Below are 56234 nucleotides of genomic sequence, written 5' to 3' on the forward strand. Positions count from 1 at the left end.
CTGCTCGCCGGCACCATGTCCGAAGACGAAATCGCAGGCACCGCAGCGCTTTATCGCCTCGATCCCGACGGCGCACTGAGCACGCTGCGGCAGGACGTGACGATCTCCAACGGCCTCGGCTGGAGCCCGGACGGATCCACCCTCTACTACGCCGACAGCCCCACCCATCGGGTCGATGCCTTTGACTACGACTCGGCCACCGGCACCTTCAGCGGTGGACGGACCTTCGCGGAATTCCCCGACGGCCTGCCCGACGGATTGACCGTGGACACACAGGGTTTTGTCTGGGTCGCGGTCTGGGGCGCAGGGCAGGTCCGCGCCTTCGACCCGGCGGGTCGGCCGCACGCGGTCATCGATATCGGACCGTCGCAGGTCTCCAGCTGCGCCTTCGTCGGGCGAGATCTGGATGTCCTCGTAATTACCACCGCCGCAACAGGTTCAGCGAATGAGGAACAGGACGCGGGCCGCCTGTTCACTTGCCGGCCGGGTGTGACCGGTCTCCCGACCAATACCTACTCCGATGCGAAGTTGGTGAGCAACCATGACAACTGATCATGTCCTTGATCCGCCGGTGATCGCGATCCTGCGCGCCGATACCGCGACCCGATTCGCCGAGGTGACCGCCACTCTGCACGAGGCGGGTATCACGGCAGTGGAGTTCACGCTGAACACGCCGGGTGCATTGGACGCGATACGTGAGTGCTCCGGATTCGCCCACCCGGTCGGCGCCGGCACGGTTTCGACGGCCCTGGACGCGGCACGAGCGGTCGATGCGGGTGCCGCGTACCTGATCACCCCGACCGTATGCCCCGAGGTGATCGCGGAGGGCCGCCGCCTGGGTGTCCCGGTGTACTGCGGCGCGTTCACACCAACCGAGATCCACAGCGCGTGGCTGGCCGGTGCGACCATGGTGAAAGTCTTCCCTGCCTCGGTCGGCGGTCCCGGTTACGTGCGGGCGATTCGCGGCCCGCTGCCCGAGATCCCGCTGATCCCGACCGGCGGTATCGGCCTCTCCGATGTCCGAGCGTATCTGGACGCGGGCGCCACCGCGCTCGGCATGGGCGCACCGCTCGTCGGCGATGCCTGCACCGGCGGTGATCTCGACGCCCTGCGCGAGCGTGCGGCCGCGGTGCGAAAGGCACTGCTGTGAAGGGGACGGCTGTCGAGCGCACGCCAGTCGCACGAGAGCGGTTGCTATGAACGGCGGTTTGGTAACCCTGGGCGAAGCTCTCGGGGTCGTCGCCGCCACGGAACCCGGTCCATTGGCTCCCGGGGCCGCACTACGCATGGATTTCGCGGGCGCGGAAGCGACGGTCGCGATCGGCGTCAGCAGGCTCGGCCACCCCAGCGCGTGGGTGGGCAGCGTCGGCAGCGACGCCATCGGCACCATGGTGCTGGATCGACTGCGAGCCGAACGTGTCGATGTCGCACACTGCCGGATCGATCCCGACCTGCCGAGTGGGCTGATGCTGCGGGAGCGGCGCACCGCCGACCACATCCGGGTCACTTACTACCGCAAGGGTTTCGCCGGTGCGCGACTGTCAGCAGCCGATATCGACACCACGCAGATCAGCACCGCACGCGTGCTGCACCTGACCGGCATAACTCCCGCACTGAGCACGTCCGCATGCGAGGCCGTCCACTCCGCAGTGGATATTGCCGTCGACGCCGGCGTGACGATTTCGCTCGATATCAACTACCGCCGCGCACTGTGGTCGGAATCGGATGCGGCAGTGGAGCTTTCGAAGCTGGTATCCAGAGCCGATATCGTATTCGCCGGAATCGACGAAGCGGCTCTGCTCGTACCGGCCGCAAGTCCAGCCGGGATGGCCGAATCCCTTGCCGCACTGGGGCCTTCGCAAATCGTTGTCAAACTCGGATCCGAAGGTTCGCTCGCCCTGTACAACGGCGAGCTGATCCGGCAGCCCGCGGTCCCGGTCACCAGCGTCGACCCGGTCGGCGCAGGCGATGCGTTCGTCGCGGGCTACCTCGCGGGTGTGCTCGACGACGGATCCATAAGCCACAGCCTGCATTTGGCCGCCACCTGCGGCGCATTCGCCGTATCCGTACCCGGCGACTGGCAGGGTCTGCCGTCGCGGCACGAACTCGGCCTGCTCACCGGCGCGGACATCAACCGATGAAGGGAAGAGCATGAGTCGTCTGGTAGACCGGGTCGCGGTCGTCACCGGGGCCGCCTCCGGCATCGGTGCCGCCACGGCCCACCGGCTCGCCGCCGATGGGGCCGCCGTCGTGATCGCCGATATCGCCGAACCGGCGGGACGCGAGGTCGCCTCGAAGATCCGCGCGGCGGGCCACCGAGCCGAATTCGTGCGGTGCGACGTATCGCTGGAAGAGTCCTGGCTCGAACTCCGGCAGCAGGTCAACGAGCTGTTCGGACCGCTGGACTTCCTGTGCAGCAACGCATCCCAGCAGGCCACCATCCCGGCCCACGAGCTGACCCGGCAGGCCTGGGACGATGGCCTCGCGGTCAACCTCACCCCGCTGTTCCTCGGCCTGCACACCTTCATCGACGATCTGCGTGACCGCCACGGCAATGTGGTCGCGATCTCCAGCGTGCACGCGCAGTTCGGACTGCCCGGATATCCGGTCTACGCCGCGGCCAAGGGCGGACTCACCGCGCTGGTCCGGCAGTTGGCCGTGGAGTACGGGCGCTCCAGGGTACGGGTGAATGCCGTACTGCCCGGACCGATTCTCACCCCGGTCTGGGACGACGTCGACGAAGCGGGTCGACGACTGTCCGCCCAGGCCACCGCGCTGGACCGGATGGGCGCACCCGAGGAGGTCGCCGCCGCGGTCGCCTTCCTCGCCTCCGATGACGCCTCCTTCATCACCGGCACGAACCTGGTCGTCGACGGCGGCTGGAGCGTGCGAAAGGAGTCCCGGTGAAGATCACCGCACTGACCACCTACCTGGTGGCACCGCGCTGGTGCTTCCTGAAGATCGAGACCGACGAGGGCATCACCGGATGGGGCGAGCCGGTCATCGAGGGCCGCGCGCACACCGTCGCCGCCGCGGTCGACGAATTCGCCGACTACCTCATCGGCAAGGACCCGATGAGCATCGAAGCGCACTGGCAGGTGCTCACCAAGGGCGGCTTCTATCGCGGCGGACCGATCCTGTCCAGCGCGGTCGCCGGGATCGACCAGGCGCTGTGGGATATCACCGGAAAGGCACTGGGCGTACCGATTTGGCAGTTGCTCGGCGGCGCGGTCCGCGACCGGATCCGGGTCTACAGCTGGATCGGTGGCGACCGGCCCGACGATGTCGCACAGGCCGCGCTGGAGCGAAAAGAACAGGGCTTCACCGCGATCAAGATGAACGGCTCGGCCGAGCTGGAGTTGATCGATACGCCACGCGCGACCAAGGCCATCGTCGAGCGGGTCGCCGCCGTGCGCGAGGCGACCGGCGACGATTTCGATATCGCCGTCGATTTCCATGGCCGCCTGTCCATTCCGATGGCACGGCGGGTGCTACCCCTGCTCGAGCCCTACCTGCCGTTCTTCGTCGAGGAACCACTCGTCCCGGAGGTGAGCAACCAGATCGGCGAGATCACCCGCGCGACGAGCATTCCGATCGCCACCGGCGAAAGGCTCTACTCGCGTTGGGATTTCAATACTGTCCTCGATCAGGGCATCGCCGTCATCCAACCCGACCTGTCACACGCGGGCGGCATCTCCGAGGTCCGTCGCATCGCCGCACTCGCCGAAGCCCGCGACGTCGCCCTCGCCCCACACTGCCCGCTGGGCCCCATCGCCCTCGCCGCCAGCCTCCAGGTCGGCTTCGCCACCCCGAACCTACTCATCCAGGAACAAAGCCTCGGCATCCACTACAACACCGGCTCCGATCTCCTCGACTACCTCGTCGACCCAGCGGTCTTCGCCTACCGCGACGGCTATGTCGACCTGCTCCGAGCACCGGGCCTCGGTATCGAGATCGACGAGCACGAGGTGGCGCGCGCCGCCGAACATGGTCACCGCTGGCGCAACCCGATCTGGCACCGCAAGGATGGTTCCTTCGCCGAATGGTGAGCCACCAATGACGTCGTCGGACCTGATCGAGAGCGTCACGCTGGCGATTAGCTGGACCGCGCCGTGACCCCGTGGGCTTTCCTGATCGTCGGAGCGGGTGAGGTCGCCCCGGTCACCCGCGAGATCATCGGCCGAACAGTGCCGAATCCGGCTGAACGCCCGCACGTCCACGTGGACAGTTAGCCGGCGGTGAGAGCTGCGGCGCCCGGGCCGGTCAGTAGCGGATAGGCGGCGGCTCGGCCTGTCGCGAGCAAGAGCAGTGCGCCGCTGGTGCCGCGAATGATCGGGCCGTCGCCGGTGGACCAGTCCGTATCGGTCGCCTCGAGTCGGAAGCCGGACAGCCGCTCGTGGATGCGGAATTGCGCGCCTGCCTCCCACACGCGGATCAGCGCCGTTCGCACTGCCGCGACGGGCATTTCGCGGGTGATGCCGAGTGGTATCGCGATGTCCTGGCCGTGCACGAGGGTATCCATCAAGCGATCGGCGGGCGTGGTGCCGATCGGGGTGAACCGTGACGGCACGGTCGCGCGGAACTCCGCGAGCAGCTGGGCGGTATCGACCCGATCGGCCAGGCGGACGGCGGTGTCGTGATTGCCGCGGGCGATATTGAAGCCGGCGCGCGGGAGGTTGACCAGGATCCAGCCGAGGGTGGCTCGGGTGGCCAGGATCAGGTGGGCGACGACATCCCGGACTCGCCACCCCGCGCAGAGCGATTCGACGTTCCAGGCGGACTCGGGGAGCTCGGCCAGCAAGTCGGCCAGACTCGTGCGCTCGGTGGCGAGGGCCCGCCATATCTCATCGGTGGACATACTCATGGGTGGTTCCTCTCGTTGGAATTTCCACTACCGTAGGAACTCCACCCGGGTGGAGGTTCAAGCTGTTGTGACCGAGCGCACAATTCGGAGTCTGGTCGGTATCGGGGAGCTGTCCCGGTCGACCGGTGTGCCCGTCCGGACGATCCGGTTCTACTGCGATAACGGAATTCTGGAATCCCGACGCAGCAGCGGCGGTCATCGCATGTTCGATCCGGCAGCGGGCGATCGTCTGCTCCTGGTGCGCCGAATGCGTGCGCTCGGGCTGTCGCTTCCCGCGATCGTGAGTGTCCTCGACGGCACCGAATCGATCGGCACTGCTGTCGCCGTCGAGCGCGCCGCCCTGGACGCCGAACTCGACGAACTGCGGTGGCGCCGAGCTTCGCTGCTCGCGCTCGAGCACGCGTCTCCGACGGAGCGCGCGGCCCGCTTGGAACTGCTTGCGGCAGTGCAGAACCGCAACGCCATCCTGGACACTCTGGTCACCTTCTGGCGTCGAGTGCTGACGCCGATGCCACCTGAGTTGTTCGACGCCTTCATCGATATGCATATCCCGCACGTCCCCACCGAACCGACCCCGCACCAGGTTGTCGCCTACGCCGAACTCACCGGTCTGGCCGCCGACCCCAACGTGAAAACCGCTATGACACAGCAGATCTGGCGGGCAGGCCACAGCCGGATCCGGGACCGGCGCGGACTTCTGACCGCAGTCGCCGACTCCTACAGTGCGGCCGCCCTTTTAGTGGCGGCAAACGAAAAACCCTGTCCCGGAGTCGAACTCGATGCCTACGTGGTAGCTCACGCCACCACTCGCGGTGAGCCGGACACCCTGCGATTTCGTCGCCGACTCCTACGAGCAGCCGCCGACACCGACCCACGCTTGCATCGCTACTGGGCTCTCACCGCCGAAATTACCGGCACCCATGCCACTGTCGGCGCAGTCCACTATTGGCTTCTCGACGCTCTCCGCGTGGACATCTCAATGTGATTCCGTCACGAAGTTCTGCGTGCCGAGCACGGTGAGCAGGGCGAGGCGTTCGGCGTCCTCGGTGCCGGGTTCGGCGGTGTAGATCATGATGCGCAGGTCGCTGCCCGCCACGGTGAGCACATCGCAGTCCAGCGTCAGCGAACCGACCTTCGGATGATCCATCGTCTTCGAGGTGGCTTCGCGGTAGCCGACGGCGCCGGCTTCCCACAGCTCGGCGAATCGGGCGCTGTGGGTGCGCAGGTCCGCGATCAGCTGCTGCAGGCGGTTGTCGGCGGGATAGCGTGCGGCGGTAGTGCGCAGCTCGGAGACCAGTGCGGTTTCGTACGACTGCTGGGCTTCCGGCGTGCGGCGGGCCGGGATGCCCGGGCCGACGAAATATCGCCACAGCCCGTTGCGCTCTTTGCTGTGCCGTTCCGGCGGATCGCCCATCAACGCCGCATACGGTGGGTTGGTCTGCAGCAATGTCCAGGACGCGTCGTAGACCGCGACGGGGATCCCGGTCAGCCGGTCCAGCACGCGCTGCACGCTCGGGGTGATGTGGGTGGGCACCGTTTCCGGGTCCGGCAGCGCCAGTCCCGCAAGCCGGAACAGGTGTGAGCGTTCAACCGTGGACAGCCGCAGCGCCCGAGCCAGTGCCTCGACGACCTGGTTCGAGGGGTTGGCCGCGCGCCCCTGCTCCAAGCGGGTGATGTAGTCGACGGATATACCGGCCAACTGCGCCAGTTCCTCGCGGCGCAGTCCCGGGGCGCGCCGCCGCCCACCGGCGGGCAGCCCGGCCGTATCGGGCGCGACCCGGTCCCGCCAGCGGCGCACCGCCTTGCCGAATTCCGATGTCGCCATGGCCCTCAGTGTGCCCGGCCGCTCGCCGCCTTGCCTGGTATCAGCAGTCCCAGGAAAGCCAGGCGACTGGATGACCGGCCGGATCGGCGCGAACCTGGAGCCATGACAACGACACTGATCACCGGAGCCAACAAGGGACTGGGCTTCGAGACCGCCCGCCGACTGATCGCCGCCGGCCACACCGTTTACCTGGGCAGCCGCGATGCCGAACGCGGGCGCCGGGCTGCCGAAGAGATAGGTGCGCGGCCGGTGGTCATCGATATCACCGATGACGCATCCGTCGCGGCCGCCGCGAAAACCATCGAAGCCGACGGCGGGCTGGACGTGCTCGTCAACAACGCGGGCATCGCGGGCATCGAGTCCGAAACACGCGACAGCGACGTGATCGGCGCCGGTGCCGTGACCACCGACATCATGCGACCACTGCTCGAGACCAATGTCCTCGGTCTCGTCCGCGTCACCCACGCCTTCCTGCCCCTACTGCAACGCTCCACCGCACCGGTCGTGGTCAACGTCAGCAGCGGCCTGGCCTCCCTGACCAAGGTCTCCACCCCCGACACACCGGCCTACGCCTACCCCGGCGTCGCCTACCCGACGTCGAAGGCCGCCGTCAACATGATCACCGTCCAATACGCCAAAGCCTTCCCAACCATCCGCATCAACGCCGTAGAACCCGGCTACACCGCCACCGACCTCAACGGCCACGCAGGCACCCAAACCGTCCAACAGGGCGCCGAAATAATCGTCCGCATGGCCCAACTCACCCCCACCGGCCCCACCGGCGGCTACTTCGATGCCAGCGGCCCTTTGCCCTGGTAGCCACCGTACGGTTCCGTCAGCGTCACCGGCGTCCGAGCAATATCCAACGCGGCCTCGGGAAATGCCGACCCGGCAACATAGAACCGCGCACGCGTGCGACCGACCGGTTCCAACACCCGACTCCGCACGAGGTCGCGCAGATCACGTTGCGCCTGTTGCAGACTGAGCCCTTCATTCTGCTCGTATCGGGTGCGCCGGACCCGGCCCGCCATCGCGACGTCATGCAGCGCGGCGATCAGCCTTTCATCCAGGTTTTTCTCATTTGTGAAGTCGGCCAATGCATCCCACACTCGCCCAGAGCGAACGAATCGGGCATGCACCGTCTGAGCCTGTTGGTGATAGGCGATCAGATTGAATCGAATCCATTCGGCAACGTCCTGATCGGGTCGATATTCACTGCCGCGCCGACCAAGTACCTGGTAGTACTCCCAAGTATTACCAGGACGTCCCAGCCACGCTTCGATCGATGAAAACTCGGGCGCGAGAACGCCTTCCCGCGCGATCATCAATGTTTGCAGGGATCGCGACATTCGGCCGTTGCCGTCGGCCCATGGATGGATGGACACCAGATGCAGGTGTGCCATGGCGGCGCGCACCAAGGTGTGCGACCCGTCGGTGTTGTCCAGCCAAGCGATCAGTTCTGCCATCAAGGCGGGCACGGCGTCGGCGTCCGGCGCGGTGTACGCGGCGATGCTCGGATCACGGGCATCGGTCACGTAGACGGGGCCGCGACGCCATTGACCCGCCGGTTTCTGCGTTGTGTGCCTATGCCCCTGCAACATCCAGTGCAGAGCGTTGAGTAGACCCTTGCTATAACCGAAGTCGTCGACGTCGTGCAGAGTCTGGATGTAGGTCATCATCCGCTCGTAGGCGAGGGTCTCCTCGCGGTTCTCCTCGGAGACATCGACATCGCGCTCGCCTGCGATCAAGTCCTCGACGTCAACCGTGGAGACTTTGAAGCCTTCGATCGAGTTGGACGCTGCCACCGCGTCAGCGGTCAAGAACTTCCGCAGCCCCCCGGTCCACCTCGCTGGTCGGCCCATCAACTGATGCCGCAGTTCGTCACGCATGCCGTCCACTTCGATCAGCACGCGTTCGTCGGCTTCGGTCAGCGCGGGAGTCGGAAACAGCACACGTCAACAATACTTTGACGTAATCATTACGTCAAAGAGTGCGCTCAGGGGTTTCCCACCGTTCGCTGACGGCGCTCGCGGTGACGTTCCCCAATTCATCGCCGTGGGGTGTGCGTCTCAGCGCAACGCTGCGGCTGCGGCTGCGGTGATCGCGGTGGCGACGCCGGTGAGTGCGGGGGAGTCGACTTTCCACTGTTGCCAGTACAGCGGGACGTCGATGTGGGAATCGCCGTCGATCGGTACGAGGTCTCGTCCGGCCCGGCCGCCTCGGGTTTGTAGGTCCGGGAGCATGCCCCATCCGAGGCCGATTCGGATGGCCTCCGCGAATCCCGCTGAGGACGGTACGTAGTGGCGCGGGGGCTCGACCGGTTGCTTGCATCGGCGTCGCAGGTGCCGGTCCTGCAGGTCGTCCTTGCGATCGAAGAGCACGACCGGGGCTGCGGCGTAGGCGGCTGCTGTCGGTCCGTCGGCGAACCAGGTCCGCGCGAACCTCGGCTGTGCCATCGGCCGGTATCGCATCGCCCCGAGCTTCTCGACCCGGCAGCCCTGGACCGGTGCGGCGGTGGCGGTGATCGCCGCCATCACCGTTCCGTCGCGCAGTAGGCGGGTGGTGTGTTCCTCGTCCTCGCGGTGTATTTCGAAACACACTCCGGCGGGTGCGCGCCGCAGCGCGGGCATCACCCACGTTTCCAACGAGTCGGCATTGACCGCGATCGGCACCCGGATGGGTTGATCCGCAGGTCGATCGGTATCGCCGAGTTCCCGTGCGGTGTCACCCGCGAGCAGTTCGATCTGACGCGCCAACCGCAGCACCGCGAGCCCGGATTCGGTGGGCCGCACCGGTTTTGTGCGCTGCAGCAGGATGCGACCGGCCGCATCCTCCAGCGCCTTGATGCGCTGACTGACCGCCGATGGCGTCACCCGCAGACTGCGCGCGGCCGCGTCGAAGGTGCCCTCGGTGACCGCCGCATTGAGCGCGCGAAGCTGATCCAGCTGCAGGTCCATATTAAGGAATCGTAAAGGTACTTCAGAATCTTTAGCTGGTCTGGTGAGATCCGCGAATCTAGCGTCGATACCTGTGACGGCATCATCGGCGGCCTTGGCGGCCATCTCAGGACTCGGCTTCGGACTTTCCCTGATCGTGGCGATCGGCGCGCAGAACGCCTTCGTCCTGCGACAGGGTCTGCGCGGCCAGCATGTGCTCGCGGTGGTCGCGGTGTGCGCCGTTTCGGACATGGTGCTGATCGCGGCCGGAGTCGGCGGGCTCGGTGTCGTCGTCCAATCCGCTCCGGTGGTGCTGACCGTCATCCGCTACGTGGGGGCGGCCTTCCTCCTCGGATACGGTCTGCTCGCGGCACGGCGCGTCTTCGCGTCCGCGACACTGGCCGCCGAAGCCACCGGCGCGACCGTCGCACTCGGCGCGACCGTCCTCACCTGCCTGGCTCTGACCTGGCTCAACCCGCACGTCTACCTGGACACGGTGCTGCTGCTCGGCTCCTTCGCCAACACCTACACCAGCCCGGACCGCTGGTTCCTCGGTGCGGGCGCGATGGCCGCCAGCATCCTCTGGTTCACCGCCCTGGGCTACGGCGCCCGCAAACTCGGCCCGCTGTTCGCCCGCCCGATCGCCTGGCGGGTGCTGGATTCGGTGATCGCGGCCGTGATGTTCGGCCTCGCGCTCGGCTTGCTGCTCACCGGGTAGGCCCGCCACGCTCGGGCTAAACTTGCTGCAAAACCCTGCAACGCTGGGGGATCGGATCACGATCAGTACGTGATCGGTTCGGCAGTGCGGGGTGGGGGTCGCCGCCCCAGGCGTGAGAGGCGGGCAGGCAGTGAGTTATCCGTACGGCTACGGGGAGCAGCCGCCACGGCAGGATCCGGCGCCGTGGGGGCAGCCAACGAGCTATTCGCCGCAACAGGGCTGGGATCAGACCGGCTATCCGATGGGATATCCGGGCCCGCCGAATCCGGGCATGCCGCCCCCGAAACCGAAAACCGGGGTCATCGTGGCGGTGGTGCTCGGGCTGGTCGCGGTGCTCGCCGCGGTCGGCGTCGGCGTGGTCGTCATCACCGGGCGGGACAACGGCGAAACCCAGGCCGCCCAGAACACCGTCACGGTGGTTCCCGCGACGAGTTCGCCGCGATCCACCAGTCAGCCGACCACCCAGCGATCGACCACCACGACCCTGGGTCAGCCGTCCTCGGGCAAGCTCAGCTTCAACGACTTAGCCGGTGACTGGAACTTCAAGTTCAACAATGTGGAACTGCACGCCGACTGGGTCGAGGGCCGCGACCACACCAGCTGCCGCGATTTCGAGGTGGACGGCAAGCTCACCGGATTGGGCTGCCGGTACGCGGCCGAGCTGGTGTATCGAGCCGAGAACGGCGCGCTGAAGATCACCCAGTTCGTCATCGCCATGTCCGATGACGGTCAGGCGTCCGCGGCACTCGGCAAGTTCACCGATGAAGATCTGCACCTGCGGTCGGGCACGTATATCGACCACTTCGTCACCGGCAAATGGCGCGATGGGAACGAGAAGGAATTCGTCGTGGTCACCGTCGCCACCGCCAGTGCGGCCGTCGACGTGGAGATCGTCAAGAAGTACCTGCAGTACCGCCACGCGGATACGCTCGGTGCGCTGGCGTTCCGGTAGTTCGCGGGCACAAGCCCCTGTGGCAGGGTCGTGGTATGCGACTCCGAAGCTGGCAAACGACCGCCGCGATCTGCGCGTGGGGCGTGCTGCTCGGCGGATGCACACCGGGCGCACCGGCGCACGACACGGCGGCAACCACGACGCCGCGCACGGAGGAAGGACCGACAACGACTCCGGCGCCCTTCATCGCCGATGACCGCGTCGTCGTCATCGATCCCGGCCACAATGGTGGCAACGCCGCACAGCCCGCGCAGATCAACCGGCCGGTGCCGGACGGACGCGGAAAAACCAAGGCGTGCAACACCACCGGAACCTCGGCCACCGATGGCTACACCGAACACGAATTCACCTGGGACATCGCTACCCGCGTCCGAGATGCGCTGGCCGCCCGCGGTATTCGCGTCGTAATGACCCGCGACGACGATGCGGGCGTCGGCCCCTGTGTCGACGAACGTGCGGCGATCGGAAACCGCAGTGGCGCAGCGGCCGTCGTCTCGATCCATGCCGACGGCGCCGCCGCGGGCGCGCACGGTTTCCACGTCGCCTACTCCGCACCGCCCCTGAACGCCGCACAGCGCGAGCCGTCCCAGCGATTGGCAACGACGTTGCGCGACACCATGGTTCGGTCCGGCTTCAGCCCCTCGACCTATGTCGGCGTCGAGGGGATGAACCCGCGCGCGGACCTGGCCGGTCTGAACCTCTCGGAATATCCGGTCGCGTTGGTGGAGTGCGGGAATATGCGCGACCCGGGTGACGCCGCGCTGATCGAATCCCCGGACGGGCGCGCACGCTACGCGGACGCCATCGCCGCCGCGATCGTCGCTTTCCTCGGATAGCCCCAATACCGGGCAGTTGATACTGCAACTGCACTCAGGTGAGTGGGTGGCCTCGGCGTCGGTAGTGCGACAGCCGGGCTTGGTGTTGTCGGCGTCGTCGCCAGCGTGACCAAGCCGCGGCGATCGGCGCGCTCGCCGACTGGTCGCGAGATCACAAGGACGTCATCGCCTCGGCCCGGCAACGCTGGGATGTCGAACACGGCGTCGACGGAATCGAATGACCGCGATAGTTGTGGCAAGGCAGTTGAATAGACAGAGATACCCGTCCAAATAGACAGAGATACCCGTCCATAGGGAGGTTCCGATGACCGTTTCCGCCCGCGCACTGCTCGACGGTATCCAGGCGGAGCTGGGCCCGCACGACGCCGACAACCGCTTGATCCCGCTGATCACGGCGGGTAAGGCGCCGCTGGCGGCCTTCGCGGCGATCGCGGCGGAGGAGCAGCGCATCACCAGCAGCGACTGGCGCAGCTTCCACGTCATGGCGGCGCGGGCGGACGAACCGCACGCCAGAGTCTTCTTCGGCGGGCTCCCACCGGGCGAGCAGCAGGCGAACGGCATGCTGGACGCGCTGGTGGCGGCGGTGGGACCCGACCAGGGCATGGAGCTGCCGAGGGCGGGCTGCCAGGCGTATCCGGCCTACGTCGCCTGGTTGGCGATGCACGCCGAACCCTGCGCCGCCGCAGCGGGTATCTACTCGAATTTCACCGCATGGGGCCGCTACTGCAAGGCCGTAGCCGCGGCGATGCGCACCCACTACGACTTCGACGACCCCGCGTGCGCGTTCTTCGACTTCTTCGCTGCCGACGTCTCCGAGATCGAACAGCGGGCCCTTGCCGCCATCCAGGCCGGACTCGACACCGGGCGGCTGAAGCCGGGCGAGGCGCATTTATATGCCAGGCTCTTCCAGAATTACGAGCTCATGTTCTGGAACACCCTCGCCGACGAGTTCTCGGCATAGCCCAAGTCCACATCCTGCCCGATTTGACAACCGGGCAGGACAACTTAACCGAGCGGCATTGCGGATAGCCCGGCGGCCGGTCTGGTGACCGGCATTACGATCCGGCTTGCGAACACCCCTATCCCCGTTGAGTTAACGGCGTTACGCTAACGCTGTTACCTCAGCGCGAAGGCCGAACAGGAGAGACGCTCATGCTCGTACGGATCGCACATCTGACCACCCGGCATCCGCGCGCCATCCTGCTCGCCGCAGCACTGTTGGCCGTGCTCTGCGGCGTATTCGGCGCTTCGGCGGCCGCGCATATGAAGACCGGCGGCTTCACCCCGACCGAAGCCGAATCGTCGCAGGTCTCCAGGCTGATCGCGGATAACTTCGGCGGCGGTGAACCCAACCTCATCCTGCTGGTCCGCGACGAGGCGGGCGCGAACAGTCCGGCCGCGAAGGACGCGGGCGCGAAGCTGGTCGACACCCTGCGGTCGCGCGGTGATGTGATCGGCATCCAGTCCTACTGGAGCGCCCCGCAACAGCTGTCCTCCGCATTGCGCAGCACGGATGGCAAGAGCGCGCTGGTGCTCGGCTACATCACCGGCGATGAGACGACGGCGCAAAATGCCGCCGGCGAGATCGCCGAACAGGTCACCGGGACCAAGGACGGTGTCAGCATCGCTCAGGGCGGACTCAGCTCCGTCTACCACGAGACGAACGAACAGATCACCCACGATCTTGCGGTCGCCGAGGGCGTGGCGATCCCGCTGTCGTTCCTCGTGCTGATCCTGGTCTTCGGCAGTCTGGTCGCGGCCTTCCTGCCGCTGGCGGTCGGCATCTTCGCGATCCTCACCACCCTGGCGATCCTGCGCACCCTCACGGTGTTCACCGATGTCTCGATCTTCGCGCTGAATATGACCACGGCACTCGGTCTCGCACTCGCGATCGACTACAGCCTGTTCATCGTCAGCCGCTTCCGCGAGGAACTCGGCAACGGACTCGATGTCGAGGCGGCCGTGGTGCGCGCGGTGCAGACCGCGGGACGCACGGTGCTCTATTCGGCACTGACCGTCGCGCTGTCGGTGGCGGCGCTCGGCGTCTTCAACCTGTACTTCCTGAAATCCTTTGCCTACTCGGGCGTCGCGGTGGTCGCCGCGGCCGCCGCGGCCTCGATCCTGGTCCTGCCCGCTGCCCTGATGCTGCTCGGGCACCGGGTGAACGCGGGCGATCTGCGAAAGCCGCTGGGGCGTCTGCTCGGTCGGGCACCGCGCGCGGATCTGGCACCCGAGCAGACCTTTTGGTACCGCACGGTGCAGTGGGTGATGCGCCATGCCGCACCGGTCGCCATCGCGATCATCGTGCTGCTGCTCGCGATCGGATCCCCGTTCCTCGGAGTGAAATTCGGCTACCCGGATGACCGCGTGCTCAACGCGAGTGCGGCCGCCAGCAGCCGCACGGTCGGCGACGCACTGCGCGAGGACTTCCGATCCAACGCCGCCACCGAAGTCACCATCGTGCTCGACGGTTACCGCGGCAACCCCGCCGCTGTCGGCGATTACGCCGCCGCACTGTCGAAGGTGCACGGTGTGGCCGGTGTGCTCTCCGGCGGCGGCGTGTACATCGGCGGTATGCAGGTGTCGGACGCGCTGCCGCAGATGACCAACGACACCGGCGCATTCCTCACTGTCGCAACGACAGTCGACCCCTTCACCACGGCGGGCAAGGAACAGTTGGCGCAACTGCGCGACGTCGCAGGCCCGGGTCCCGCGCTGTTCGGCGGTGGCGCCGCGGTCAACGTCGACTCCCTCGACGCACTGGGCGCGCGCCTGCCGCTGGCCGGTGCGCTGATCGTGCTCACCACCTTCGTCGTGCTGTTCCTGTTCACCGGCAGCGTGCTGCTTCCACTGAAAGCCCTTGCCCTCAATACGCTTTCGCTAACGGCGGCATTCGGGGCGATGGTCTGGATCTTCCAGGACGGGCATCTGTCCGGTCTGCTCGGCAGCGACGCGACCGGATATCTTGTGCCGACCATGCCGATCCTGATGTTCTGCCTCGCCTTCGGCATGTCCATGGACTACGAGGTGTTCCTGCTCTCGCGCATCCGCGAGGAGTGGTTGGCCTCGGGGCGCACCACTGCCGACAGCAACCGTGCGGTCGCGCTCGGCGTCGCGCGCACCGGCAAGATCTTCACGGCCGCCGCGCTTTTGATGGCCATCGTGATGGCCGCCATGGTCACCTCGAAGGTATCGTTCATCCAGATGCTGGGCCTGGGACTGACTTTGACGGTGCTCGCGGACGCCACGCTGATCCGCGGTCTGCTCGCGCCGGCACTCATGAAGCTGATGGGCACCGCGAACTGGTGGGCGCCCGCGCCACTTGCCCGGCTGCACGCCAAGATCGGGTTGCACGAGGGCGAAACCGCGACCGGCGCAACTGAATCCGAATTAGCCGCGCGAACATGACCCTCGCCCGCAGGAAGCGTTCGGCGCGCGGCTCCGGTGAGGGGCTGCGTGCCGAAATCATGGATGCCACCAAGGAATTGCTGGCCCGCACCGGTCACGTCGACGCGGTTTCCATTCGCGAGATCGCCAAGATCGTCGGTGTCACCCCGCCATCGATCTACCGCCACTTCGCGGATAAGGATCAGCTGATCGAGGCGGTCGTGGCCCAGGTGTTCGAGGATCTGGATGAGGTGATGTCGGCCGCGACCGACCCGAACGAGTCGCCGATGGAGCGGCTACGCCAGCAGGGGCAGGCGTATGTTCGGTTCGCCAGAGAGCATCCTGAGCAGTACCGGCTGGCCACCATGCGCGGCGAGACCGCAGGTGCCGTCGATCAGGTGCTCACCAGCGGCGCCTTCGCACATTTCGCGGCCACCATCACCGAATGCATGAATATCGGCGTCATCACGCCGGGCGATCCGGTGCCGGTGGTGCTGGAGCTGTGGTCGAGCGCGCACGGAATCGCCTCCCTACTGATCGCGAAACCCTATCTGCCGTGGGGAGATCTGGACGCGGTCGCCGATCGCGTGCTGCGCTCGGTCTGCATCGGCCGGGCCGTCATCGACAACATCCTCGGCGAGGGCGTGACCCCCGATGGGGTCGTCCAGTGGCTGGCGGAATACCGCGGGCGACCCTGATCCGCAGAGTCGACGCCAGGCTGAGGCCGCCGTGCTTGCCGGCTTTGCCGGTGTGCGCCCGCCGTGGTACGGGCAGCCAGCAGCCGACTCACTGGCTGGGCGAGTTCACCCTTGCTGAGATCACCTCAATACACAGACGCTCGGGCGCTTCCAACAGCGTTGGCAGACAGCCCAGGGTGCAACATCCATGTCGCATTCAGTACTGAATATGTCGTTTCCGACCATAGTTCGACCGGCGTGCGGGATCTACCCTGGTTTCACAACAACGGCAAACCCTTTCGGAGACATCGTGGCGATGGTCAACACCAACGGCATTCACCACGTCCGCCTGACGGTGACCGACGTCGAGGCTTCCCGCGCGTTCTACCAGGATGTCCTTGGATTTCAACGATCCCGATGGCATTCACCTCGAGCTGCCGCGCCGATCTGACGCTGTACCGAGCCCAACTGTTGTCAATTGCGTTGTATCACAATGCGATTCACGCGGACAGCCCGACGTGCTCGACCTGCACCTGACATACCCATGACCTTTCGGCGCATGTGGCCTCAGGCACGCGCCTGCGCTCGCCGATTCCCCTTTCCATCGTTTGGAGGCAATCTATGACCGCAGCGCAGTCCCCAACGTCCGCGCCCCACACCACCGCACCCGGAACCTGCCCCGTCCAGCACGGATCACCTATCAATACCGACACCCCTCAAGTTTGTCTGCGTAGCCGGAAGTTCGCCGCTGATCCACACAGCGGCTACCGCGACATGCGCAGTCAGTACGGCTCGCTTGCTCCGATGGAATTGGCTCCGAATGTGCCCGCGACCTTGGTGATCGGGTACCGCACCGCGTTGCGAATCCTCAACGACCCCGAGCATTTTCCGGCCGATCCGCGGACCTGGCAGGAGGGCATTCCCGACGATTCCCCCGTTCGCCCGATGATGGAGTGGCATCCGAATGCACTGCGCAACAGCGGAGGCGCGCATGCTCGCTATCGGCAGACGTACACCGCCAGCATCGACGGCATCGACCTGCACGCCTTTCATTCCACCGTCCAGAAGATCGCGATCCCGCTGATCAACAGCTTCTGTGCGGACGGTTCGGCGGACTTGTTGTCCCAGTACGCGTTTCCGCTCGTCTTCGAGGTCCTCAACCAGATGGTCGGCTGCTCGGCGGAGCTGGGGCAGCGGGTCGCGACCGGCATGGCCGCGCTCTTCGATACCGTCGAGGCCGCCCGCGGCATGCAGATGCTCAGCGAGGCGCTGATGGAGTTGATTCAGCTGCGACGCTCGGAGCCCGCAGACGACGTCACGTCGCGGCTTGCGCATCATCCGGCCGGCCTCGATGACACGGAGATGCTTGCTCAGCTGATCAGCTTTTACGGTGTGGGTATCGAACCGCAGCAGAATCTGATCGCCAACACCCTGTTGCTGATGCTGACCGACGACCGGTTCGGTGGCGATATGCTCGGTGGGAGCCTGTCGACCCGCGACGCGCTCGATGAGGTGCTGTTCAACGACCCGCCGCTGGCCAACTTTTGCACAACGTACCCACGGCAACCGATCCTGATCGATAACACCTGGTTGCCTGCGCACCAGCCGGTGCTCATCAGTCTCGCCGGATGCAACAACGACCCCGCGATCCGTGGTGGGGACCGCACCGGTAATCGCTCGCATCTGGCGTGGAGCGCCGGGCCGCATGCCTGCCCGGCCAAGTTCGTGGCGTACCAGGTCGTGCAGGATGCCATCGATCAGCTTCTCGACGCCCTCCCCGAGATGCGACTGGCGGTGCCGCCGGAGGAGCTGGTTTGGCGGCCAGGCCCCTTCCATCGGGCTATGGCGGCATTGCCGGTTGTCTTTCCCGAGTCCCCTCCGTTGAACATCGTGTAAGAAGTCCGTCCCTGTGGGTCTCCGACGTCGAGCCCGGTTCGGTCCATGACCTGACCGCCGCCCGCGATACGTGCTCGCTGCGCTGTACCGGGCCGCCAGTCTGAGGCAGCTGCGACATCGGCACGCTATTCTTCGGTGCGACTCGGCAGGTGCGAGACCAGTAGAGGGGGGCCGTGGTCCAGCTGAACATCGGCGAGGCGTTCGCGGGTTACAGCATCGAAGGTGTACTCGGACAAGGCGGAATGGGCACAGTGTATCTGGCCCGTCACCCGCGCTTGCCGCGCTCGGTTGCGCTCAAGCTGCTGAACCGGGAGATCTCCGTCGACGAGGAATTGCGTCGCCGCTTCGAGCAAGAAGCTACCGTGGTTGCCCGCCTGGATCATCCGGGCATCGTCGGTGTCTACGATCGTGGTACGTATGACGGGTGCTTGTGGATTGCCATGCAATACATCCGCGGTAGCGACGCCGTCGCACTGGATCCACGCACACTGACAGTCGAACGGGCACTACGGATTATCACCGAGACAGCAGCGGCACTCGACTACGCGCACAGCCGTGGCGTCCTACATCGCGACATCAAACCTGCCAATATCCTTTTGGCGGAGCCTGAGTCCGGGCGTGAAGAACGTGCTGTCCTCACGGATTTCGGTATCGCGCGACTCTTGGACTCGAATACGAAACTGACGACCACGGGTTCGATGATGGCGACGTTGGCGTACGCGTCCCCGGAGCAACTGTCGGCCGAACCGACGGACCATCGTGCGGACCAATACTCCCTTGCTTGCACGCTTTTCACCCTGCTGGCCGGCCGGTCGCCATTCGCCGATACCAATCCGGGCCAAGTCGTGGCCGCGCATCTCAGCAAGCCGGTGCCGCAACTGAGTAGCTTCCGGCCGGATCTGCCGCCGGTGCTGGATGGCGTCATCGCGCGGGCGATGGCCAAACAACGCGATGACCGGTTCGCGAGCTGTGGTGAGTTCGCTGCGGCCGCAGTCGATGCCGTGTACCACGGAGTGGCCGCGCGGTCGGCTCCAACAGTCGTGAATCGCTCCGCTGCCCCGGCTCCGCAGTACCAATACGCAGCTGTGCCGCAACCCCACTACCATGCGCCGATGCACCGACCTGTTGGGCCGGTGATGCCGCCTCGGCCGCGAAAGTCCAAGGCGCTATTGGTATCTGCCATGGTCGTCGCGGTATTGATGGCTATCGGCGGCACTGTTCTCGTGGTCGAGCGCGACAACATTCTCCGGCATCTCAACGGCCAGGTATGGGACTCACAACACCAGGTGATAGCGGACGCGTTTCCTAGCCTGCTGGCCAGCGGGAACGGTCTCCAAGGCTGGCTCGGCGCGGAGTGCCACGGGAATGCCATCTATCAAGGCAAGGTGCCCTACATCAAATGCTCGGACCGGGACCGTGGAATCGAGTACGAGGTACGGGATTTCGGTAATGGTGATTCGGCCACCGCGTCCGTGGAAGAGTCGGTCAGTAGTAGATCCGGCGACCGTTGGGCCACGCACTCGGGATCGACCTCTCTTCTGGTGACAATTGATCCGAGTACGTTCCGCAGTGCCAAAGACATTTACACGAGATTTTCTGAGCAGCGATCACGCTTCGTCTTCGTCATGTCGTGGGCCAATCACACCGCTGCGGAGACATTGCAGGAGTGGTGGCCGCAGGCACCGCTCGGTAGCGGTTCGCAGGCCGATGCGCCGGTACCGTTGTCCACCTCGTCAGCTGCGCCGAGTTGGTGCGCGCCGAGCACCGACAAGGGGAAGATCACAGGCAACGGTCCTGGCGGAACGTCGACCGGCCCGGATGTCATTTTCGCCTACTACTACGCGTACTACGTCCAGCACAGCGGTGTACAAGCGCGGACATTCGTCGCATCCGAATCGACGACGATTCCGAGCGCCAATGTCCTGCAGAACAGCATTGATGTCCACCCGGTCGGGACCGTGCATTGCGTGGAGGTAACCGCGGTCGCGGCAGATCTGTATCACGTCGAAACGACCTCTCGCCATCCCGACGGGCTGCAGGCGTTGACCAGGGGAACGATCGTCACCACCGCCCTCGGCGGTCGGACGGTGATCAAAGACTTCACTCAGTAGAGGGTGACTGAGAGGGTCTGGTCGGCGTGATTACGACTATGCTGCCCCAAGATCGCGCTCGGCAGGGATAGGGGGACAGTGGTTCAGCTCCGCGTCGGCGAGACTTTCGCCGGTTACGTGATTGAGGGAGTCCTCGGTCAGGGTGGCATGGGCACGGTCTATCTGGCCCGTCACCCGCGCCTGCCCCGGTCGGTCGCGCTCAAGCTGCTCAATCGCGAGGTCTCCGCGGACGAGGAACTGCGGCGCAGGTTCGGGCAGGAGGCCGATGTCATTGCGCGCCTGGAGCATCCGGGCATTGTCGATATCTACGACCGCGGCACCGACGGCGGACACCTGTGGATCGCTATGCAATTTGTCGAGGGCATCGACGCTGCTCGATTGGATCGGCACGCGGTGACGGTTGAACGCGCGTTGCGGATCATCGGGGAAACCGGCGCGGCAATCGATTTCGCACATTCCAGGGGTGTACTGCACCGAGATGTCAAGCCCGCCAATATCTTGCTCGCCGCGCCCGATACCGGACGCGATGAACGCGCCGTCCTTACCGACTTCGGTATTGCTCGATTGGCAGATACCAACACTCAACTGACGGCCGCCAGCACGTTTACCGCCACTCTCGCATACGCCTCACCGGAACAACTGTCCGGCGATGTTATCGACCATCGTGCCGATCAGTATTCGCTCGCCTGCACCTTTTTCACGCTTGTCGCCGGGAGAACGCCTTTTGCGGAAACCAACCCGGGCCAAGTCATCGCCGCTCATTTGAGTAAGCCTGTCCCACAGGTCAGCACCTGGCGCCCCGACTTGCCGCCGGAGCTGGACGGCGTTATCGCCCGAGCAATGGCCAAGCTGCCCGACCACCGTTTCGCCAGTTGTAGTGAGTTCGCGGCCGCAGCTCGAGGTGCTGTCGCAGGGCGTGCTGTCGCGCTGCCGCTGCCTGATCCGACCACTGTGAACATCGCCGGGTATCACGCCGCGGTCCAACCTCCGGCTCCTGAATACCGACACCATCCTGCCGGTGTGCCGTTACACCAACCGTTCCCCTATTCTCCGCCGAGGAGGTCGTCACCTCTGCGACGCCAGCTGGGGCGCGTCCTGATTTCCATTGCCCTGGTTGCTTTTCTGGTGTTCGCAGTCGGTGGGGCAGTCATCGCTCTGAATTGGCATCGCTGGTCAACTGATCCGTGGAGCAGCAAGGAACAGGCGATCGCCGATGCCTTCCCGAAGCTGGTGTCCGATCGCGACTTCGGCAAGGGGTGGCACGACCTGAAATGCGCGCACATGTCCCCCGGCTTCGAGGAGGGGCTCCAAAGCGGCATCCACTGCGACGACGAAGGCATCAACTACTACATCACGGTCATGGACTTCGGGTCCGTCGCCGTTGCGAAAGCGTTCTTGGCGAAGAAAGCTGTTGGCATGCAACAAGTGATGGTGTCGCATCCCGATCTTCCGACCCCGCTTCCGGTCACGACATCGGTTCCCGGTACATATCTCCTCCGCGACATAGATAGCGGATTCCCTGATGATCCGGAACGCGGACGATTCGTCCTGGAGTTCTACTGGAAAAGCGCCGTCAGCGAGCAACAAGTCATAGACGAGTTCTGGAAGAAGGCCCCACTCGGGAAATGATCCATCGTCCTGCGGCCGGTGCAGACGCCAGTTGATGCGGTCGACGTCCCGGTCGCGCCTGAGGTGACCGATGTGGTCCCGGCAATCGTGCATCCCGGGCTCGGAGCAGACGAACTGGGGGTGCCGGGGGTCGACGGGTTCCCGCCTGGGGAAGTCGGGGTTCCGGGGGTGGCACTACACTGGTTAGTCGAAGTCGGGTTGGCCGCCGAGGAAACGCCTTGGTCGTGAAAGCTCTTCCGCCAGCGCTTGCTCGATCTCGCCGACGACTCTTGGCGAGCGGGTATGGAATCCGTGAGGTGGGGCGGGGACGGCGGTGCCACCGCCTTGGCGGGTCGAGGCGAACGAGTATTCGTCAGTTGTCACGTATCCAAACCGCAAGGCATCGCGAGAATGCCGTCGAGTAACCTACATTCGACATCGGGTCGCGCGCCGGCGACCTGTTCTTGGGGAGGGTTTGCTCGTGGGCGTTCGACGCGGTCGCCATGTATTGCACATTCTGCTTTTGTGCTCGGTGTTGTCGCTGGTCAGCTGTTCCCACAAGATCGATTTGCCGGACTATCAATCGGGCTTCTCGTCGTTGCCCGCCACCTGCGTTGACGCTGCGAAACCGACGGAAAATATGTGCGGCCAACGCCGTTGACGATCGGAGGGCGCCCTGCGCTCCAGCTGTACTGGGCGCAGACGGATTACTTCTGCGACATAGCATTCGACGTGGCACGGGACTCGAAGTCCGGCGTGGCATCGGGAACGGTCATGTTCGAAGCCTCGGCGAACGAGAACGGTAAGCGGCCCGAACTCTGTGCCGAGCTGAAACGGATAGCGAACACCGTGGTAGCCGCTCTGCCGCCCAGCACGTGAGACTGCGTGGCGCACTACGCCGCTGATCGGTTGTCCTTCAAGGCATCTGATCGGCGGGCCAAGCCACTTCGCGACCGCGTGCTCATGCCGATGGGAGGACATCGAACAGAGCTGTCGCGACAGACTGAGCGGTCAGCAGATCGCCGCTTCTTGACGGTCCTGTCGAACCAGGCCAGGCGCATCAGATTTCGCCACCGATGTGCGGAAGCCTGAGGAACGCTTGGAATCTCGGGCCGCGCCGACCCGAGTGCGCGGTCATTTGTGGTGTGCGGGCTGGATCGTTCGGTCGTCGCCGGGGGTGGCCTTGCTCTCCCGTGTCGGCTTCGCCCCGGCCGGATACGCGCTGCGCAGGCGGCCCGCATGGTGACCCGCTGAGTTGTCGATTCCCCGCGACACCTGATGCCCCGGAATCCGGCCTGGGGCATCGGTTTCTATAGGATTTGGGACGAAAGTTATTGATTCCGTGGGGAACCGATCGGTAGAAGTGTGCTAAGACCGTGTCTCATGTCGCTGATTTCGCCTTCGCGAGTTTCTTGTGGCCGGTCAATGCTGCGGCGAGGTTGAGGTAGCCAGGAAGTGCGTGGGCTTGCGGTCGTAGCGGATGTTGAGCCGGTGGTAGCCGGTCAGCCAGGAGATTGTTCGTTCGATGACCCATCGGTGAAGGCCGAGGCGGGCGCCGGATTCGATGCCCTTGCGGGCGATCCGGACGCCGATGCCCCGGTCACGACCCATCGGCGCAGCTCGGTGTGGTCGTATGCCTTGTCGGCGTGCAGCTTTGCCGGTGGGCGTCGGCGTGGCCCACGCCGCGACCGCACCTGCCGGGTTCGCCCGCACGAGCGGGCGCAGCGCTTCAGCGTCGTTGGTATTGGCTGCCGAATACCCACGGCCAGAGGCAGTCCCGCGCGGTCGGACAGCACGTGGAGCTTCGATCCGGACTTGCCTCGATCGACCGGGCTCGGGCCGGTCATATCGCCCCCTTTTTTCGCTCGCACCGACGCCGCGTCGATCACCGCCCGCGACCAGTCGATCAAGCCCTGGCTACCCAGCTCGTCCAGCACTGCGCGGTGTAATCGCCGCCATACACCGGCCTCGGTCCAGACGGTGAGTCGGCGGTGCGCCGTCGGGACAGTGACCCCGAACGATGGCGGCAGCATCCGCCACGCACACCCGCTGGTCAGCACGAACACCACTGCGGTGAACACGGCCCGCTCATCGACTGGCGCTGTGCCGCCACCTGCGGGCGAGCCTCGAACTTCGGCAACAAGGGCTCGACCAGCGCCCACAGCCCATCCGGGACCAGACGTTGCGACAGATCATCGACCACGACCAGACATCATGCGGCACAACCGGTTACGACACACATCGAGCGAATTACAACGACGTGAGACACAGCCTAAGCAGTCAAGATGACCACCACCCGAGAAGAAGGTGTGTATAGCTACCGAGAAGCCGTTCGCGCTGGAAAAGCGCCGGCAGCGAGCAACAAGTCATCGACGAGTTCTGGAAGAAGGCCCCGCTCGGGAAGTGACCGGTCGGTGGAATACATTCATATCAGTTATGCAAGGTCATCGCTACTTCTAGCCCTTCAATGCTCGAATCATTTTTACCACCACTTGTGCACCCGCCTCTATCTTTGGATCGCTATCATTGTCGACATTAAATTCCAGTTCACCGTCCCATCCATCGATGGTCGCCGTCAATTTCAAATAGTGGCGTGTCGTATCATCCACAAATGATGGATTCGGCAGGTGCGTTTCAGAAACAGGCACGCCGTCAATTGTCAGTGTACGACCCGGTCGACCCTTGGATTCCGTAGGTTTCGCGTCTTCAGAATGGCGTTCCAAGACGTTATTGCCGAGATATTGAGGAAATTCCGAGCCGTCGTCGAGTTTGTAGCTGCAACTTCCGATGCTGCCGATCTTGTCTTGGGTCGGAGAGCTGGTTGTACTGCTGATTTTGAGCTTTTCGGCCTTGAACCAGACGGTAAAGAACTCTTTCGGGTAGTCGCACAACTCCTGGAGCGAGTGTACGCTCTCGTTAACCTCCCACTTTTCAGGATGAGAACGCGGAAATAGGCCGCACCCCGATACGAGCAGGCTCCCGAGCAGCGCGGCTGACGCGAATTTTAGGATGCTCATTTCGCCTTCCATTGGTCGTCGTCAGGCCTGCCGGTATCGAAGTCTGTAGAAGCGCTCTGCGGCCATTTATTGTTGACAAACCCTTTCGGATGATCCGTAGCACCGTTGATTTTGTCGATGTTCACCTTCTGCTCGATGAGGACTTTGCCGAGCTTTTTCCCGAGATCAATTACCGACTTGATTATTTTCGCAAGAAGATCGATTATATCAGAAATTGCCCAAGGAGCTCCTATCCCTGTGGCGATCTTCGTAACCGATGCACCAAAGTCGATCAGATATCCGGACAATTCTTTAACAATGTCGGTGTAGAACTCCCATGAGCTTGTAGCTATCGCAGCCAGACTGGTGTGCAGCGTGTCGCATGCAGTTTTTGCTGAGTCCATGGCGATATCCTGAGTTAGCCGGGACTGATTATACTTATCCGCGGCACCACCCGTCCAGTAGGCTAATGTGTTGCCGGTGACAACCCCGTCGTTCTGGGCCTCCCCGATCTTGCCTTTAAGGTCCAGCCAGTATCCGCTGGTTTGGACGAAAGCGATAGGAGCCTTCGTTCCTTTTATGGCTGTACTTAGCTCATTTAGAAGTTCTGTTATCTTATTCTTGATTTCTTCCCTATGATTACCCAGGTATCCGGAGAAGTCGTCATTGGTGATCGCCCCGTAGATTCCTCCAACAATTTGTCCAGGAACCCCTAATACCATCCCTTCCCTGGACGCAAGCACTATTGCGGCGGTGTCGAAATTGCGGTCTACCTCGGCAGGAGTGTCGTGTAGTTCGTCGATCTTCTTCGAGAACTCAGTTAGGACGTTATTGATCTCGTCTACGGTGGTCATTACAGTGTCTCCGTGAGTTTTATTATGACGTTGGCGTAGCGCTGGTCTTGTTCCTGATAGACCTTGGCGACGTGATCCAAGATATTTCCTATGGAGCTTGCCTCGGCCTTGCCCTCCAGTAATCTCGCGTTCACGTATCGCGCGGCTGCTAGCTGTGCTTCCCAGACATCCGCCCACATTGCCCAAATAACATCCTTGTTACTGTCTGCGATTTCCTGCGCCTTTCCTGCGGCTACGCCTAGGACTTGCGATGCTTCGCTCCAGGCCCTCGAGGCTGAAACCAGCCTGTTTAGATCTACGGAAAAGTTAGTCATCGGGAATTCCTCGTCAGATAATTCTGGTATTCTCGTAGTTCATTCTCGAGCTCGTCGTCGGAGCGGTGCGCCCAGGAGCCGCCTTCATGGAAGTGGGGACGCTTCCTTCGGATTTGATCCACACACTCGATGATGTCATGGGAGATGTAATATGGGGTCGTTGATGCCGCCCATGTTGGATCAATGTCAATGCGACTAATGCGCGAAATTGTTGCTGCCACCGTTACGGTTCTTGCGCCGGATTCGGCTATTGGGCCATGGCCGACAAACTCGGCACGCCCAAGGGCGGCTTCCTGAACTTCATCAAATTCCGTGATCGAATTAGTTTCGAGCAGGGTAATAATTTCTGCGCGGCGAGACGGGCGTGCGCTGAGAGCGGCGAATTTACCTTGAGCAATTATCGGTGCATCGTACTCCCAGAGTGCGAGGTAGTACCCTGTCATTGCCGCTGTCGAGAAATCTCGTGGATGCAATTGGTCATGCAGATTTCGGTTCACATCGATATTGATGGGCAGGCGGCCGTCGCCGAGATTCATCTTGAACAATCCCGCCCCGATCAGAACACTATTCAATCGCTATTCACTCTCCTTACTGTGGTTCCTGTTTTATTGCGCTCGAGTGGGAGGGTGGATCAACCCGATATAGTGTGTGACAGTCGCGGCAATGGACGGCAGGTGGCCGAGTTGCAATGGACACGGTGTGGCCGACTGTCGCAACTTCGGCGTCCCCCCGACGTGTCCATGACGGCCGGGTAGCCCCGACACTTGGTCGAGGCTATCAAGATCGCGATCGAACGGCGATTCCGCAGCGGCGGATGATGGCGAGGTGCATGGATCCGTTGCGTTCGCCAGCGGTGGCCGTTGCGACACCCGGCCGGGCGTCCTCCTAGCGGACCGAAGCAGATGGCCTCGTTCGGGTCGCTGATCGACTCGAACAGGCTGACACCGGAGTACCATCCGGTGGAGTCTTCGCGTTGCGCGATCAGGGAATTCGACTGGGTATCGGTCACCGCCCAGTCTCGTTCCCGTCGGGAGTAACTGCCTTCATCTGACCGCATTCGCGCCGTCGGCCCCCTCGTTGCTCCCAGTCGTTGCTCATCGAGTTCTGTCTATTGATACTGACGCACAGACCGGGCGTGCGGTTCCATCGAATCTGTGTTCGTTGGGCGGACGGCCAGCGTCGTCGCCCGGGAATGGACTCTGGCAGGGTTGTCACTGTGCAGATGGAATTCGGTTGTCTAGCTGATGGGTTCGGTCGGGTGAGTGCGCTGGCGGGCAATGCCGGACTGGAGTGGACGATCCAACGGCTTGGTTCACCACTGGTCTTGTTCGGCTTCTCGTAGGCGTTGCAGTGCTCGTTCGATCCAGATGGTGAATTGGCTGGTGATGTCGTCGGGGGTGGTAGGGCGAACCGAGATGTGCTGGCCGCGGAGTTCGGTGTAGCGGCCGTCGTCGATGATGTCGTACCACTGCATCGTGTTCGACGGTTCGGGGCGGGCGTAGAGGGGAGCGACGAGAAATCCTGCGGCGCCGCCACCGTCGGAGGGACGGCCGAGCAGGCGACGGTACTGTTCACGCGGGGTGCTGCGTCCGACGGTTTCAAAGTGGCTGTTGTTCGGCCCACGCAGGTCGTCGGGGTGGAAGGTGGCGGGCCGGTGGGTGCCCGGTTTACAGGCGGGGATCGACTTCACCAAGTATGAGGGCAGGTTCTCGGCGCGGGACATGCGTAACCTGATGGGCCCATTGTCCTTCCCGAGGACAGCTTGGAACAGCACCACGCAGTGGTAAGGGTTACGTGCGCCGACGATGTGGTATTCACGGGGATCCGTACCGTTGCTGTTCTTGTGTTTGCGTGTGCCGCCGAGGATTTCGAAACGCATGTCCGAGCTGGACAGGGTGCGCAACGCCAGCTCGAGCTCCTCGAACTCATCGGCCGAGTACTGTCCGCGGACCACATCGCGGTGCGCAGTGAAATCCTCGCGAAAGGCGAAGCGGCTGCGATAGTTCAGTGGACGGGGGAACCGGTCATTGGCATCGCTGTACCAGAGTGCGGCGAAATCTTCCGTGTCCAAGGTCCATTCAGGCATGGGGGTCCGTTCAGGTTCTGCGGTGGCCGGGAAGCTTTGTTGGGCACACTCATTGGTAACTGCGCGAATGACCGCCTGGAATCGCTCGGTGCGACCAGATGCGCGCCCTGTGCCCGCTTACCGATCGTCGTGGTCGCCGCCGATCACACCACCGGGAACCGTTTTCGGAGCTTCGCCGATCAGCTCTTCGGTGTTCTGCTCGTTGACCAGGTAGTCCGGGGTCTCGTGGGTTGATTCCTCGTCCGACTTGCCGCGGCCGGCACCAGCGCCACCCATACCCATACCCGACATGCCTGCCCGTCCAGCACTGGCCGCCGCGGCCGTTGGGCTGCCGGTCACGTTGGGTGTGCTCGGGGCACCTGAGACGCTGCGTCCCGGGGACGGGGTGCTGGAAGTCCCTGGGGCGCTGGATATTCCGGGGCTGCTCGGCAGACCCGAAGTGCTCGGTGTACCCGACGTGGTCGTGGTAGGGACCGTTGAGGTGTCCAGGCTGGGTTTGGTCGTTTGCGGGACCGTCGAGGTGGCGTTGTTGCTATTGGTCGGCGTGGTAGCGGTGTCCGGGGTGATGGTCGTTTGACTGACGGTCGGGTCTTCGCCGCTCTTGTCGTCCTCCGAGCCGGGCTGCTTCGGCTCATCCGAGGTAGAACCAGGTGTGCCGGGATCCGTGGTGCCGGATGTGCCTGGAGTGTATGGCCCGTCGCCGGTTCCGGTGGATTTGGTCGGTGCGGAGATATCCAGTGGACTGGTCGGATCGACAGGTGTCGGCAAGACCGGGATCTGACCGTCAAGGCTGACGAACCGGTTGACGTAGTAGGTCTCCATCGCCGTCTGCGCGTCCTCGTCGCGGTCCTTGACAACACTGTCGTTGGCGATGCCGACCCACGGCCAGGAATCCTTGTGCCACCACGGTTTTTCATTGACCTCACCGGGCAGCGCACTCTGGGTCGAGACGATCGCGCTGGCGGCGTCGCCGACCCGCCCCGCCAGTGCTTGCATGACAGGGGTCAATTCGTGCGCTTTGTCGGTGTAGCGCTTAATCGCTTCCTGCGCCTTCGGAGCGGCCGAGCCGCCGCTCCAGGCAGCGTCGATCGAGGCCTTGATCCGGTACGCGAAGACCTCCACCCCAACTTCCCACATGTGGGCGAGAGCGTTGTACTCGGCGGCGGTGTTGTTCGCCGGAGTGGTGTTGATCGGGGTGAACAGCGAGCGGATGGCGTGATGATCCAGATCCCGGGCGTTCTCGGTCTTCTGGATCCTCGGGTTCTCGTTGCCGCTCACGAAGCGGCTCCCGGCTGTGGTGCGGGGATCTCCGGCTGGCCCTGCAGCGGCGGGGTGGTTACACCCGGTTGGTGCGCAGTGGTGTCGATCGGGGTGGGACTTTCGGGCAGTCGCGACAGCAAATCACGGACACTGGCGGCGAATTCGGCGTCGGAGGCCATGTAGCGGTCACGGATCTCGCGGTGCATCGTCTGGATGTCGTCGACGATGCGGTAATGCTCGTCGAGGATGGTGTGCAAGTTGTTCGAGTTGCTGTCGCTCTGGGCCTTTTCACGAAAACGGCCGACGAGGGTTTGTGCCGACGTCAGCTTCGCATTGTCGGCACCCAGGCCCCACTGGTTGTTCTCGCGCCGCGACAGGTCCGTCGCCTGCTGCTGCATGGCCCGTATCAGTTCCTTGAACCGCTCACAGTCGCGGTCGATGTAGACGAAGTCTTCCGGTTTGATCGATACCTGCAATCGGCCCTCCCGGGCCTCGATGATCAGATTCGCCAGCGGACCCGCCGATTTACTGTCGTCAGCCATTGCTCTGCTCCCTCCCGATCGTTCCGCTCGCTGTGCGTGATCTCATGCGCCGACAGGCAAGGTCGCAGCGACCTTCTCGGCAACACTTCGCACCAGCTCACACGCATCGAGCGACCCGGTGTCCCGGCCTGATGGTGGATTGTTGAGCAGGAAATCGAGACTTCCGCCCTTCATCTCCACATTCACCGTGCACGACTCGCTCAGACGTTCCGTGACCTGCCGAGTCGAGACCGCCGATCGACCGGCGATGGTGAACTCGCGGGTGTCCGGGTAGCCGCGACTAACGACGAACGGCACGGTCAGGTTCGTGGTCGTGATGCCGACCGTAAAGCCGTTCGATCGGACCCAGTTGCAGCCACGCCATTTGATCCCGCCCGATGCCTCGGTATCGACGGTGTTGGGGATAACTCCTACGTGCAGCTTCTCGGAGTCCAGCACGCTCTTCGGGATCTCCGTGCAAGGTTTGTACCCCTGCGGCACATCTGCCGCGAGCCCCGACGTCCCCGAGTTCGTGGTCGCCGCGCTCGTGCTCCCACTGGGCCTCGCGTCACCGTTAACCGACGACCCGCATCCAGTCAGCGCCGGTACTGCCGCCAAAACTCCCGTGATGAGAACCGCGCCCGCGACTTTGCGCATGGCCACCCCCCGCTTCCTGTGCACCCCGTGATCGTATCGGCGACTTTATCCGACGTCGAGGACAGCGCCGGGCCTCTCGATCCTCTGGATGGACGGTCCAGCGGCAAGACGGTCATACACGGCGCATGCGTTGCCCAAGGTTTGGTCCACATGAGATGAGACGCGCCGGACGTCCGTTCGGTTCCCACCAAAAGCGAACATGACCGAAACGACACCGGTTGAGTTGCATGCGATCCCGGCAGACCTTCCGGACGCAATCCGGCGCGCCGGTCCAGGACCCGAGTCTGTGCAGACGAATTCTGGGGCACTCGCTCTTATCCGGCTTCGTTGCGCGACTTACGCCTTCTGCCAGTGAAGCTGGCACTGTTGCCGATGCGCGGCCACGACCGGACCGTCCTGCGTGCCATTCTTGTCCGAGTCCTTGGAAGTGACCCGCCATTCACGGACTGGTACCACCAGAAGCGAGCGGAGCGAGAGGCGGATTTGGAGCGGAAAGCGCGATGACAGCGTACGGAGTTGACCACCCGTCCGCAGCACAGCAGCCAAGAGTAGGGACAGCAGACGGCCCCGCCTCGACGTGGGCTCGTCGAACGGGGCCGCTTGGTGGTGCTCGGTGTTTGTGCGGGTTCAGCTGGGGCGGTTGAACTCTCGGTCCGTGATGCCAGCGGTGAAGGCATCCCATTCGCCTGGCGTGAACGTCAGTGCCGGGCCGGTCGGGTTCTTCGAGTCACGAACGCCAACCCCGCCCCCATCGAGCCACGCCACCTCGACACACTCGGTTTGGCCGCTGCTGTGGCTGCTCTTGAACCAGTTCACCCCGGATAGTTCAGTATTCACGCTGTGTAACTCCTTGCTGCCCGCCGGAGCAGGTCTCGCGTTTGTGTCTCATCCAGTGCTGTGCGTCGTATGACCGATGCAATGTCATGGTAGCGCCGCACGTCATCGGCATTTTCCTGGTACAAGTCCGGCTTTCCTGCTCCTTCGAAATAGACCAGAGGGGGTTCTACCTGGCGGCCTCTGGCGTCGGTGCCGAAGTCAAGGATTACGAATGGGCCGTGCAACAGACCCTGGGTGCATCCGCTCGCGAACGGATGTATGCGGAGTGAGATGTTCGGCAGCTTGCTGATCTCGGCTAGGTGCCGTAGTTGGGCAGCCATGATGCGCGGACTGCCGACGACGCGGTGTAGAGCTGATTCGTGAAGCAACAGTTCAAGATTCACCGGGTCGGACCTGCGGGTGATGACGGCTTGCCGTTTCAATCGCAGCTCTACCCGACGGTCGAGGTCCTCCGGGTCGCTGTCACGGTAGAACGAGCTGATCAGCGCACGAGCGTAGTCGGCCGTCTGTAACAGGCCCGGGACGATTTCATGGTACGCAATCAGTTGGCGCGCAGCGGCTTCGAGCCCAATGTACATATTGAACGTGGAATCGCTGTAGAGCCCGTTGAACGCCGTGTGCCAACTCTTGACCTGGGCCTGCTCAGCGAGTTTGAGGACGCGTTCGGTTTCGTCCTCCGGCACTCCGTACGTCTGGCACACGGCTCTGATCTCGCGAATCTTGACCTTCGCCACTTGCGCGGTTTCGATGCGGTGTAGCCCGCTCTTGCTCAGCTCGGCCAGCCTCGCGGCCTGGTCGATGGATAGTCCCTGTCCCTCGCGGGTTTCGCGGAGGAAGCGCCCGAGCTGTCGCCTGGGCAGGGTCGACGAATCATCTTCGCTGGTCAAAGTTCTCGCACCCCCTGCAGATCTGGGACGGTCGCGAATCGAATGTGGCACGCGCTGTACGCCGGATTCGGGATACGTCCTGCGGATTTGGGACGACTTTAATCGGGAGTCCCAGAGAGCTCGTCACAGCATAGCGCGCGTGGTGTGCTTGGTCCCGACGTTCAGATGGCACCGCAGGTCGGAGCCTCGAGAACACCGCCGATCTGCCGGAACCACAACAACTTCAGCCGCCCGCATCGCGTCTCGAGCCATCCCCGCGAGCGAACCAAGCGACCGCCGGTCACCTGAACGACACCCAACACACCGACCAGGTTCCGGGGGAACCATGACACACACGCAAACCATCACGCCGACGAGCGACAAACCGAAAGCCATTGGGTTCGTGCGCGATAACGTCTCCGGTCCGGATGCGCCACGCCACGCCGAGGAGGTGCGGCGCCACGCGCACACGCTCGGCTATCAGTACGTGTACACCATGCGGCCACCGGCCGACGTCGACGATCCGATCGGGTACGCGCTCGATATGGCGGCCGGGCTCGCGGTCGAGGTGATCGTTGTCTTCGACCTCGAGCATGTGGGCTGTCGGCCCGCATTGATCTGCGACGCGGGTTTCGATCTGGAAACCGTGTGCCCGCACGGTACTTGGGCGCGTTCTGCCGCGCCCACACCCCCTGTCGAGGAGCCGCGTGATGAGTGAAGACACGATCCTCACCCCGCCGACCATCTGCGGCCGCGCCGAGGTGGAGCTGGCGCACCAGCAGATGCGGCGTCACCGCGCGTGCCGGATCGAGCGGTGCGCGTGGAAGTGGGCGGCCTACTACACACTTGTGCGGCACGGCCGGATCGCGCCACAAGAGTTGAGCCCGCGCGAACGCGCCCACCGGCGTGGTATCGCTTTCCCGGCTGAGACCATCGGGGGCTGCCTCCCCATCGGTACACCCGGACTCGGGACGTTCCAGCAGGTGCTCGACGGGCTCACGCAACTAGCACTACCGCCGACCTGTCCGGGCGACGATCGCGGGCGGTGAAAAGACCATGGGCGCATGGCAAGTGGTGCACAGCGTGCTCGCGGTCGTCGGGGGTGGCGCGTTCGCGATGGTCGGGGTGGCGTGCGTGTGGCCGGTCGACCGGCCTCGCCGCCACCGGCCCGCCGCGGGTCGCTGCCGCCTACGTCCGGTCGAATGGCCGAGGGCATGGACGTGCGGCCCGCCCGATCAACCGTTCACTCTGGCCGACGCCCATCTCGCCATGCAACTGCACCGCGACCATGATTGCGACCGCAAGCACGCCGCGTTCGACGCGCTGGTGGCGGCCGGACGCCTCCATCCCGATTCCGCACGCCGACACCGACTTTGGGGAAAACCGTGGTGAACGAGAGCGAGCCGGGGAGTGCTGTGCCCCACGCGCCTGCCCTTGTGCCGCGTACGAAAGCGCGGGGCGAGAACAGGCTCGGCGCGCGAATCGGTGCATGGGAAACCCAAAGAGCGACGCATGGTCGACGTTGTAGCGGTGCCGAAAGTACCGAGACCAGTCAGCGTGGACGCTGCGTGATTTCACCGATCCGAGGGGAGCTGGGATGCAGGAGTCGGATAACCGGCTGTGGCCGCACCAGGTCGAGGCGATTGAGAAGATCTGCGTCGAACTGGCCGAATCCGGCCGGGCGACGGCCGTGGCCGCGTGCGGGACCGGTAAGACTCTGATCGGCGCGGAGTGCTCGCTACGCCTGGAGCCCGCTGGTTCGGTGCTCATCTTGGTGCCCACCCTGGAGTTGTTGTCGCAGACCGCACACTCCTATGCGAGTCATCTGGGTGCGGCGGCTGGTGTCATCGCGGCGGTGTGCGGCGATAGACAGGCCACGGCTGCGGCAGCCGAGTTACGCGCGGAGATGACCGACCTGCGCGCCCCGGTCACCACCGACCCGGTCGCGGTCGCCGGTTTCACCCGCCGAGCCGGGCGCGTCACCGTATTCGCCACCTATGCGAGTCTGCCGGTGATCATGGCGGCGCATGCCGAAAACGGGCTGGGGCGTTGGGGTTTGGTGGTGGTGGACGAGGCCCATCGCACTGCCGGCCGGAAGGGGCAGTGGGCGCAGATCCACGAGGACGGGCTGGTACCGGCGGCGCGGCGGCTGTATCTGACCGCGACACCGCGGATCATGACCGGCGGTGGCGCCGACAGCGTGAGCATGGACGATCCCGCGGTGTTCGGTCGGCAGGTGTTCCAGCTGCCTTTCGCGGCCGCGATCGAGTCCGGGCTGCTGGCCGACTATCGCGTGGCGGTGGTGACGGTCACCGATGCCGAGGTGGCGAAACTGACCGCCGCGCGCCGGCAGGTGACTGTCGCGGGACGCACAGTATCGGCGCGGCTGCTGGGAATGCAGGTCGCGTTGGCGAAAGCGGTGCGCGACTATGGATTACGTCGGGTCATCACCTATCACGGACGGGTCATGGCGGCGACCCGGTTCGCTACCGGCTTGGCCGCCGCGATCGAGCTGTTGCCCGCGTCAGAGCGGCCGCCGTGGGAGGTGCGGGCCCGCTGGGTCAGCGGGGATATGGCACCGCGATACCGGCGCACCGCGCTGGCCGCACTACAGCGTCCCGGCGATGCCACGGTGGTGGTCTCGAATGCGCGGGGGCTCGCCGAGGGCGTGGATGTCCCGGCCTTGGACGCGGTGATGTTCGCCGACCCACGCGATTCGGCCACCGATGTGGTGCAGGCCGTCGGCCGGGCGTTGCGGCGCGGCGGCGAGACGGGCAAGGTCGCCACCATCATCGTGCCGATCTTCCTCACCGAAGGGGAGAATCCGCAAGCGGCGCTGGATGGTTCGGACTTCGATACCGTCTGGCGGGTGGTGCGGGCGTTGCGTGCGCACGATGAACGCATCGCCGACTACCTCGACCAGCGGCGAGCGCAGTGGTGGACCGGGCGGCCCGAAGCCAGGGAGCCCGGTGACCTACCGGCCTGGCTGCAGATCGACGGTGCGCCGGCCAGGGTGAGCGACGGGTTCCATCGAGCGATCCTGCTGCGCACCGTAGCGACGACGACCTCAGGATGGTGGGAGAACTACGGCGCTCTGATGACCTTTCACGCCGAGTACGGACACGCCGACGTCGCCTACGACTACTGCACGCCCGACGGCTACCCGTTGGGTGAGTGGTTGGCTCGGTGCCGACGGGAATACAAAGCCGCGAGACTGCGTGCCGACCGGGTCGCGAAGCTGGAATCCCTTGGTGTGGACTGGGATCCGTTCAACAGCAGATGGTCGGCGGGCATCGCCGCGCTGCACCGATTCCGCACTGAGCACGGCCATGCGAACGTCGGCTACGGCTATCGGTGCGCGGACGGACGTCGGTTGGGGGAGTGGTTGGCGCAGTGCCGCACTCGGCGTCGGGCCGGGAAGCTGTCGGCGCAGCGGGTGGCGGAATTGGCAGCCGTCGGTGTGAGCTGGGATCGGGCCACCGCCAAATGGGAGGCCGGGATCGCGGCGCTGCGCGTTTTCCATACCGTGCACGGGCACGGCAATGTCGCGATCTCGTACGTGGCCGCCGACGGCTTCGAACTCGGGCAATGGCTGCGCAAGCGCCGTGAGCAATACAAGGCGGGCGCCTTGCCGAGCGCACACGCCGAGATCCTGGAAGCTCTGGGTATCGACTGGAACCCGGGCATCAGCCGCCGCTCCAGCCGATGGCGGACGGCGTTGGCGGCGCTCGATGCCTATCGAAGCCACCGTGGTCACACCGATGTCCCGGCCACTTACGTTGCGGCGGATGGATTCCAGCTCGGCAAATGGCTGTCGCGGCGCCGTGCGATGTACCGCGCCGGGACATTGCCGAGCAAACAGGCCACCGAGCTGTCGGCCGCGGGAGTCGACCTCGCCGACCAGCGCTGGAGTCAGCGGCTGTGGCACCAGCATGTTGAAGATCTGGCCGCCTTCCGCCGCGAGTTCGGGCACGCCAACCCCGCCCAACGGTATGCGACACCGGCGGGATTCCGGCTCGGCGCCTGGATCAGCGGATGCCGAACCAGGTACCGATCGGGTGCGTTGACCGCTGGCGAGATCGCGGACCTGCGCCGGCTCGGCGTCGATCTCGATTCCCAACCCAGCGGCGGCAGCGCACACAAACAATCGCGGTGGCTGATCGGAGTACACCACCTCGAGGCATATCGGAGTGAGCACGGCCATGTCAGCGTCGACCGCGGTTACCGCGTTCCGGACGGATTCCGGCTCGGCGCGTGGCTCGCGCAATGCCGACGCGACCATCGCTCGGGCAGGCTGCCCGCGACTCAGGCGGCTACCCTGTCCGCACTCGGTGTCGACTGGCGCGGTCCACGAGAAGCCCAGTGGGACAACGCCATCGCGGCGCTACGTGCCTACCGCGAGCAAAACGGCCACATCGACGTCCCCGCCGGACACGTCACTTGTGACGGCTTTCGGCTCGGTCTGTGGATCCGGTCACGCCGTGAGGACTATCGAACCGGACGACTCTCCGCACAACGGCAGCAGGCGCTGACAGAACTCGGCATTGACCGGCATCCGGCGCGCAGCCACGACGAGTAAGTCCGAGGTCGGTGACGTCGGCGAGGGCTCCATTCGCGAGATCTTGTCCAGTACAGTCGAATTCGTCGATCACGAGCGGCGGGCCCGCATCGCCAGCAGTAGCTCGGCGCGTACGCGCGCTGTCGAGATCCACGCCCAGCAGGGTCTCGGCCGTGCTGATCCGCTTGCGCAGCGTGTGCCGATGCACCCCGGTCGCGGTCGCGGCGGATTCCCAAAGGCATCGAGGAGTACCTCGAGACCAATTACATCGCCCTCCGGTAACCCGTCGCGCCCACCACCCGCTCGAATCACGACCTCGGCAACCTGCTGGCATTCGGCGATGATCCGGGGTTCGAGCCCATGGCCGCAGCGGCCAGCGTCACGAAGGCGAGGGTTGCGGCGACGGTGCGGATTGCGTGGGAAATCTGCCAATGGTCTCGGGCGGTGGCCCAGTCGGGCGGCGGCATGGCGACGATCCAGTCGTGCTGGTCGGCGTTGATGGGGAGGTTGACGATGATCGTCAGGATCAGGACTCCGGCCAGCAGGGTGAATGCGGTGAGGGGGAGTCGGCGGGGGAGTCCTTTTTCACGGAAGCGCGCGGCGATGATCAAGGCGGTCGCGATGAGGGCGGGGAGCAGGGTGACTGCGGCGAGGACGTCCAAGCCTTTCAGTTCGATCTGGCGGACCTGGGTGTAGACCGGACCCGTGGCGTCTCGCATCGATAGCTCCAGGACGAGTACGGCGATCAGGAAACCGGCGAAGATGCCGCTGAAGGTCAGTGCGAGGAAGTGGGCGATTCGGATCACGGCCGCTCCATATCTTTGAGTTTCATAATGTATGAACCTCATATTAGATTGCCTAGAGCGTCGTGAAATATGATTTCCGTAACATCTCTAGAGGTCGTACTGGCCGTACTGGCCGTACTGGCCGTACTGGCCGTACTGGCCGTACTGGCCGTGCTGGTCGCCGGCCCGCGGGCAGTAGTAGATCGGCCGCCGGGATTCCCGGGACCGGTGGTGCGGATAGGTTGGGCGCCATGCTCGAGACAAGAACCCGGTTGCTGCGGGCCGTCGCCATCACCGTTGCGTTGTCGGCGCTGATCGTCGGCTGCGGCGGGGAGCCTGAGCAGTCGCCGCGTCCGGCGAAGATCGCATTCGCTGACGACTGGCAGTCGGTCTTCGTGATGAATCCCGACGGCACCGAGGTCACCCGGATCGCCGAAGGTAGCGATCCGAGCTTTGCTCCCGATGGCTCGAAGATCGTGGTCGATGGTCGTTCGATCTCGACGATGGATCCGGACGGCAGCAATGTCGTGAAACTCGCCGATGGCGGATACCACGCCACGTTCTCGCCCGATAGCACCCGGATCGCCTTCGTTCGCGGCGGCGTCATCTACGTGATGAACTCCGACGGCGGCGAGCTGAAGCAACTCACCGCCCCCGGCACCACATCCGGCCGCGACCTGACATCGTCGCAACATCCCGCGTTCTCGCCGGATGGTTCGACGATCGTGTTCACCAGGGCCGACACGATCTGGGTGATGGCATCCGACGGAACCGGCCAACGGCAGCTGCTGATGGATGGGTACTTCAATTCCGAGCCGGTCTTCACCCCGGACGGAGCCAGGATTGTGTTCACCAGCAACCGCGGTGGGAAGGACCGGTCCGAGATCTATGTGATGGACGTCGACGGTGATCACATCCGACCGCTCACCGACGACTCCACGGGGCACCCGTCGTTCGCCCCGGACGGCACGATCCTCTTCGCCCGTTTCACCCGTGATTCAGCGCTCGTGAGCAAAGCCGAGATCTGGGTGATGAACAGCGACGGCAGCAACCCGCGCCGTCTCACTGACCCGAAACAAACTGCGCAGCACCCCAGTTGGGGCAAGGGAACAGATTCGTGACTGCCGGACCGTTCAGGAGAACGTTTTGTGCGGGACCCCCACGGTGAGTCCGCCGTCGATGACGAATTCCGCACCGGTCGAGTACGAGGATTCGTCACTGGCCAGGTAGGTCACCAGGGCCGAGACCTCGGACGCTTCGGCGGCGCGGCCCAGTGGGATCTGCAGGAAGTCCTCGGGAATGCCCTCGGTCATCGGTGTGCGGATCAGGCCGGGATGGATCGAGTTCACGCGAATTCCGTACTGCGCCAACTCGAGTGCGGTGGATTTGGTGAGACCGCGGACGGCGAATTTGGTGGCGGTGTAGCCGTGCAGGCCGGGGCTGCCGCGCATGCCCTCCACCGAGGAGATATTGATGACCGAACCGCCGCCCGCCTCGATCATCGCGGGGGTGGCGGCCTGCATGCCGAGGAAGGTGCCGGTGAGGTTGATGTCGATGATCTTCTGCCACTCGGCCAATTCGAAGTCGACCAGCAGGTTGCCGTTGACGATGCCCGCATTGTTGACCAGGACGTTCAACGACCCGAACCGCTGCACCGCCTCGGCGACAGCGTCGCGCCACTGCTGCTTTTCGCGTACGTCGAGGTGTACGTAGGCGGCGTTGTCGCCGAGTTCCTTGGCTAGCGTCGCGCCCTCGTCGTCGAGGATGTCGCCGAACACCACCCGCGCGTCCTCGGCCACCAGCGCTCGCACGTGCGCCGCACCCATACCGCGCGCCCCACCGCTGATCAACGCCACCTTGCCGGTCAACCGCCCCATCGCGGCCTCCTCCGTCTCTCGATCCCGTCAAACCTACTGGAACACGTTACAGATGATTCGCCGAGCTGTTCGTGATCCGGTATCGGCCAGTGCACAAACGCTACTGTGCATCGCATGAGTCAGCCCACTACCTTCACCATGGAGTCGCTGCGGACCGCCGCTGGCACCGATCTCGGCGTCGGTACCTGGATCGACGTCGGTCAGGACCGTATCGACGCCTTCGCCGAGGCCACCGAGGACCGCCAGTGGATCCATATCGATCCCCAGCGCGCGGCGAACGGCCCGTACGGCACCACCATCGCACACGGCTATCTCACGTTGTCGCTGCTCCCGCCGATGATGGCCGACCTGATCGCCATTACCGACGCCTCGGCGCGAATCAACTACGGCCTGAACAAGGTTCGTTTCCCCTCGCCGGTACCCGCCGGGTCCCGGATCCGCGCCCGCGCCACTATCGTCAGCGTCGACGAGGTCGCCGGCGGCCTGCAGATCGTCGTTCGGGCGACCATCGAACGCGAAGGTGGCGACAAGCCGGCCTGCATCGCCGAATACATCGTCCGCGCCTTGACCTGAGTGCTGCTCGGTCCTGTGGCATCATCGATATAGAACGCGTTCTAATAATGCCGTGGACTGCGCAGAGGAGGGCCGACGATGACGAATCCAGGCTCGTCGGTGCCGATGCGGCGGTTCTCCCGGCGCTCGGGGGTGCCCGATATCGCCGAGGTGCCCGGCGGACGGCTCGTCGAGCTGCCGGGACGCGGCCGCACCTACGTCGTCGATGTTCCGGGACCCGAGGGCGCGCCGACGCTGATCCTGCTGCACGCCACGGCCTGCACCGGCTACCTCACCTGGTTCCCCGCGCTGGACGCGCTGGCCGCGCGCTACCGGGTGATCGTGTTCGATCAGCGCTGGCACGGCCGCGGCATCCGCTCGGCGCGGTTCTCGGTGCAGGACTGCGCCGATGACGTCGTCGCCGTGGCCGACGCGCTCGGTGTCGAACGGGCCATGCTGGCCGGGTACTCCCTGGGCGGTGTCGTCGCATTGCTTGCCGCACATCGGCATCCGGATCGGGTGAGCGGTCTGGTGCTGTGCGCGACCCCGTACCGATTCCAGGAGAAGTTGCGTGAGCGCGCCTTTCATCAGGCCTTCGGCGCGCTGGCCGAAGCCATCGGCCCCTACGCATACCGCCGCGCCGAGGAGTATGTCGGGCAACTGCCCGATCTGCCGGAGCACACGTGGGCGCCGGGCAAACTGAATCGCTGGGCGCTCAACGAATTCCGCAGCAATAGTGGCTGGGCGATGGCACAGGTCATCGCCGAGGTCGGCCGATTCGATTCGACCGCTTGGCTTTCGACGCTGGAGATGCCGACCGCCGTCGTGATCACGACGCGGGACCGGGCGATTCCGGTCTATCGGCAATTGGAAATGGCGACCATGATTCCCGGAGCGAGCATTCATCTGGTCAAGGCCGGTCACGCATCCTGCGTGCTCGAGGCCGACCGCTTCGTACCGGTACTGCTGGCGGCTTGCGCCGCTGTCGCCGCAAGGCTGACAAAGAACCTCTGATGCGGCCCTGTCCGGCGGCGATGGCGAACAGGACGGCGGTGTGGGTCAACCCAGATCGCGTGCTGCGGTGAGCAATTCGTCGACGACGCCGGGGACGGCGTCGGCGATGGCCTGCAGGTCCGGCACCAGCTTCCGGCAGGCGATGAAGCCGAAGTCCAGATCGCCGTTATTGGACAGCACGGTGACCGTCAGTCCGGCGCCGTGGAAAACCGGCCCGAACGGATACATGGCCTCGACCTGGTGGCCGAGGAAGTACAACGGCATCGGCGGGCCCGGAACATTCGACACCACCAGGTTGTGCACCACCGGATGACGCTCGGCCAGCTTCAGCGACGAGTACACGCGCGCGGCCAGCTGAAAAGCGTTCGGCGGCGCGTACTTCGACCAGTCCATCAGGAAGTCCGCGCCGACCAAGGAGTGCTCCTTCTTGGCGTCGTGGTTGGCCTCGGCCACCTGCCGCAGGCGCTGCACCGGATCGGCGATATCGGTGCTGAGGTGGGAGAACAGCGAGGAGACCTTGTTGATGCCCGCGGTGTGCTGGCAGGTGTCGTGCACCGATACCGGCACCGAGGCGATCAGCGACTTGTCGGGCAGTTCGTCGTGCTTGTCCAGATACGCGCGCAGCACACCGGCGACGATGGTCAATACGACGTCGTTGATCTTCACGTCGAAGGCTGTCCTGATCTCCTTGATCGCGCCGAGATCGGTTTCGGTGAAGGCCACCGTGCGATCCGGGCTGATCGCGCCGTTGAAGGGGGTGCGTGGTGCGGTCAGCGGTAAGGCCATGCCCCCCTGGTTGTTTCGGCGTCGCTGTGCGAAACCGGCGACCATGCCAAGGGTTTTCGGCACCATCGCGACCAGGCCGAGCTTGTTCGGCAGATTGACCACCGCCTCGGCCGCCAACTTCCAGTCGTTGGGCTGGGTTTCGGGCTGCCACTGCTGTGCCGGTTCGGGCTCGGTCAGTCCCGGTTCCAGATCACACAGATGCATCATCATGTTGGTGCCGGTGATCCCGTCCACGGACGCGTGGTGGTACTTGCAGATCACCGCGATCTTGTCGCCTTCGAGGCCCTCCACCACGTGCATCTGCCACAGCGGACGGCTGCGGTCCATCGGCACGCTGGCGATTTCGCCGACCAGGTCGGCCAGTTCCTGGCGCCCGAACGGACTCGGCATCTCGATGCGCCGGACATGATGATCCAGGTCGAAGTCCGGGTCCTCCACCCAGACCGGATGGTCGAGGTTGAACGGAACCTCGTGGATGCGCCGCCGCATCTGCGGGATCAGCGGCAGTCGTCGGCCGAGTTCAGTTTTGAATGTTTCGAAGGTGTAGTGCGCGCCCCCTGCGGCGGGATCCAGGATCAGCAGCGCACACACGTGCAGGTGCTGGGTCCCGGTCTCGAGATACAGGAAGCTGGCATCCAATCCGGTTAGTCGCTCCATAGCCAAAGCCTACTAGAACGTGTTCTAGTTTACCGGCTGAATCGAGGGATATCGCTCACAGTAGCGGCCTCGATTGTCAAGCGGGCGATGTTCCACAAAGGCGGGTGGCGCATGTGTGTTACCTGAGGTTTCATATATGTGTATGATCATTACTACGGCCATGTAGGAAGGTATGCACTGTCGCGGCCGCGGCTCGTCATGAGCTGTGGCGCGGCCGGTGAGATCGAGGAGTATCGATGAAGCTACTTCGTCGGGCGCGGCAGCGGGTGGACATCGATCCCGGTGCGGTCGCCCTCAACGCGCGCAATGTGCGATTCGACTGGGCGGATACGCCGTTGCACTGGATGCCCGCGGAACCCATCGCCTCGCATCTGATCAACGCGCTGAACCTGTTGCTGCCCGAGGGTGAGCGGATGTTCTGTGCCGCATATTCCGAGGCGCTGCCGTTCGTGCAGGACGAGAAGCTGCGCGAGGCCATGCTCGGCTTCATCGGCCAGGAGTCCATGCATGCCGAGACGCATGAAAAGGTGCTGCACGAAGTGCTCGCCGCCAACGGCATCGACCCGGAACCCTATGTGCGGCAGGCTGAATACCTGTTCCGCAAGTCGTTGGGTCCCAAGGCGGTCGGTGGGGTCGCGCAACGCCAGGTGATGGTGGAGCGGCTGGCGTTCATCGCCTGTCTGGAGCACTTCTTCGCCTACCTCGGAGATTGGGTGCTCAATGCCGATCTGGAGAAGTTCGGCGCCGACCCGCGGGTAGCGGATCTGTTCCGCTGGCACGGTGCCGAGGAGGTCGAACATCGGCATGTCGCGCACGATGTGGCCGTCTACTTCGGTGCGGGCTACGTGCGTCGCGCGGCGATCATGACGATCGTCTTCCCCATCTTCATCACGCTGGTGGTGCGCGGCACCAAATTCATGGTGCACCAGGATCCCGCGCTGCCCGACCTCGGCTACCCGCGGTTGGCCAAGCGGGTCCTCGGCTCGATGTGGCGCGGTGCGCTGCCCGGCGTGCCATCGCTGCTGTGGAGCGCGTTGACGACCTTCAAGCCCGGCTACAACCCGGAATCGGTCGGCTCGACGGCGCAGGCGGTGGCGTATCTGGCCAAGTCGCCAGCGGCCCAGGCGGTCGCGTCTTGAGCTGGCGGCCGATGCCGGAGCAGTGGCCCGCCGACCTCTTCGGTAAGCGTGATCAGGATCGAGCGGTCCGGGTGCTCGACGCAGTCGCCTCGGCACGGCTGCGCTGGACCACGATCATCAACCGCCGCGATCTGTCGCCGCGTGCCGATGATCATCGGTTGGCGCTGGTGGTGACCGGGCGGCGGATCGAGGCGCACGACCAGGATGTGGTGAGTCTGCGGCTGGAATCGCCCGATGCGCGCGAACTTCCGCCGTGGCGGCCGGGCGCGCATCTCGATCTGGAACTGCCTTCGGGCCGGTTGCGGCAGTATTCGCTGTGCGGTGATCCGGCCGATACCCGGGCCTATCGTGTTGCGGTGCGCCGCATTCCGGACGGCGGGGGCGGCTCGATGGAGGTGCACGACGAGCTGCCGGTCGGTACGAGCATCGTGGTGCGTGGTCCGCGTAACGCTTTTCCCTTCGCGGTGCCCGGTCACGGATCACCCGCCGCCCGTTTGCACTTCATCGCGGGCGGGATCGGGATCACCCCGATTCTGCCGATGGCTCGGCTCGCGCTGCGGCTCGGTATCGATTGGTCGATGGTGTACACCGGTCGCAGTCGCGACACCATTCCGTTCCTCGACGAGATCGCGGCATTCGGCGACCGGGTCACCGTGCGCACCGATGACGAACACGGATTGCCCGCCGCCGCAGCGCTGCTCGCTGGTGTGACCGCCGACACCGCCGTCTACTGCTGCGGACCGGTCCCGATGACCACCGCGGTCGCCGACTCGGTGCGCGAAATACCCGGTGTGGAGCTGCATTCCGAGCGGTTCTCGCCGCCGCCGATCGTAAACGGTGTGCCATTCGAGATCGAATTCGCCGCCACCGGCGAGGTTGTCGAGGTGCCCGCGGACAAGTCCGCGCTGGAGACCATTCTGGCGAGTCGCCCGGATCGGCCGTACTCGTGCCGCCAGGGCTTCTGCCGCACCTGCAAAGTGCGGGTGCTGTCCGGTGAACCGGACCATCGCGAGACCGTGCTCACCGCCGCCGATCACGAGGCGGGCGACATGCTCGTCTGCGTATCGCGGTCGAAGGGTGGGCGATTGGTGCTGGACCTGTGAGTGACCTTGGGGAATCTGGAGGAGACATGACGACCGACCTGGACTCGGCCGCGACGCGGCGGACGGTGCGCAGCGGCGAATTCGATATCGCCGTCTTCGAATACGGCGACCCGAGCGCGGAAACCATTGTGCTGGTGCACGGCTGGCCCGACACCCATCACCTCTGGGACGCGGTGGTGCCGCTGCTGGAGGGGCGCTTCCACGTCGTCACCTATGACACGCGCGGTCACGGGGAGTCCACTCGCACCAAGCGCGCCAAGGACTTCCGCCTCGACGAGCTGGCCCGCGACTTCTTCGCCGTCGCCGCCGCGGTCAGCCCGGACCGGCCGGTGCACGTGCTCGCCCACGACTGGGGTTCGGTGCAGGTGTGGGAGGCGGTGTGCGAACCGCAGGCCGCGACTCGGGTCGCGTCGTTCACATCGGTCTCCGGACCGAACCTCGACCATCTCGCGAAGTGGTTGCGCGCCAGGCTATCTCGGCCGACACCGCGCAATCTGTGGCAGCCGCTCACGCAGGCCCTGTCCTCTGGATACACCATCTTCTCGATGACCCCCGGGCTCGATCAGGTCTTCCGGGTGGTCGCCGAGGAAAAGCGCTGGCAGCGCATCGTATCGATCATGAACGACACCGCGCCGTCGAATATCACGCTCGGACCGACCTTCCGTCGCGACGCGGTCGAGGGTCTGCTCATCTACCGGGCCAATATTTTGCCCCGGTTGCTGGCCCCGCGCGAGCGTCGCACCGAAGTGCCCGTGCAGTTGATCGTGGCCGGCCGCGATGTCGCGGTGCGGCCCGCGGGGTACGACGATGAGCGCAAGTGGGTGTCGCGGCTGTGGCGTCGCGATGTGCCCGCCGGACACTGGATGCCGTTCTCCCATCCCGAATTGCTCGCCACCGCGACCACCGAACTCATCGACGCGGTCAACGGCGGTGCGGTGCCGCGCGGTCTGCGCCGCGCCGAAATCGGCCGCAGTCGAAAGCCATTCGAGGATCAGCTGGTCGTGATCACCGGCGGCGGCAGTGGCATCGGCCGCGAGACGGCGCTGGCCTTCGCACGGCTCGGCGCCGAAATCGTGCTGTCAGATATCAATCTGGACGCGGCCAAGGAAACGGCGGAGCTGATCGCCGCCGAAGACGGTGTGGCGCATTCCTATCAGCTCGACGTCGCTGCCGAGGATGACGTGCAAGCGCACGCGGCCGAGGTCCTCGCCGCGCATGGTGTGCCCGACATCCTGATCAACAATGCCGGAATCGGTCAGGCCGGTGGATTCTTCGAGACGCCGTCGGCGGAATTCGATCGGGTCATGCGGATCAATCTCGGCGGTGTGGTCAACGGGTGCCGCGCCTTCGGTTCCGCGATGACCGAGCGCGGACTCGGCGGGCATATCGTCAACCTGTCCAGCATGGCCGCCTACAGCCCGCAGCAGGGCTTCAGCGCCTACTCCACCAGCAAGTCGGCGGTATTCATGTTCTCCGACTGCCTGCGTGCGGAATTGGCCGGTCGCGGGATCTCGGTGCACACCATCTGCCCCGGCATCGTGCACACCAATATCGTTGCCACCACACGATTCTCGGGTGTGAGTGCGGCGGAGGAGCAGCGCAAGCAGGAGCAGTACGACAAGCTCTACCGGGCGCGGCGCTACGGGCCGGAGAAGGTGGCGGCGCAGATCGTGCGTGCGGTCGAACGCGATCGCAGTATCGTGCCGGTCACCCCGGAGGCACGGCTGCAGTACCAGTTCAACAAGTTCGCCCCGGCGGTGGTGCGGTTCTTCGCAGCGCGGGTCAAGCTCACCTGATCCGAATCAGGAAGGCGTCCGGTCGAGTTCGGCTTCGATGGCCGCGACTCGACCGGCGTCGATGCCCCACGCGTGCTCGACGCCGACCTTGGTATCGAGATCCCACAGCACGCAGGTTTCGCCGGGCTCGGCGACCATCGACCAGGCGACCACGGTGCGGCCGAGCTGCTCGGCCATCGATCCGTGCGACTTCCCCTGCATCGCAACGCCTTCCGGATAGTGATGGAGGAACCGGCCGTATGCGGCGGCGCAGAATGCGGCATACATCTGCGTGCACAGGATGAATCCGTGCCACGCCTCATCGACCGCGTGTGACGGCATGCCGATCACCTGACCGTCGCGCATCGCGGCGCCACAGCAGCGCAACCATTGCCGTAAACCGGTCTCCACCAGTTCACGCGGCTGCCACGGACTGGTCTTGAAGACTGCATCGGGGAATTCGAGCGCAGCCACCGCTTTGTCGACAGCATGGAGGTCGATACGGCGGGGACGGGTTCCAGGACGTAAAAGCGCCACGATTCACTGTACGGCGGAATATCTAGTGTCCGGGCGCGGTCATCGGCAGCGGTCGACACGGGGGCCAGATACTGCCGCCGACTGGACTCGGGGGAGTCCCGATGTTCTCGAAACTCTGGCATGTCGCTGTCGTCTGATCCGTGGTCGGCTTGCTGTATCTCGCATTCGTTGTGTTTGTGCCGCAGAACTTCTACGTAGCGGTTGTGTTGGTCGTGGTGTTCCTTGTGTTGTGCGGAGCCGAGGTCGGAGCGGTTATCGGCGTTGAGGGTCGAGGTGACCACGACCGACAGTTCTTCGGGATGCACGATGAATTTCGCGCTCATCGCGTCGACCACGACACTCTCGGTCGCGACATCCGGGTAGTTCGCGGCGACGCGTTCGAAGGCCTCGTCCCACAGGACCATGCCGTACTGCTTGGACTTTCCGACGGTTATTGCGGTGATCTGGTTGTTCTGCGGTCCCATATTCCGGATGTCGCGGCGATATCCGAAACTAGTGCAGGCGCGGCGGGCGGCGTTACGCGAGACCCGACGATGGTGGCTATGACGGCGTTACCATTTCGGAATGATGGTCTTCCTCGTTGTACTGCTGGCTATTTTCGTGATCGGCGGTGGTGTCGCGGCGCTGATCGTGGTGCTGGTTGTGCGGGCGACGAGGAGGCCTTTACCGCCGGGGCGGCGTGGGTATGCGGGGCAGGGTGGGAGTGACAGCTCGCCTTGGGTTCTTGGAGCGTCTGGGTTCGAGGCGGGGGCGGGTTATGACCCGGGCAGTGGCGGGGGTCATGGCCACGGACACGGTCATGGGCATGGACACGACGGCGGCAGCAGTTGTGGCGGTGGTAGCAGTTGTAGCGGCGGCAGTAGCTGTAGCGGAGGGAGCAGCAGTTGCGGCGGTGGCGGGAGTAGTTGCGGAGGGGGAGGTTCCTGAGAATGGCGCTGTTGCTGGTTTTCTTGATTACGGTCGTGATCATGGGCGGTATTGCAGGCTTCGTGGCGCTGCTTGCCCGATGGCCGATTCGGCCGCCCCGCGGACTCGGCTGGGTCGGGGGAGACAGTTCGCCGTGGTCGGCCGGTGATTCGGGCGACTCGGGAAGCGGGGATAGTGGCAGCGGGGGCAGCTGTGGCGGTGGCGGAAGCAGTTGTGGTGGTGGCGGAAGTAGCTGTGGTGGGGGAGGTTCCTGACCGCGACCGCGCCGCATGAACCGGAAGTGTTGTCACCGCGGGTCAATTCCATTCCCCGGTCGGCATATTCCGCGCTCGGCGTAATCGGCCCGTTCGACTTGACCTCAACACTGCTTCAGGTTCCAGGCTGGTCCAAGTCAGATCGAGCCAGGAATGTTGGAGGTTGTCATGCGCGCAGTGCACGCTACGGAGTTCGGTAGGCCCGAGGTTCTTTCGGTGCGTGAGGTGCCCGAGCCGGTCGCCGGGCCGGGACAGGTCGTCGTAGATGTCGCGGCCGCGGATGTGATGTTCTTGGATGTCCAGCTGCGAAGCGGTTGGGGCACCGAGTTTTTCAAGCTCGAACCGCCTTATGTGCCGGGCGGCGCGGTCGCCGGAGTGGTCGCCACGGTCGGGCCGGACGTCGACCCGAGCTGGGTCGGCAAGCGGGTTGTCACCGATACCGCCGCCAGCGGCATCGGCGGCGGGCAGCCGATCGGCGGCTACGCCGAGCGGGCACTCGCCAAGGCGGAGACCCTGGTCGCCGTGCCCGAGGAGCTGAGCCTGCCGGAAGCGGTGGCGCTCGCCCACGACGGCAAGACCGCGCTCGCCGTCTTCGACCGGGCGGCGATTCGGCCCGGTGAGTGGGTGCTGATCACCGCGGCGGGCGGCGGCTTGGGCACCCTGCTGATCCAACTCGCCCGCGCGGCCGGGGCGCATGTGGTGGCCGCGGCGCGGGGCGACGCCAAACTGGAACTCGCGTCGCGACTCGGCGCGAACGCCGTCGTCGACTACTCCGAACCCGACTGGTCGGCCAAGGCGCACGCCGCGACCGACGGTGTGGGCGCGAACGTCGTATTGGACGGCGCGGGTGGCGCATTGGGCGCCGGCGCGATCGAAGCCGCGGCGGACGGCGGGCGGTTCATCGGATATGGCGCTGCCGCAGGAGAATTCGCCGACTTCGATCGGGAAGCGGTGGCAGCGCGAGGGATTACCGTACTAGGCCTGTTCGACCTGACCGGAGCAGACGAAATCGATTGGCTCGCGCTGGCCGCCCACGCACAGGCCGAAGTTGTCGCCGGGCGGCTGGAAGTCGTTATCGGCCAATCCTTCCCGCTCGAACAGGCCGACCGCGCGCACACTGCGATCGAGTCGCGAAAGGCCGTCGGACGCACACTTCTTACGGTCTGAACGCCCTTCCGTGACAACTTGTCTCACCTAGACTGCGGGCACCCTGGTTCGGCGCTAGGGTGCCCGCGTGGAAACACTGATAATCGTTGTCGCTATTCTCGCCGTGCTCGGTCTTGCCTCGTTCATCGTGCAGTGGGCCAGCAGGCCGCCGAAGAGCGAGTCCCGTTGGGACCGTGACGAAGTCGATGACGACTACGACGGCTGGGAAACCGACTGAACTCAGCCGGCCGGAGTCAGCACCACCACCGCGATGGGCCGCTTGGTCAACTTCTGATACGCGCTGTAGCGCCCCTGATTCACCTTGTCGACGATCGCCCACCGCCGCGCATAATCCGGATCGTCGGGCAAGGTGGCCCGCGCCACCACCGCCATCCTGCGCCGCCCGACCTGAATCTCACACTCCGGCTTCGCCTTCACATTCGCCAACCACCCCGGTGGCCGCGGCGACCCCCCATTCGACGCGGTCACCAAATAATCCACCCCATCCCGCCCATAGGTCAGCGCCGAAGTACGCGCCTGCCCCGACTTGCGCCCCACCGTCCGCAACAACAACGTCGGATTCCCGAACAACAGCCGATGCCCCACCACCCCACCACTGTTCTCATAAACCCACTGATGCACCTTCAGCACATTCCCGAACACACTCACCACAGCCCACCCTCCAACCTGGTCCCAGCGGTTACACCCCCACCCTAACCACCCACCACCCCCCAGCCCCGCGCCTCGCCGCACCATCCAACTGGTGCCCACCCCACCCCACCCGGTAGCATCCCCAACGCTGTCGGTATCCGACACAAGGGGCGGTAGCTCAGTCGGTTAGAGCCGTGGACTCATAATCCATTGGTCGCGGGTTCGAGCCCCGCCCGCCCCACAAACCTCCTGGTCAGCGAGCCAGGTGGAGTGTGGAAGCGTGCCTATTTGGGGCCAACTCTCTATTTATTCTTCATTTTCGTCGGTGAGGGCGAAGGCGTCGAAGCGCTCGCGAGCGTCAGGACCGACGTGAGTTCGCTGGATGTAGTGGCGGCGCGTGATTGCCTCGGTGTTGCCAAGCTGAGCTGCGGCGATGGAGATGTCGGACTGGCCGCCGTCGGCGTCTTCGGCCAGCTGTGTGCGACGGTCTTGCGGGCGGTGTGGGGGTTCTGCGGGATTTCGGTGAATCCGAGCCTTGTGAGGATCCGCTTGAGTTGCTTGCGCGCGTTGCGCGGATCTCGCAGGGTGCCGCGCGCCGATGGGAAGACCAAGTCCTCCGGGTCGTGCGCCACGAGGGCACGCCGCGCGGCCAGCTTCAGTACGGTCCAGTTGTGCAGGAATAGTCGTCGCTTGCCGTTGGGGCCGCCTTTTGGCCCGCGTTCCGCAGAATTCGGGGGTTCTGGAGGGTGTTGACGGTGTGAATCTGCAGGTCGCTGGGTGCGGAACGGGTGCTGCGGGCTGAAATCGCCTAGAGACGCGATTTTCGGATTTCAGTATGCTGGTCTGCTGGTTTGTCGTATCGTCTGGGGTTGTGTACGTGAAGACGACCAAGCGGGACAACAAGTCTGGCGTGGTCAGGTATCTGCATCTGGCGCACAACGTGTGGGATCCGGTCAAGGGTAGGGCGGTGCCGAAGGTGCTGTTCACCTTCGGCCGCGAGGACGACCTCGACCGTGACGCGGTGAAACGCCTGGTGGCGTCGCTGTCGAGGCTGCTGGATCCGGCCGACGCGCTGGCGGCAAGCGCGGCCGGGGAGGGGTTGGCGTTCTGCTCCTCCAGGCCGTTCGGTGGGGCGTATGTGCTCGATCATCTATGGCGGTGGCTGGGCATAGATGCCATCGTCGCCGGGCTGGGGCAACCGAAACGTGGTCGGCACCGCGATGTTTCGGGCATCGAGCGGGTGTTGTTCGCACTGGTGGCCAACCGGGCGCTGGCTCCGTCGTCGAAACTGGCCGCCGCGGAATGGATCTGCCACGACGTGCACATCGATCGCCTGCCCGAAGTCAGCGACGACGCCTGTTATCGGGCGATGGACTGGCTGCACGAATGCAAAGACGAGCTCGAGCGCCAGGTGTTCGACCGGGTCGCGACCTTGTTGAACCTGGAAGTGGATCTGTTGTTCTTCGACACCACCTCAACGTATTTCGAGGTCGAAGGTGCTGATGAGCCGATCGCCCGCGACGCGAAGGGCCGCCCGAACCCCGACAGCGAGGCCGGTGAAGACGCGGCCGGGTTCCGGACGTGGGGCAAGTCCAAGGATTCGCGAGACGACTTGCCGCAGATCGTGATCGGGATGGCGGTGACCCGCGACGGGATTCCGGTGCGGTGCTGGTGCTGGCCGGGTAACGCCTCCGATCAGGTGCTGATCCGGCAGGTGAAAGACGATATACGGGATTGGACGCTATCGAAGATCATCTGGGTGACTGATCGCGGCTTCTCCTCGGCGGAGAACCGCCGCTACCTGCGTCAAGGCGACCACCACTACATCATCGGGGAGAAACTGCGCTCCGGGTCGCCGGAAGTGAAGGCGGCGATGTCGCGGCAAGGCCGTTATCTCGACATCGCCGGCAACATGCGGGTCAAGGAGGTCCACGTCAGCGAGACGGAGCGATTCGTGATCTGTTTCAACCCCGAAGCCGCCGACCGCGATCAGGCCACCCGCGAACAGCTCGTCGCGGCGCTGCGCGAGATGATCGACGGCTCGGATGCGTTGAGCGAGTTCAAGCGCGGTGAGCTGCGCGGCAAGATCGCCGGCAAGCCCGGGTTGAACCGGTTCCTGCGCGTCACCGCTGGCGGCAAGTTGCGCGTCGATGCGGCGAAAATCAAGGCCGAAGCCAACTTCGACGGAAAATACCTACTCCGCTCGTCGGATCCGAAGCTGTCGAGCGAGGACATCGCGGTCGGCTACAAGCAGCTTCTCGAGGTGGAACGAGGCTGGCGTGACATGAAATCGGTGCTGGACCTGCGGCCGGTCTACCACCGGCTCGAAGAACGCATCCGCGCCCACGTCCTGCTCTGCTGGCTGGCATTACTGCTGGTCCGCATCGCCGAAACCCGCACCGGCACAACCTGGCCCACCATTCGCCGCGAACTCGACCGCCTCCACGTCGGCACCTTCACCGGCCCGGCAGGGCTCTTCCGCCGCCTCACCGAAATATCCAAGCCGCAACGCGACCTCCTCTCACGCCTCGGCACCCCCACTCCCAAGCAGATCGTCGACCTCACCCCAACACCCTGACCAGCGCCGATACCCACGCCTAGAGACACGCTCTCCAGGCGCGATTCTCCATGTCAGCCCAGGTCAGAGCCAAAATCGTGACTCCAGACCCTCGGAATTCTGCGGAACCCCGGGCTGACCGCAGCATTGAATGCGTCACTGCCTGGAGCCCAACGCGAGGTCTACTCCCGCACAGGGAAGTCCGACATCTTCATCTACGCCAATACTCTCGACGCCGGGCTCGGCCCGGAAAAGTGTTCATCTGCGAGGCGAAGATCGCCAAAGATGACGGCACAGTAATGCGCGCTCTCGATCCGCAGCTGTTCAGCTACCTGAACACCCACGACACCGCTGCGGTTCTGCTGCTGTTCGTCAAGCAGAAGAAGTTCGATGACGCTGTCCGAGAACGCCTTGCGGCGCTGCGTACGGTTCCAGGATTCGTTGGGGAATCGCCAGGTCCGAGTGGGTGGCCGATCTTCGACTACACCGTCGACGGCCGCAACGTTCAGGTCTGCGTCGCCACCGTCCATATGCCCCCAGGAAAGTCGGATCCATAACGGTGACATCGAAATCGCTGGCAGCCCACCGCGTTCGGTCCATAGCGGCAAGCGCGCCGGGTGCGGCGATCGAGCAGGACGGTGTCGCGCCAAGTCCCGTGGTGTCGGGCAATGCGTTCGCGAACGCCGACAGTGCGGGTATCCGGCGGAGTGGTGCAGGGCGATCCTGGCGCGGTTCTCGGGAAAGATTGAGGTCTGCAACGTCCACAGTCCCGCGTCGTCGGCGGCAGCGACCTGTTTGTGCATCAATGCTTTCCCGACTCCGGGCCCGCGCATGTTCTCAGCGACGTACACCGAGTTCTCGCCAACCCCCTCGAAGGCATCAGGGCCGCCTGCTGGGCTCAGGGTTGCCCAGCCCACGATGACACCGTCGATCTCGTCGAACGAACGATGACCGGAAAGCCGTCGGCTGTCGAGGGTTTCGCGGTCGGGGACCTCGGTGGCGAAGGTGGCGTTGCCGGTCGCGATCCGCGCACTGGTTCGGGTTACGCGGGGACTGCCCGTCGCCACCGGAACCGGTCAGCGACTTCCACAACGACCACACCGCCATCGCCCGCTGCCCCGCATTCCTCGCCTTGGTGATCGCCGCCCGGCCCGTGAGAGGAAGAGATCTGGCCCTCGGGACCGGGGGCGCAACTCGTGGATCGTGCGCAGGGCGTCAGATAGCAACTGGGGCGGCGTCGGTTGTCGCCGTGCTTGGGGGACCGCCTTTGGGGTGCGGCTGGGCATAAGCGAGCCGGCCGTCGCCCGCACGCGGCGGTGGCCTCGGTCAACAGGGTGGGGACGGGGGATTGCAGATCGAGGTGTTTCCATTGGAGCACAACGACTTCACTGATGCGCGCGCCGGTGCCGAGCTTCAGGTAGACGATGTTCGTGATGCCGTTACGGGTGGGCAACCGGGCAGCGTCTTCTTGGGACATAGCGAGGGGATTCAAGATACTGTGTGAGAGAGTGCTGATTCGTACGTGCCCAAAGGGACTCAGATGTCTGTAGTTGAGATTCGGCGAGTCGGGAATGACGTTGTCAACGTTTTGCATGATCCAGAAGCCTGGTTTGCACCAAAGCCCGTGCTCAGCGGATGGGCCGAGATTCGGCAGTCACGGCTGGCGCTGGCGGAGATGGGCGCGTTCGGTGAGGTGGCGATCTCGGAAGCCAACCAGGCAGTAGAGGTACTGACGGTATTCCTTGCCATGTATGCACGCTACCGTCGACGTTCTGTAAACACAGGGAACTCGAATCCTGATGACCGCTTTGCGAAGGACTCTATTCTGGACCTTCGCAATGTAAAGGCGTTTACGGCAACGGCAAAAAGCATCGAGACGGTGCTTCAACGCGTTATGGAGGATTGATTGCGCCTTCCAGATCCTTCCAGATCCAGAGTCCTGCTAATAGGGGCTAGTAAGTTCTCGGACCGAACTCTCCCGGAACTTCCGTCGGTCGCAAACAACATTTCTGATCTCGCAAAACTATTTACCAGCGAGGCAAGTTTTAATCTGCCCGCCGAGTTCTGTACGGCCGTCTTGGACGAGTCCAGTCCGCATGTCCTGGGAAAGTACCTGCAAAGCTTGGCCAACGATGCCGAGGATCTGATGCTCGTATACTACTCCGGCCATGGGCTAATCGGACAAGATGGAGATCTGTATCTGTCGCTACCGCAAACAGATACCGATCGACAACTCGTGACTTTATCCGCATTGCCGTTCAACTGGCTAAAGAAAACCATGGCTACGGCTCGTGCCGCAAATCGTATACTGATACTTGATTGCTGTTTTTCGGGCCTTGCTATTGATGCGATGGGAGACTCTGGCTCGATCGCTCTGGAACAGGTCGAGATATCGGGGACATGTACACTCGCGTCGTCTGCGGCAAATCGGTCTGCGATCGCACCTCTCGGCGAACGCAATACTGCTTACACGGGAGAGTTCTTAGATTTTCTGAGAACCGGCTCTAACGCGGCGCCGGAGCTGCTTACGCTATCAGCGATCCACGAGCACCTTGTCCAAGTTCTGCCCGCGCGGAATTATCCAAGGCCCGAACAGCGCAACACTCATACCGTTGCACAACTTGCCTTGGCCCGAAATAGAGGCTTTGGGGCGAATCATCACCGTGACAGCGATCCGGTGGCAGATGAGTATGATTCATTGTCCCCGATTATTGCCTCCATGACATTCAGGATCGAGCGTTCAGCTGCTCGACATGTTGAATATCTGCAGAACGAGCTTTCGCGTGGGATGCGCAATCTTGACGAGCACTCGGCATTGGACAATCTGGCCATCATCGTCGATGAGTTGGTTGATGACTACGAACCACCGAAGGCGCGACGTTTGAACACCCTGACCTTCTCTCATATCTATAGCAACACGTTGGAGAAGCGCTGGGAAGGCGGTACATCGAGTCGCGAATCATTGCACATGTGCGTATCTGCACTTATAGCGGCTGAAATAGAGAATGGTGGTCAGTCCCGCCTCTCGCGAATCCAGAGCTACAAGTTGGCTGAAATCTATGAGGCGATCGCGTTGCCTTTCCAGGCGCTTTCGCTGCCTCGTCATGCGGCGCAAGCCTGGGGTAGCGCCGCGGATATTCACCGAAAGGCGGAAGATCGCAACTCGGAGGAGCGGTGTAAACTTTGGAAGGCGCGAGCAATTACAATGTCGAGACCGCCACAGAGGCGTTTGGCCGGTTATTTAGCCGATATGTTGTGCGGATACGGATACAGGCCCTTTAGGCTCTTTACTTGGATGTTTCTCCAATATTGCATATTCACCATTTGCATATATGCAGCGTCCGAACTCCCGATTTCGACTGTTGCCAGCATGGCCTTCACTAATTACCTCAGCCCTCTTGATCCGAGCGACACTTCGGACGTTGGCGGTGTAGCTCAACTTCTGCTCGGAATGGAGTCGCTGAGTGGAACAATCATATTGATCGTTCTCGCAGGGCTACTCGGCCGTCGATGGTTTTCCTAGGCCGGTGGAGATACTGCCATGACGAGATGGGCTTGAATTGGGCATAGCATATATCGCGCAGGGCCGGACGCTGCTTGTATGCTATCTGTGGCCACCGGAAATGCCATGGCACCCGTTAGAGTCCGAGGCTGAAAACGACGTGTGATGACGTCCGTTGGAGGATGGCGTCTATACAGATCGAGGTTCATTGGG

At 64.2% G+C, this 56234-nt stretch carries 55 protein-coding genes, 1 tRNA gene and 4 pseudogenes (1 of these 60 only partly in view); 33 read left to right on the plus strand and 27 right to left on the minus strand.

The window, feature by feature from the left end:
* The 5 genes in view from OG874_RS02435 to dgoD are tightly spaced (at most 46 nt apart) and all read left to right on the plus strand, a layout consistent with a single transcriptional unit that may run on beyond the window.
* Nucleotides 1-552, plus strand: the 3' portion of a protein-coding gene (locus OG874_RS02435; protein WP_330253491.1) for an SMP-30/gluconolactonase/LRE family protein. The gene continues 351 nt to the left of window position 1, outside the view; the window shows 552 of its 903 coding nt (coding positions 352-903); its start codon lies off the left edge, out of view; the stop codon is at nucleotides 550-552.
* Complete coding sequence (locus OG874_RS02440) at nucleotides 542-1150, plus strand: bifunctional 4-hydroxy-2-oxoglutarate aldolase/2-dehydro-3-deoxy-phosphogluconate aldolase (protein WP_330253492.1); 609 nt, start codon at nucleotides 542-544, stop codon at nucleotides 1148-1150. The genes OG874_RS02435 and OG874_RS02440 overlap by 11 nt, the downstream gene beginning before the upstream one ends.
* A 46-nt stretch (nucleotides 1151-1196) precedes the next feature.
* Nucleotides 1197-2141, plus strand: a complete 945-nt coding sequence (locus OG874_RS02445; RefSeq protein ID WP_330253493.1) for a sugar kinase — start codon at nucleotides 1197-1199, stop codon at nucleotides 2139-2141.
* A 10-nt stretch (nucleotides 2142-2151) separates the two neighbouring features.
* Nucleotides 2152-2907: an SDR family NAD(P)-dependent oxidoreductase gene (locus OG874_RS02450; RefSeq protein ID WP_330253494.1), complete on the plus strand. Its 756-nt coding sequence runs from the start codon at nucleotides 2152-2154 to the stop codon at nucleotides 2905-2907.
* Nucleotides 2904-4049 carry a galactonate dehydratase gene (gene dgoD, locus OG874_RS02455; protein WP_330253495.1) on the plus strand — a complete coding sequence of 382 codons (1146 nt, stop codon included), beginning with the start codon at nucleotides 2904-2906 and terminating at the stop codon, nucleotides 4047-4049. The genes OG874_RS02450 and dgoD overlap by 4 nt, the downstream gene beginning before the upstream one ends.
* Nucleotides 4050-4228: 179 nt before the next feature.
* Here the strand turns inward: dgoD and OG874_RS02460 are convergent, their stop codons facing one another.
* Entirely contained in the window at nucleotides 4229-4864 is a 636-nt protein-coding gene (locus OG874_RS02460; RefSeq protein ID WP_330253496.1) for a maleylpyruvate isomerase family mycothiol-dependent enzyme, read from the minus strand.
* A gap of 67 nt (nucleotides 4865-4931) precedes the next feature.
* Here OG874_RS02460 and OG874_RS02465 point away from each other — a divergent pair, with 67 nt between their 5' ends.
* Nucleotides 4932-5849, plus strand: a complete 918-nt coding sequence (locus tag OG874_RS02465; protein ID WP_330253497.1) for a MerR family transcriptional regulator — start codon at nucleotides 4932-4934, stop codon at nucleotides 5847-5849.
* Here OG874_RS02465 and OG874_RS02470 read toward each other — a convergent pair.
* A complete protein-coding gene (locus OG874_RS02470) occupies nucleotides 5841-6689 on the minus strand; it encodes a helix-turn-helix transcriptional regulator (protein ID WP_330253498.1) in 849 nt (282 codons plus the stop codon). The genes OG874_RS02465 and OG874_RS02470 overlap by 9 nt on opposite strands.
* Nucleotides 6690-6791: 102 nt before the next feature.
* Between OG874_RS02470 and OG874_RS02475 the strand changes: the two genes are divergently transcribed.
* Nucleotides 6792-7508, plus strand: coding sequence for an SDR family oxidoreductase (locus OG874_RS02475; protein ID WP_330253499.1), 717 nt, complete (start codon nucleotides 6792-6794; stop codon nucleotides 7506-7508).
* Here OG874_RS02475 and OG874_RS02480 read toward each other — a convergent pair.
* Nucleotides 7475-8641, minus strand: a complete 1167-nt coding sequence (locus tag OG874_RS02480) for a Fic family protein (RefSeq protein WP_330253500.1) — start codon at nucleotides 8639-8641, stop codon at nucleotides 7475-7477. The genes OG874_RS02475 and OG874_RS02480 overlap by 34 nt on opposite strands.
* A gap of 117 nt (nucleotides 8642-8758) precedes the next feature.
* Nucleotides 8759-9646 (minus strand): LysR family transcriptional regulator ArgP, encoded by an 888-nt coding sequence (locus tag OG874_RS02485; protein WP_330253501.1) that lies wholly within the window; start codon nucleotides 9644-9646, stop codon nucleotides 8759-8761.
* A 73-nt stretch (nucleotides 9647-9719) separates the two neighbouring features.
* On the opposite strand from OG874_RS02485, the gene OG874_RS02490 reads away from it, so the two are divergent.
* The 10 genes from OG874_RS02490 to OG874_RS02530 all read left to right on the plus strand — a co-directional run bounded on the left by OG874_RS02490 (nucleotide 9720) and on the right by OG874_RS02530 (nucleotide 21831).
* A complete protein-coding gene (locus tag OG874_RS02490; protein ID WP_330253502.1) occupies nucleotides 9720-10343 on the plus strand; it encodes a LysE/ArgO family amino acid transporter in 624 nt (207 codons plus the stop codon).
* Between the two features lie 130 nt (nucleotides 10344-10473).
* Nucleotides 10474-11295 carry a hypothetical protein gene (locus tag OG874_RS02495; RefSeq protein ID WP_330253503.1) on the plus strand — a complete coding sequence of 274 codons (822 nt, stop codon included), beginning with the start codon at nucleotides 10474-10476 and terminating at the stop codon, nucleotides 11293-11295.
* 35 nt (nucleotides 11296-11330) lie between these two features.
* On the plus strand, nucleotides 11331-12131 hold the full coding sequence (locus OG874_RS02500; RefSeq protein ID WP_330253504.1) for an N-acetylmuramoyl-L-alanine amidase: 801 nt from the start codon (nucleotides 11331-11333) through the stop codon (nucleotides 12129-12131).
* 304 nt (nucleotides 12132-12435) lie between these two features.
* Nucleotides 12436-13092: a hypothetical protein gene (locus OG874_RS02505; protein WP_330253505.1), complete on the plus strand. Its 657-nt coding sequence runs from the start codon at nucleotides 12436-12438 to the stop codon at nucleotides 13090-13092.
* Nucleotides 13093-13283: 191 nt separating this feature from the next.
* Entirely contained in the window at nucleotides 13284-15539 is a 2256-nt protein-coding gene (locus OG874_RS02510) for an MMPL family transporter (protein WP_330253506.1), read from the plus strand.
* Complete coding sequence (locus OG874_RS02515; protein ID WP_330253507.1) at nucleotides 15536-16216, plus strand: TetR/AcrR family transcriptional regulator; 681 nt, start codon at nucleotides 15536-15538, stop codon at nucleotides 16214-16216. The genes OG874_RS02510 and OG874_RS02515 overlap by 4 nt, the downstream gene beginning before the upstream one ends.
* Nucleotides 16217-16511: 295 nt before the next feature.
* The gene (locus tag OG874_RS44600; protein WP_442943487.1) at nucleotides 16512-16646 is read left to right on the plus strand and encodes a VOC family protein; all 135 of its coding nucleotides are present in this window, start codon (nucleotides 16512-16514) and stop codon (nucleotides 16644-16646) included.
* 170 nt (nucleotides 16647-16816) lie between these two features.
* The gene (locus OG874_RS02520) at nucleotides 16817-18091 is read left to right on the plus strand and encodes a cytochrome P450 (protein WP_330253508.1); all 1275 of its coding nucleotides are present in this window, start codon (nucleotides 16817-16819) and stop codon (nucleotides 18089-18091) included.
* 173 nt (nucleotides 18092-18264) lie between these two features.
* Nucleotides 18265-20202 (plus strand): serine/threonine-protein kinase, encoded by a 1938-nt coding sequence (locus OG874_RS02525; RefSeq protein ID WP_330253509.1) that lies wholly within the window; start codon nucleotides 18265-18267, stop codon nucleotides 20200-20202.
* Between the two features lie 78 nt (nucleotides 20203-20280).
* The gene (locus tag OG874_RS02530) at nucleotides 20281-21831 is read left to right on the plus strand and encodes a serine/threonine-protein kinase (protein WP_330253510.1); all 1551 of its coding nucleotides are present in this window, start codon (nucleotides 20281-20283) and stop codon (nucleotides 21829-21831) included.
* Between the two features lie 1401 nt (nucleotides 21832-23232).
* On the opposite strand, the gene OG874_RS44605 is transcribed toward OG874_RS02530, so the two are convergent.
* The 13 genes and pseudogenes from OG874_RS44605 to OG874_RS02585 form a co-directional block, all read right to left on the minus strand.
* Nucleotides 23233-23421 carry a hypothetical protein gene (locus tag OG874_RS44605; protein ID WP_442943490.1) on the minus strand — a complete coding sequence of 63 codons (189 nt, stop codon included), beginning with the start codon at nucleotides 23419-23421 and terminating at the stop codon, nucleotides 23233-23235.
* Between the two features lie 47 nt (nucleotides 23422-23468).
* Nucleotides 23469-23891 (minus strand): annotated as a pseudogene (locus OG874_RS44610) (transposase); the annotation flags it as partial.
* The gene (locus tag OG874_RS44615) at nucleotides 23864-24013 is read right to left on the minus strand and encodes a hypothetical protein (RefSeq protein WP_442943491.1); all 150 of its coding nucleotides are present in this window, start codon (nucleotides 24011-24013) and stop codon (nucleotides 23864-23866) included. The gene OG874_RS44615 and the pseudogene OG874_RS44610, both read right to left, overlap by 28 nt.
* Before the next feature lie 253 nt (nucleotides 24014-24266).
* Nucleotides 24267-24827 (minus strand): hypothetical protein, encoded by a 561-nt coding sequence (locus OG874_RS02540; RefSeq protein ID WP_330253511.1) that lies wholly within the window; start codon nucleotides 24825-24827, stop codon nucleotides 24267-24269.
* Nucleotides 24824-25660: a hypothetical protein gene (locus OG874_RS02545; RefSeq protein ID WP_330253512.1), complete on the minus strand. Its 837-nt coding sequence runs from the start codon at nucleotides 25658-25660 to the stop codon at nucleotides 24824-24826. Before OG874_RS02545 ends, OG874_RS02540 begins: the two co-directional genes overlap by 4 nt.
* Nucleotides 25660-25974 (minus strand): hypothetical protein, encoded by a 315-nt coding sequence (locus tag OG874_RS02550; protein ID WP_330253513.1) that lies wholly within the window; start codon nucleotides 25972-25974, stop codon nucleotides 25660-25662. Before OG874_RS02550 ends, OG874_RS02545 begins: the two co-directional genes overlap by 1 nt.
* Nucleotides 25971-26546 carry a hypothetical protein gene (locus OG874_RS02555; protein WP_330253514.1) on the minus strand — a complete coding sequence of 192 codons (576 nt, stop codon included), beginning with the start codon at nucleotides 26544-26546 and terminating at the stop codon, nucleotides 25971-25973. The genes OG874_RS02550 and OG874_RS02555 overlap by 4 nt, the downstream gene beginning before the upstream one ends.
* Nucleotides 26547-27286: 740 nt before the next feature.
* A complete protein-coding gene (locus OG874_RS02560) occupies nucleotides 27287-28060 on the minus strand; it encodes an ESX secretion-associated protein EspG (RefSeq protein WP_330253515.1) in 774 nt (257 codons plus the stop codon).
* A gap of 117 nt (nucleotides 28061-28177) precedes the next feature.
* Nucleotides 28178-29338, minus strand: coding sequence for a hypothetical protein (locus OG874_RS02565; protein ID WP_330253516.1), 1161 nt, complete (start codon nucleotides 29336-29338; stop codon nucleotides 28178-28180).
* Nucleotides 29335-29862, minus strand: a complete 528-nt coding sequence (locus OG874_RS02570; protein ID WP_330253517.1) for a hypothetical protein — start codon at nucleotides 29860-29862, stop codon at nucleotides 29335-29337. The genes OG874_RS02565 and OG874_RS02570 overlap by 4 nt, the downstream gene beginning before the upstream one ends.
* A gap of 42 nt (nucleotides 29863-29904) precedes the next feature.
* Nucleotides 29905-30498, minus strand: a complete 594-nt coding sequence (locus OG874_RS02575) for a DUF3558 domain-containing protein (protein ID WP_330257695.1) — start codon at nucleotides 30496-30498, stop codon at nucleotides 29905-29907.
* Nucleotides 30499-31125: 627 nt separating this feature from the next.
* Complete coding sequence (locus OG874_RS02580; protein ID WP_330253518.1) at nucleotides 31126-31335, minus strand: DUF397 domain-containing protein; 210 nt, start codon at nucleotides 31333-31335, stop codon at nucleotides 31126-31128.
* Nucleotides 31332-32222 carry a helix-turn-helix domain-containing protein gene (locus OG874_RS02585; protein WP_330253519.1) on the minus strand — a complete coding sequence of 297 codons (891 nt, stop codon included), beginning with the start codon at nucleotides 32220-32222 and terminating at the stop codon, nucleotides 31332-31334. The genes OG874_RS02580 and OG874_RS02585 overlap by 4 nt, the downstream gene beginning before the upstream one ends.
* A 325-nt stretch (nucleotides 32223-32547) precedes the next feature.
* Here OG874_RS02585 and OG874_RS02590 point away from each other — a divergent pair, with 325 nt between their 5' ends.
* From OG874_RS02590 to OG874_RS02605, 4 genes are all read left to right on the plus strand, one after another.
* Nucleotides 32548-32919, plus strand: coding sequence for a hypothetical protein (locus tag OG874_RS02590; RefSeq protein WP_330253520.1), 372 nt, complete (start codon nucleotides 32548-32550; stop codon nucleotides 32917-32919).
* A complete protein-coding gene (locus tag OG874_RS02595) occupies nucleotides 32912-33250 on the plus strand; it encodes a hypothetical protein (RefSeq protein WP_330253521.1) in 339 nt (112 codons plus the stop codon). Before OG874_RS02590 ends, OG874_RS02595 begins: the two co-directional genes overlap by 8 nt.
* Before the next feature lie 7 nt (nucleotides 33251-33257).
* The gene (locus OG874_RS02600) at nucleotides 33258-33593 is read left to right on the plus strand and encodes a hypothetical protein (protein WP_330253522.1); all 336 of its coding nucleotides are present in this window, start codon (nucleotides 33258-33260) and stop codon (nucleotides 33591-33593) included.
* 205 nt (nucleotides 33594-33798) lie between these two features.
* Nucleotides 33799-36780: a DEAD/DEAH box helicase gene (locus tag OG874_RS02605; protein WP_330253523.1), complete on the plus strand. Its 2982-nt coding sequence runs from the start codon at nucleotides 33799-33801 to the stop codon at nucleotides 36778-36780.
* 69 nt (nucleotides 36781-36849) lie between these two features.
* On the opposite strand, the pseudogene OG874_RS02610 reads toward OG874_RS02605, so the two are convergent.
* From OG874_RS02610 to OG874_RS02620, 3 genes and pseudogenes are all read right to left on the minus strand, one after another.
* Nucleotides 36850-36994: pseudogene (locus OG874_RS02610) on the minus strand (helix-turn-helix domain-containing protein); the annotation flags it as partial.
* Between the two features lie 73 nt (nucleotides 36995-37067).
* Nucleotides 37068-37565 (minus strand): DUF1772 domain-containing protein, encoded by a 498-nt coding sequence (locus tag OG874_RS02615; RefSeq protein ID WP_330253524.1) that lies wholly within the window; start codon nucleotides 37563-37565, stop codon nucleotides 37068-37070.
* An 87-nt stretch (nucleotides 37566-37652) separates the two neighbouring features.
* A complete protein-coding gene (locus OG874_RS02620) occupies nucleotides 37653-37808 on the minus strand; it encodes a hypothetical protein (protein WP_330253525.1) in 156 nt (51 codons plus the stop codon).
* Here OG874_RS02620 and OG874_RS02625 point away from each other — a divergent pair.
* Nucleotides 37796-38665: a hypothetical protein gene (locus tag OG874_RS02625; RefSeq protein WP_330253526.1), complete on the plus strand. Its 870-nt coding sequence runs from the start codon at nucleotides 37796-37798 to the stop codon at nucleotides 38663-38665. The two genes, OG874_RS02620 and OG874_RS02625, sit on opposite strands and share 13 nt — an antisense overlap.
* Before the next feature lie 12 nt (nucleotides 38666-38677).
* On the opposite strand, the gene OG874_RS02630 is transcribed toward OG874_RS02625, so the two are convergent.
* Nucleotides 38678-39421, minus strand: coding sequence for a glucose 1-dehydrogenase (locus OG874_RS02630; RefSeq protein ID WP_330253527.1), 744 nt, complete (start codon nucleotides 39419-39421; stop codon nucleotides 38678-38680).
* Between the two features lie 114 nt (nucleotides 39422-39535).
* On the opposite strand from OG874_RS02630, the gene OG874_RS02635 reads away from it, so the two are divergent.
* Together OG874_RS02635 and OG874_RS02640 are read left to right on the plus strand one after the other, a co-directional pair.
* Entirely contained in the window at nucleotides 39536-39994 is a 459-nt protein-coding gene (locus OG874_RS02635) for a MaoC family dehydratase (RefSeq protein WP_330253528.1), read from the plus strand.
* A gap of 78 nt (nucleotides 39995-40072) precedes the next feature.
* Nucleotides 40073-40987, plus strand: a complete 915-nt coding sequence (locus OG874_RS02640; protein WP_330253529.1) for an alpha/beta fold hydrolase — start codon at nucleotides 40073-40075, stop codon at nucleotides 40985-40987.
* A 45-nt stretch (nucleotides 40988-41032) separates the two neighbouring features.
* On the opposite strand, the gene OG874_RS02645 is transcribed toward OG874_RS02640, so the two are convergent.
* On the minus strand, nucleotides 41033-42430 hold the full coding sequence (locus OG874_RS02645) for a WS/DGAT/MGAT family O-acyltransferase (RefSeq protein ID WP_330253530.1): 1398 nt from the start codon (nucleotides 42428-42430) through the stop codon (nucleotides 41033-41035).
* 236 nt (nucleotides 42431-42666) lie between these two features.
* Between OG874_RS02645 and OG874_RS02650 the strand changes: the two genes are divergently transcribed.
* The 3 genes from OG874_RS02650 to OG874_RS02660 are packed head-to-tail and all read left to right on the plus strand — an operon-like array spanning nucleotide 42667 to nucleotide 46468.
* Nucleotides 42667-43569 carry a metal-dependent hydrolase gene (locus OG874_RS02650; RefSeq protein WP_330253531.1) on the plus strand — a complete coding sequence of 301 codons (903 nt, stop codon included), beginning with the start codon at nucleotides 42667-42669 and terminating at the stop codon, nucleotides 43567-43569.
* 11 nt (nucleotides 43570-43580) lie between these two features.
* The gene (locus OG874_RS02655) at nucleotides 43581-44672 is read left to right on the plus strand and encodes a PDR/VanB family oxidoreductase (protein ID WP_330253532.1); all 1092 of its coding nucleotides are present in this window, start codon (nucleotides 43581-43583) and stop codon (nucleotides 44670-44672) included.
* Nucleotides 44673-44698: 26 nt separating this feature from the next.
* Nucleotides 44699-46468, plus strand: a complete 1770-nt coding sequence (locus OG874_RS02660) for an SDR family oxidoreductase (RefSeq protein WP_330253533.1) — start codon at nucleotides 44699-44701, stop codon at nucleotides 46466-46468.
* Nucleotides 46469-46474: 6 nt separating this feature from the next.
* Here OG874_RS02660 and OG874_RS02665 read toward each other — a convergent pair whose 3' ends face one another.
* Both OG874_RS02665 and OG874_RS02670 read right to left on the minus strand, forming a co-directional pair.
* The gene (locus OG874_RS02665) at nucleotides 46475-46948 is read right to left on the minus strand and encodes a hypothetical protein (RefSeq protein WP_442943488.1); all 474 of its coding nucleotides are present in this window, start codon (nucleotides 46946-46948) and stop codon (nucleotides 46475-46477) included.
* A gap of 266 nt (nucleotides 46949-47214) precedes the next feature.
* Nucleotides 47215-47400: pseudogene (locus OG874_RS02670) on the minus strand (isocitrate/isopropylmalate family dehydrogenase); the annotation flags it as partial.
* A gap of 933 nt (nucleotides 47401-48333) precedes the next feature.
* Here OG874_RS02670 and OG874_RS02675 point away from each other — a divergent pair.
* Nucleotides 48334-49332 (plus strand): zinc-binding dehydrogenase, encoded by a 999-nt coding sequence (locus OG874_RS02675; RefSeq protein WP_330253535.1) that lies wholly within the window; start codon nucleotides 48334-48336, stop codon nucleotides 49330-49332.
* A gap of 67 nt (nucleotides 49333-49399) precedes the next feature.
* Nucleotides 49400-49549 (plus strand): hypothetical protein, encoded by a 150-nt coding sequence (locus OG874_RS02680; RefSeq protein WP_330253536.1) that lies wholly within the window; start codon nucleotides 49400-49402, stop codon nucleotides 49547-49549.
* A gap of 2 nt (nucleotides 49550-49551) precedes the next feature.
* On the opposite strand, the gene OG874_RS02685 is transcribed toward OG874_RS02680, so the two are convergent.
* Nucleotides 49552-49983 carry a nitroreductase family deazaflavin-dependent oxidoreductase gene (locus OG874_RS02685; protein ID WP_330253537.1) on the minus strand — a complete coding sequence of 144 codons (432 nt, stop codon included), beginning with the start codon at nucleotides 49981-49983 and terminating at the stop codon, nucleotides 49552-49554.
* 146 nt (nucleotides 49984-50129) lie between these two features.
* Between OG874_RS02685 and OG874_RS02690 the strand changes: the two genes are divergently transcribed.
* Both OG874_RS02690 and OG874_RS02695 read left to right on the plus strand, forming a co-directional pair.
* Nucleotides 50130-50203: transfer RNA gene (locus tag OG874_RS02690), tRNA-Ile, on the plus strand.
* A gap of 630 nt (nucleotides 50204-50833) precedes the next feature.
* Nucleotides 50834-52540 carry an IS1634 family transposase gene (locus OG874_RS02695; RefSeq protein ID WP_330253538.1) on the plus strand — a complete coding sequence of 569 codons (1707 nt, stop codon included), beginning with the start codon at nucleotides 50834-50836 and terminating at the stop codon, nucleotides 52538-52540.
* A gap of 194 nt (nucleotides 52541-52734) precedes the next feature.
* Here the strand turns inward: OG874_RS02695 and OG874_RS02700 are convergent, their stop codons facing one another.
* Together OG874_RS02700 and OG874_RS02705 are read right to left on the minus strand one after the other, a co-directional pair.
* The gene (locus OG874_RS02700) at nucleotides 52735-53049 is read right to left on the minus strand and encodes a hypothetical protein (protein WP_330253539.1); all 315 of its coding nucleotides are present in this window, start codon (nucleotides 53047-53049) and stop codon (nucleotides 52735-52737) included.
* Nucleotides 53050-53135: 86 nt separating this feature from the next.
* Nucleotides 53136-53544 (minus strand): annotated as a pseudogene (locus OG874_RS02705) (GNAT family N-acetyltransferase); the annotation flags it as partial.
* 515 nt (nucleotides 53545-54059) lie between these two features.
* Here OG874_RS02705 and OG874_RS02710 point away from each other — a divergent pair.
* Nucleotides 54060-54425, plus strand: coding sequence for a hypothetical protein (locus OG874_RS02710; protein ID WP_330253540.1), 366 nt, complete (start codon nucleotides 54060-54062; stop codon nucleotides 54423-54425).
* A complete protein-coding gene (locus OG874_RS02715; RefSeq protein ID WP_330253541.1) occupies nucleotides 54426-56042 on the plus strand; it encodes a caspase family protein in 1617 nt (538 codons plus the stop codon). It begins immediately after the preceding gene.
* Nucleotides 56043-56234: the final 192 nt, after the last annotated feature.

Source organism: Nocardia sp. NBC_00565, from assembly GCF_036345915.1.
Lineage (GTDB): Bacteria > Actinomycetota > Actinomycetes > Mycobacteriales > Mycobacteriaceae > Nocardia.

What these genes read in the sequence shown, in the direction of transcription:
- OG874_RS02440 (WP_330253492.1), top strand. Translation starts at nt 542, where the DNA reads ATGACAACTGATCATGTCCTTGATCCGCCGGTGATCGCGATCCTGCGC.
- OG874_RS02445 (WP_330253493.1), top strand. Translation starts at nt 1,197, where the DNA reads ATGAACGGCGGTTTGGTAACCCTGGGCGAAGCTCTCGGGGTCGTCGCC.
- OG874_RS02450 (WP_330253494.1), top strand. Translation starts at nt 2,152, where the DNA reads ATGAGTCGTCTGGTAGACCGGGTCGCGGTCGTCACCGGGGCCGCCTCC.
- OG874_RS02460 (WP_330253496.1), bottom strand. Translation starts at nt 4,864, where the DNA reads ATGAGTATGTCCACCGATGAGATATGGCGGGCCCTCGCCACCGAGCGC.
- OG874_RS02470 (WP_330253498.1), bottom strand. Translation starts at nt 6,689, where the DNA reads ATGGCGACATCGGAATTCGGCAAGGCGGTGCGCCGCTGGCGGGACCGG.
- OG874_RS02475 (WP_330253499.1), top strand. Translation starts at nt 6,792, where the DNA reads ATGACAACGACACTGATCACCGGAGCCAACAAGGGACTGGGCTTCGAG.
- OG874_RS02485 (WP_330253501.1), bottom strand. Translation starts at nt 9,646, where the DNA reads ATGGACCTGCAGCTGGATCAGCTTCGCGCGCTCAATGCGGCGGTCACC.
- OG874_RS02500 (WP_330253504.1), top strand. Translation starts at nt 11,331, where the DNA reads ATGCGACTCCGAAGCTGGCAAACGACCGCCGCGATCTGCGCGTGGGGC.
- OG874_RS02505 (WP_330253505.1), top strand. Translation starts at nt 12,436, where the DNA reads ATGACCGTTTCCGCCCGCGCACTGCTCGACGGTATCCAGGCGGAGCTG.
- OG874_RS02510 (WP_330253506.1), top strand. Translation starts at nt 13,284, where the DNA reads ATGCTCGTACGGATCGCACATCTGACCACCCGGCATCCGCGCGCCATC.
- OG874_RS02515 (WP_330253507.1), top strand. Translation starts at nt 15,536, where the DNA reads ATGACCCTCGCCCGCAGGAAGCGTTCGGCGCGCGGCTCCGGTGAGGGG.
- OG874_RS44600 (WP_442943487.1), top strand. Translation starts at nt 16,512, where the DNA reads ATGGTCAACACCAACGGCATTCACCACGTCCGCCTGACGGTGACCGAC.
- OG874_RS02520 (WP_330253508.1), top strand. Translation starts at nt 16,817, where the DNA reads ATGACCGCAGCGCAGTCCCCAACGTCCGCGCCCCACACCACCGCACCC.
- OG874_RS44605 (WP_442943490.1), bottom strand. Translation starts at nt 23,421, where the DNA reads ATGGGTCGTGACCGGGGCATCGGCGTCCGGATCGCCCGCAAGGGCATC.
- OG874_RS02540 (WP_330253511.1), bottom strand. Translation starts at nt 24,827, where the DNA reads ATGAGCATCCTAAAATTCGCGTCAGCCGCGCTGCTCGGGAGCCTGCTC.
- OG874_RS02545 (WP_330253512.1), bottom strand. Translation starts at nt 25,660, where the DNA reads ATGACCACCGTAGACGAGATCAATAACGTCCTAACTGAGTTCTCGAAG.
- OG874_RS02550 (WP_330253513.1), bottom strand. Translation starts at nt 25,974, where the DNA reads ATGACTAACTTTTCCGTAGATCTAAACAGGCTGGTTTCAGCCTCGAGG.
- OG874_RS02560 (WP_330253515.1), bottom strand. Translation starts at nt 28,060, where the DNA reads ATGCCTGAATGGACCTTGGACACGGAAGATTTCGCCGCACTCTGGTAC.
- OG874_RS02570 (WP_330253517.1), bottom strand. Translation starts at nt 29,862, where the DNA reads ATGGCTGACGACAGTAAATCGGCGGGTCCGCTGGCGAATCTGATCATC.
- OG874_RS02575 (WP_330257695.1), bottom strand. Translation starts at nt 30,498, where the DNA reads ATGCGCAAAGTCGCGGGCGCGGTTCTCATCACGGGAGTTTTGGCGGCA.
- OG874_RS02590 (WP_330253520.1), top strand. Translation starts at nt 32,548, where the DNA reads ATGACACACACGCAAACCATCACGCCGACGAGCGACAAACCGAAAGCC.
- OG874_RS02595 (WP_330253521.1), top strand. Translation starts at nt 32,912, where the DNA reads ATGAGTGAAGACACGATCCTCACCCCGCCGACCATCTGCGGCCGCGCC.
- OG874_RS02600 (WP_330253522.1), top strand. Translation starts at nt 33,258, where the DNA reads ATGGGCGCATGGCAAGTGGTGCACAGCGTGCTCGCGGTCGTCGGGGGT.
- OG874_RS02605 (WP_330253523.1), top strand. Translation starts at nt 33,799, where the DNA reads ATGCAGGAGTCGGATAACCGGCTGTGGCCGCACCAGGTCGAGGCGATT.
- OG874_RS02625 (WP_330253526.1), top strand. Translation starts at nt 37,796, where the DNA reads ATGCTCGAGACAAGAACCCGGTTGCTGCGGGCCGTCGCCATCACCGTT.
- OG874_RS02630 (WP_330253527.1), bottom strand. Translation starts at nt 39,421, where the DNA reads ATGGGGCGGTTGACCGGCAAGGTGGCGTTGATCAGCGGTGGGGCGCGC.
- OG874_RS02635 (WP_330253528.1), top strand. Translation starts at nt 39,536, where the DNA reads ATGAGTCAGCCCACTACCTTCACCATGGAGTCGCTGCGGACCGCCGCT.
- OG874_RS02640 (WP_330253529.1), top strand. Translation starts at nt 40,073, where the DNA reads ATGACGAATCCAGGCTCGTCGGTGCCGATGCGGCGGTTCTCCCGGCGC.
- OG874_RS02645 (WP_330253530.1), bottom strand. Translation starts at nt 42,430, where the DNA reads ATGGAGCGACTAACCGGATTGGATGCCAGCTTCCTGTATCTCGAGACC.
- OG874_RS02650 (WP_330253531.1), top strand. Translation starts at nt 42,667, where the DNA reads ATGAAGCTACTTCGTCGGGCGCGGCAGCGGGTGGACATCGATCCCGGT.
- OG874_RS02655 (WP_330253532.1), top strand. Translation starts at nt 43,581, where the DNA reads ATGCCGGAGCAGTGGCCCGCCGACCTCTTCGGTAAGCGTGATCAGGAT.
- OG874_RS02660 (WP_330253533.1), top strand. Translation starts at nt 44,699, where the DNA reads ATGACGACCGACCTGGACTCGGCCGCGACGCGGCGGACGGTGCGCAGC.
- OG874_RS02675 (WP_330253535.1), top strand. Translation starts at nt 48,334, where the DNA reads ATGCGCGCAGTGCACGCTACGGAGTTCGGTAGGCCCGAGGTTCTTTCG.
- OG874_RS02700 (WP_330253539.1), bottom strand. Translation starts at nt 53,049, where the DNA reads ATGGACGGTGGCGACGCAGACCTGAACGTTGCGGCCGTCGACGGTGTA.
- OG874_RS02710 (WP_330253540.1), top strand. Translation starts at nt 54,060, where the DNA reads ATGTCTGTAGTTGAGATTCGGCGAGTCGGGAATGACGTTGTCAACGTT.